48 protein-coding genes, 1 tRNA gene and 1 pseudogene (1 of these 50 running past the window's edge) are annotated in these 57,671 nt (G+C 64.7%); 35 read left to right on the top strand and 15 right to left on the bottom strand.

Annotated elements, in window-relative coordinates; translation table 11 throughout:
* The 5 genes in view from ACIGJG_RS03915 to ACIGJG_RS03895 are tightly spaced (at most 41 nt apart) and all read right to left on the bottom strand, a layout consistent with a single transcriptional unit that may run on beyond the window.
* Positions 1–1,846, bottom strand: partial view of a pilus assembly protein gene (locus ACIGJG_RS03915; RefSeq protein WP_483672793.1) — the 5' portion only. Its footprint begins 1,817 nt before the window's first position; the window shows 1,846 of its 3,663 coding nt (coding positions 1–1,846); its start codon is at positions 1,844–1,846; its stop codon lies beyond the left edge, outside the window.
* Positions 1,843–2,469 (bottom strand): pilus assembly PilX family protein, encoded by a 627-nt coding sequence (locus tag ACIGJG_RS03910; protein WP_011296971.1) that lies wholly within the window; start codon positions 2,467–2,469, stop codon positions 1,843–1,845. Before ACIGJG_RS03910 ends, ACIGJG_RS03915 begins: the two co-directional genes overlap by 4 nt.
* Positions 2,470–3,222: a PilW family protein gene (locus ACIGJG_RS03905; protein ID WP_166486987.1), complete on the bottom strand. Its 753-nt coding sequence runs from the start codon at positions 3,220–3,222 to the stop codon at positions 2,470–2,472.
* Between the two features lie 41 nt (positions 3,223–3,263).
* Positions 3,264–3,848, bottom strand: a complete 585-nt coding sequence (gene pilV, locus ACIGJG_RS03900) for a type IV pilus modification protein PilV (protein WP_011296969.1) — start codon at positions 3,846–3,848, stop codon at positions 3,264–3,266.
* Complete coding sequence (locus tag ACIGJG_RS03895; protein WP_011296968.1) at positions 3,842–4,390, bottom strand: GspH/FimT family pseudopilin; 549 nt, start codon at positions 4,388–4,390, stop codon at positions 3,842–3,844. The genes pilV and ACIGJG_RS03895 overlap by 7 nt, the downstream gene beginning before the upstream one ends.
* A 492-nt stretch (positions 4,391–4,882) precedes the next feature.
* Between ACIGJG_RS03895 and ACIGJG_RS03890 the strand changes: the two genes are divergently transcribed.
* The 17 genes and pseudogenes from ACIGJG_RS03890 to ACIGJG_RS03810 all read left to right on the top strand — a co-directional run bounded on the left by ACIGJG_RS03890 (position 4,883) and on the right by ACIGJG_RS03810 (position 24,580).
* The gene (locus ACIGJG_RS03890; protein WP_140952299.1) at positions 4,883–5,227 is read left to right on the top strand and encodes a hypothetical protein; all 345 of its coding nucleotides are present in this window, start codon (positions 4,883–4,885) and stop codon (positions 5,225–5,227) included.
* An 8-nt stretch (positions 5,228–5,235) separates the two neighbouring features.
* Positions 5,236–6,144, top strand: a complete 909-nt coding sequence (locus ACIGJG_RS03885; RefSeq protein WP_483672792.1) for a PilW family protein — start codon at positions 5,236–5,238, stop codon at positions 6,142–6,144.
* 44 nt (positions 6,145–6,188) lie between these two features.
* On the top strand, positions 6,189–6,731 hold the full coding sequence (locus ACIGJG_RS03880) for a pilus assembly PilX family protein (protein WP_011296965.1): 543 nt from the start codon (positions 6,189–6,191) through the stop codon (positions 6,729–6,731).
* Positions 6,728–8,563, top strand: a complete 1,836-nt coding sequence (locus ACIGJG_RS03875; protein ID WP_483672791.1) for a pilus assembly protein — start codon at positions 6,728–6,730, stop codon at positions 8,561–8,563. Before ACIGJG_RS03880 ends, ACIGJG_RS03875 begins: the two co-directional genes overlap by 4 nt.
* Positions 8,560–9,027, top strand: a complete 468-nt coding sequence (locus ACIGJG_RS03870) for a type IV pilin protein (RefSeq protein ID WP_220631394.1) — start codon at positions 8,560–8,562, stop codon at positions 9,025–9,027. The genes ACIGJG_RS03875 and ACIGJG_RS03870 overlap by 4 nt, the downstream gene beginning before the upstream one ends.
* 1 nt (position 9,028) lies before the next feature.
* Positions 9,029–9,586 (top strand): GspH/FimT family pseudopilin, encoded by a 558-nt coding sequence (locus ACIGJG_RS03865; RefSeq protein ID WP_220631393.1) that lies wholly within the window; start codon positions 9,029–9,031, stop codon positions 9,584–9,586.
* Between the two features lie 47 nt (positions 9,587–9,633).
* Entirely contained in the window at positions 9,634–10,749 is a 1,116-nt protein-coding gene (ribD, locus tag ACIGJG_RS03860) for a bifunctional diaminohydroxyphosphoribosylaminopyrimidine deaminase/5-amino-6-(5-phosphoribosylamino)uracil reductase RibD (protein WP_011296961.1), read from the top strand.
* A 65-nt stretch (positions 10,750–10,814) separates the two neighbouring features.
* Positions 10,815–11,444, top strand: coding sequence for a riboflavin synthase (locus ACIGJG_RS03855; protein ID WP_011296960.1), 630 nt, complete (start codon positions 10,815–10,817; stop codon positions 11,442–11,444).
* Positions 11,445–11,633: 189 nt separating this feature from the next.
* On the top strand, positions 11,634–12,431 hold the full coding sequence (locus ACIGJG_RS03850) for a hypothetical protein (protein ID WP_041679505.1): 798 nt from the start codon (positions 11,634–11,636) through the stop codon (positions 12,429–12,431).
* A gap of 400 nt (positions 12,432–12,831) precedes the next feature.
* Positions 12,832–12,957, top strand: a pseudogene (locus tag ACIGJG_RS03845) (hypothetical protein); the annotation flags it as partial.
* Positions 12,958–12,996: 39 nt separating this feature from the next.
* Positions 12,997–17,568, top strand: coding sequence for a beta strand repeat-containing protein (locus ACIGJG_RS03840; protein ID WP_483673047.1), 4,572 nt, complete (start codon positions 12,997–12,999; stop codon positions 17,566–17,568).
* Between the two features lie 215 nt (positions 17,569–17,783).
* Complete coding sequence (locus tag ACIGJG_RS03835) at positions 17,784–19,619, top strand: O-linked N-acetylglucosamine transferase, SPINDLY family protein (protein WP_483672790.1); 1,836 nt, start codon at positions 17,784–17,786, stop codon at positions 19,617–19,619.
* Between the two features lie 212 nt (positions 19,620–19,831).
* On the top strand, positions 19,832–20,884 hold the full coding sequence (locus tag ACIGJG_RS03830; RefSeq protein ID WP_041679504.1) for a methyl-accepting chemotaxis protein: 1,053 nt from the start codon (positions 19,832–19,834) through the stop codon (positions 20,882–20,884).
* A gap of 239 nt (positions 20,885–21,123) precedes the next feature.
* Complete coding sequence (ribBA, locus tag ACIGJG_RS03825; protein ID WP_140951344.1) at positions 21,124–22,239, top strand: bifunctional 3,4-dihydroxy-2-butanone-4-phosphate synthase/GTP cyclohydrolase II; 1,116 nt, start codon at positions 21,124–21,126, stop codon at positions 22,237–22,239.
* A 58-nt stretch (positions 22,240–22,297) separates the two neighbouring features.
* Positions 22,298–22,801 (top strand): 6,7-dimethyl-8-ribityllumazine synthase, encoded by a 504-nt coding sequence (ribH, locus tag ACIGJG_RS03820; protein ID WP_011296954.1) that lies wholly within the window; start codon positions 22,298–22,300, stop codon positions 22,799–22,801.
* A complete protein-coding gene (gene nusB / locus ACIGJG_RS03815) occupies positions 22,794–23,297 on the top strand; it encodes a transcription antitermination factor NusB (RefSeq protein WP_011296953.1) in 504 nt (167 codons plus the stop codon). The genes ribH and nusB overlap by 8 nt, the downstream gene beginning before the upstream one ends.
* 101 nt (positions 23,298–23,398) lie before the next feature.
* On the top strand, positions 23,399–24,580 hold the full coding sequence (locus ACIGJG_RS03810) for a pyridoxal phosphate-dependent aminotransferase (protein WP_483672789.1): 1,182 nt from the start codon (positions 23,399–23,401) through the stop codon (positions 24,578–24,580).
* A gap of 74 nt (positions 24,581–24,654) precedes the next feature.
* Here ACIGJG_RS03810 and ACIGJG_RS03805 read toward each other — a convergent pair whose 3' ends face one another.
* The gene (locus tag ACIGJG_RS03805) at positions 24,655–25,719 is read right to left on the bottom strand and encodes a lytic transglycosylase domain-containing protein (protein WP_483672788.1); all 1,065 of its coding nucleotides are present in this window, start codon (positions 25,717–25,719) and stop codon (positions 24,655–24,657) included.
* Between the two features lie 646 nt (positions 25,720–26,365).
* Here ACIGJG_RS03805 and ubiD point away from each other — a divergent pair.
* Together ubiD and ACIGJG_RS03795 are read left to right on the top strand one after the other, a co-directional pair.
* Entirely contained in the window at positions 26,366–27,895 is a 1,530-nt protein-coding gene (gene ubiD / locus ACIGJG_RS03800; RefSeq protein WP_483672787.1) for a 4-hydroxy-3-polyprenylbenzoate decarboxylase, read from the top strand.
* Between the two features lie 114 nt (positions 27,896–28,009).
* Complete coding sequence (locus ACIGJG_RS03795; RefSeq protein WP_483672786.1) at positions 28,010–30,025, top strand: acetoacetate--CoA ligase; 2,016 nt, start codon at positions 28,010–28,012, stop codon at positions 30,023–30,025.
* Between the two features lie 7 nt (positions 30,026–30,032).
* Here the strand turns inward: ACIGJG_RS03795 and ACIGJG_RS03790 are convergent, their stop codons facing one another.
* Positions 30,033–30,686 (bottom strand): glutathione S-transferase family protein, encoded by a 654-nt coding sequence (locus ACIGJG_RS03790; RefSeq protein WP_011296948.1) that lies wholly within the window; start codon positions 30,684–30,686, stop codon positions 30,033–30,035.
* A 243-nt stretch (positions 30,687–30,929) separates the two neighbouring features.
* Between ACIGJG_RS03790 and ACIGJG_RS03785 the strand changes: the two genes are divergently transcribed.
* The gene (locus ACIGJG_RS03785) at positions 30,930–32,153 is read left to right on the top strand and encodes a polyhydroxyalkanoate depolymerase (protein WP_011296947.1); all 1,224 of its coding nucleotides are present in this window, start codon (positions 30,930–30,932) and stop codon (positions 32,151–32,153) included.
* A gap of 65 nt (positions 32,154–32,218) precedes the next feature.
* The gene (locus ACIGJG_RS03780; protein WP_483672785.1) at positions 32,219–33,118 is read left to right on the top strand and encodes an aldose epimerase family protein; all 900 of its coding nucleotides are present in this window, start codon (positions 32,219–32,221) and stop codon (positions 33,116–33,118) included.
* A 9-nt stretch (positions 33,119–33,127) separates the two neighbouring features.
* Here ACIGJG_RS03780 and ACIGJG_RS03775 read toward each other — a convergent pair whose 3' ends face one another.
* A complete protein-coding gene (locus tag ACIGJG_RS03775) occupies positions 33,128–33,508 on the bottom strand; it encodes a DUF5594 family protein (RefSeq protein ID WP_011296945.1) in 381 nt (126 codons plus the stop codon).
* A 161-nt stretch (positions 33,509–33,669) separates the two neighbouring features.
* On the opposite strand from ACIGJG_RS03775, the gene ACIGJG_RS03770 reads away from it, so the two are divergent.
* The 3 genes from ACIGJG_RS03770 to trmB all read left to right on the top strand — a co-directional run bounded on the left by ACIGJG_RS03770 (position 33,670) and on the right by trmB (position 36,609).
* A tRNA-Gly gene (locus ACIGJG_RS03770) sits at positions 33,670–33,744 on the top strand.
* 396 nt (positions 33,745–34,140) lie between these two features.
* Positions 34,141–35,409, top strand: coding sequence for an O-antigen ligase family protein (locus ACIGJG_RS03765; RefSeq protein WP_041679502.1), 1,269 nt, complete (start codon positions 34,141–34,143; stop codon positions 35,407–35,409).
* 429 nt (positions 35,410–35,838) lie between these two features.
* The gene (gene trmB / locus ACIGJG_RS03760) at positions 35,839–36,609 is read left to right on the top strand and encodes a tRNA (guanosine(46)-N7)-methyltransferase TrmB (RefSeq protein WP_011296943.1); all 771 of its coding nucleotides are present in this window, start codon (positions 35,839–35,841) and stop codon (positions 36,607–36,609) included.
* An 84-nt stretch (positions 36,610–36,693) separates the two neighbouring features.
* Here trmB and ACIGJG_RS03755 read toward each other — a convergent pair whose 3' ends face one another.
* From ACIGJG_RS03755 to ACIGJG_RS03745, 3 genes are all read right to left on the bottom strand, one after another.
* Positions 36,694–37,575, bottom strand: a complete 882-nt coding sequence (locus tag ACIGJG_RS03755) for an undecaprenyl-diphosphate phosphatase (protein WP_011296942.1) — start codon at positions 37,573–37,575, stop codon at positions 36,694–36,696.
* A gap of 63 nt (positions 37,576–37,638) precedes the next feature.
* Complete coding sequence (locus tag ACIGJG_RS03750; protein ID WP_483672784.1) at positions 37,639–38,199, bottom strand: DUF1439 domain-containing protein; 561 nt, start codon at positions 38,197–38,199, stop codon at positions 37,639–37,641.
* A 45-nt stretch (positions 38,200–38,244) separates the two neighbouring features.
* Complete coding sequence (locus tag ACIGJG_RS03745; RefSeq protein ID WP_011296940.1) at positions 38,245–38,532, bottom strand: YkgJ family cysteine cluster protein; 288 nt, start codon at positions 38,530–38,532, stop codon at positions 38,245–38,247.
* Between the two features lie 249 nt (positions 38,533–38,781).
* On the opposite strand from ACIGJG_RS03745, the gene ACIGJG_RS03740 reads away from it, so the two are divergent.
* The 6 genes from ACIGJG_RS03740 (at position 38,782) to ACIGJG_RS03715 (ending at position 46,639) form a co-directional block, all read left to right on the top strand.
* Positions 38,782–39,603 (top strand): TetR/AcrR family transcriptional regulator, encoded by an 822-nt coding sequence (locus tag ACIGJG_RS03740; RefSeq protein ID WP_483672783.1) that lies wholly within the window; start codon positions 38,782–38,784, stop codon positions 39,601–39,603.
* Positions 39,600–40,712, top strand: coding sequence for an efflux RND transporter periplasmic adaptor subunit (locus ACIGJG_RS03735; protein WP_483672782.1), 1,113 nt, complete (start codon positions 39,600–39,602; stop codon positions 40,710–40,712). Before ACIGJG_RS03740 ends, ACIGJG_RS03735 begins: the two co-directional genes overlap by 4 nt.
* Before the next feature lie 12 nt (positions 40,713–40,724).
* A complete protein-coding gene (locus ACIGJG_RS03730; RefSeq protein WP_483672781.1) occupies positions 40,725–43,940 on the top strand; it encodes an efflux RND transporter permease subunit in 3,216 nt (1,071 codons plus the stop codon).
* A gap of 118 nt (positions 43,941–44,058) precedes the next feature.
* Positions 44,059–44,712, top strand: a complete 654-nt coding sequence (locus tag ACIGJG_RS03725; protein ID WP_140949935.1) for a protein-L-isoaspartate O-methyltransferase family protein — start codon at positions 44,059–44,061, stop codon at positions 44,710–44,712.
* Between the two features lie 12 nt (positions 44,713–44,724).
* Positions 44,725–45,048, top strand: a complete 324-nt coding sequence (locus ACIGJG_RS03720; protein WP_011296935.1) for a rhodanese-like domain-containing protein — start codon at positions 44,725–44,727, stop codon at positions 45,046–45,048.
* 97 nt (positions 45,049–45,145) lie between these two features.
* Positions 45,146–46,639 (top strand): TolC family outer membrane protein, encoded by a 1,494-nt coding sequence (locus tag ACIGJG_RS03715; protein WP_140949934.1) that lies wholly within the window; start codon positions 45,146–45,148, stop codon positions 46,637–46,639.
* A gap of 60 nt (positions 46,640–46,699) precedes the next feature.
* Here ACIGJG_RS03715 and ACIGJG_RS03710 read toward each other — a convergent pair whose 3' ends face one another.
* From ACIGJG_RS03710 to ACIGJG_RS03695, 4 genes are all read right to left on the bottom strand, one after another.
* Positions 46,700–47,527 carry an META and DUF4377 domain-containing protein gene (locus ACIGJG_RS03710; RefSeq protein WP_140949933.1) on the bottom strand — a complete coding sequence of 276 codons (828 nt, stop codon included), beginning with the start codon at positions 47,525–47,527 and terminating at the stop codon, positions 46,700–46,702.
* Positions 47,528–47,655: 128 nt separating this feature from the next.
* On the bottom strand, positions 47,656–48,945 hold the full coding sequence (waaA, locus tag ACIGJG_RS03705) for a lipid IV(A) 3-deoxy-D-manno-octulosonic acid transferase (RefSeq protein ID WP_140949932.1): 1,290 nt from the start codon (positions 48,943–48,945) through the stop codon (positions 47,656–47,658).
* Positions 48,945–50,042, bottom strand: coding sequence for a lipopolysaccharide heptosyltransferase I (waaC, locus tag ACIGJG_RS03700; protein WP_041679500.1), 1,098 nt, complete (start codon positions 50,040–50,042; stop codon positions 48,945–48,947). Before waaC ends, waaA begins: the two co-directional genes overlap by 1 nt.
* Positions 50,023–51,408 (bottom strand): phosphomannomutase/phosphoglucomutase, encoded by a 1,386-nt coding sequence (locus ACIGJG_RS03695; RefSeq protein WP_140949931.1) that lies wholly within the window; start codon positions 51,406–51,408, stop codon positions 50,023–50,025. The genes waaC and ACIGJG_RS03695 overlap by 20 nt, the downstream gene beginning before the upstream one ends.
* Positions 51,409–51,676: 268 nt before the next feature.
* On the opposite strand from ACIGJG_RS03695, the gene ACIGJG_RS03690 reads away from it, so the two are divergent.
* Genes ACIGJG_RS03690 through ACIGJG_RS03670 form a run of 5 tightly spaced genes read left to right on the top strand, consistent with a single transcriptional unit; the run spans position 51,677 to position 57,650 of the window.
* On the top strand, positions 51,677–52,828 hold the full coding sequence (locus ACIGJG_RS03690; protein WP_483672780.1) for a glycosyltransferase family 4 protein: 1,152 nt from the start codon (positions 51,677–51,679) through the stop codon (positions 52,826–52,828).
* Complete coding sequence (locus ACIGJG_RS03685) at positions 52,815–54,128, top strand: sugar transferase (RefSeq protein WP_011296928.1); 1,314 nt, start codon at positions 52,815–52,817, stop codon at positions 54,126–54,128. The genes ACIGJG_RS03690 and ACIGJG_RS03685 overlap by 14 nt, the downstream gene beginning before the upstream one ends.
* 38 nt (positions 54,129–54,166) lie before the next feature.
* Entirely contained in the window at positions 54,167–55,309 is a 1,143-nt protein-coding gene (locus ACIGJG_RS03680; RefSeq protein ID WP_483672779.1) for a glycosyltransferase, read from the top strand.
* Complete coding sequence (locus ACIGJG_RS03675; RefSeq protein WP_483672778.1) at positions 55,306–56,565, top strand: lipopolysaccharide biosynthesis protein; 1,260 nt, start codon at positions 55,306–55,308, stop codon at positions 56,563–56,565. Before ACIGJG_RS03680 ends, ACIGJG_RS03675 begins: the two co-directional genes overlap by 4 nt.
* Complete coding sequence (locus ACIGJG_RS03670; RefSeq protein WP_483672777.1) at positions 56,562–57,650, top strand: glycosyltransferase family 4 protein; 1,089 nt, start codon at positions 56,562–56,564, stop codon at positions 57,648–57,650. The genes ACIGJG_RS03675 and ACIGJG_RS03670 overlap by 4 nt, the downstream gene beginning before the upstream one ends.
* The last annotated feature ends 21 nt before the right edge of the window (positions 57,651–57,671 follow it).

Here is a 57,671-nt window from a genome sequence, read left to right as displayed (position 1 = left end):
TGCTGCGGCTCCCCGCCGCAGGCATTTGCTGGTACGCATTCCAGTTCAGCGTGGAGAAGGCCTGGTCGTCAGGATTGTAGGCTTGCGACAACAGTTCGCCGGTCCACGCGCCGGAGCGGAAGCGCGTCAGGAACAGTGCCGTGTCAGTGTTCAGCGTGGTCGAGTTGGTCGCGGCCGACGACGACGAGCCGCTGCGCGATGCGATCTGCGACAGCGCATTGTTCAATGCCGCCGTCAGCCCGGACGCATCGCCCGCGCTGTAGTTGTCGCCGCGCGCATTCACGGCGGCGTGCCACAGATCATCGATCTTGGTCTGGTCGCTGGTTGAAGCCTTGGGCCAGGAAATCGTGCCTGCCTTCAGCTTGTCGAGGATCGCCGAAAGCACGTCGGCCCGCGGCGTATTGGGATTGCTGGGCTGGTTGGCCGGAGCCGACTCCAGTGTTCCTTTCACGCCGACGCCCAGCGTGAACGTGACCAGGTGCTGCCAGAAGGCTTCGTCGCGCGCGTTGGTCGGCACACGGTTCTCGGCACTGCGCAAATCGTTGACCCAGTACTTCATGGCAACGTCCGCGAGCGTATTGCTGTAGCTGTCCTTATAGGGATTCTTTGGCGAGTACTGGTAAGCGGTGCCCGATACCGGTGCAATGCTGGAACCTTTGGTGCTGTCCACATCGCCGACTGACGTGGAGTCGGAGTAGTAGCCGTCCGTGGAAAGGATGTGATAGCTGGCGCGGCACGCGCTTTCCGGCCGGCCAGCCGACTCGATCCACGGCTGCGAATTATTCTGGAAGTACTTGCCGACCGTGTCCATGGCACCGAGCAGCGGCGTACCGTTGGCGGTGATGTCCAGCGAATAGAAATCCTGATAGAAGGCAGCCTTGCTCGTATCGTCGAACGGTGCCACGGGCCGCTTGATCCCCGTGTACGACCCGCTCCCCGACTTGGTGTTGTCGTTGATGGTGGTATAGCCGACGCGGATCGACTGGTTCTGCGACGCGAACGCCTGTCCGACGGCCGCGCGCATCGCCAGGATCCGCGATCGGTAGTACTGGAACCAGTTGGCGAAGTTCTGGATTTCCTCGGCGTAGGTGCAGGCAGTCCTCGACGCGCAATCGGTGCGTTTGCCATTCTGCGCATACGTGGAGCCAGAGCGGATTTCGATGCGGCTGAAACACTTCAGGTTCGAGGTGCTGTTATTGCAGCCCGACAGCGTCGAGTCGTAGCGGTAGTAGAGCGCGGGATAGAACTTCACCGACTTGCTTGAGTAGCTCTTGCCGTCGTCGCTGAGCCAGTACGCCGTGACGGTATTGTCCTGCGTCAGGTTCATGGAACCGTTGCTGGTCATCATCGGGTTGTAGTAGGCCTTCGCCGGATCTGCATTCTTGAGATTGCCGGAAGGGTCGTACCACGGCCGATAGGTCACGTCCGGGTTGTAGTAAGAGAGGTTCAGCGCCGCCGTCCTGTATCGCGCCGCCGCCAGCGATGTGCTGCTGAAATTGACGACCGACGCCTTGTTGCCCGAATAGACGGAACCGTTCGCCGAATAGACCTGCCCGCCGGATGGCAGCGGGAATGCGTAGATCAGCCAGCCACCGCTGTCCGGCGTCAGGTCCCAGTTGCTCTCCGTACCGTTCGGCGACAGGCTCTCGGGCGTGATCTCGAACATCATCGAGCCCGAGTCATCCAGCGTGAACATCACGTTCGGTGCGACCGACGTTGCAAAGATCAGCGGCTGCTGCGACACCGCGGCAAAGCTTGTCGCCACGGGCGCAAGAGCCATCAGCCCCGCCAGGGTTGCCGCCAGCGCCCTGCGGAACGCCTTGGTATATCGGGTATAGCCTGTCATTGCCGTACCTCCGACTGGAGCGTGACCTGGGTCTGGGCATTGATACCGGTGCCCAGCGCGGTGATCCGATAGTGAATGTTGATCGGCATGCCCGTCTGCGGATTGCGCACGCGGGACGGGGTGCGGATTTCCTCGATGAAGCACCTTGGCGTGGCGGCCGCCTCGCTCAGCGTCACGCCGCTGGTCGCCGGGACGACGATGACATTGGTGTTCGGTTCGCTGTTCACGCTGGTGTCCCAGTTGGTCGGCACTTCCCAGAACTGCTTGCCGTTGGCATCCAGATAGCCGAGCTTTAAATTGCCCGCGCTGTCGAGGATGGGCGCGCTGGCATTCACGACGCTGCTCATGTCCTTGCGGTACATGCGGTTGAACAGTGCCGCAGGTTGTCCGGTGACAACGACGCCCTCGCAAAAGCGCAGGCCGAGTTCGGCCGCCTGGAATGCCACCTGGTGGTCTCGGTTGTTGCCGGCCAGGCGTTCATCGAACAGGCTGCCGCGCATGCTCCAGGCAGCCAGCAGCGAGATGACCACGACGAGCACGAGCGCCACCACCAGTACCACGCCCCTTGCATGGCGCCTGCCGCCCGACGCCGGGAGCCCAAGGTTTGCCCGATGCCTGCTCATCTATCCCACCCGGTTGCGCAGCGCAAAGCTGCTGTAGAAACGGCGGCGCACCCTGCCGTCGGCAACGTTCTGCACCGCGTCGTTGCAGTCGCGGTAAGTCGTAGCGACATCCCCATTCGCCGGCGTGGCATCGAACACCAGCAGGCATACGCGCACGCTGACCACGCGGTTCCAATCGGCCGCGACCATGCCGCTTGCCGGCGTGTACTGCGTGACGTTGGCTGAGTCCGCATCCTGCGCAAGCCCATAGGTCAGTTGCAGGTCCTGCACGTTCTCGAGAAGGGGTTCGGGCGTCGACAGTGCAGTCGTGTTCTGGTCCGACCCCCTGCACATCAGCGTATTGCCCGCGACGTAAAAGGCGTTCTCCGCCATCGCGCGTGCGACGGGTATCGCGCGGCCATTGCAATCCGTCGTGCTGGACAAGGAGCCGTCAATGCGCAGGTAGCGGACCGTGACAGCGTCCGGGTTACTGTTCGCGACTGCGATGCACGCGCCCGTCGCCACGTTGGAGAACCCGCCCTCGCACCCTTGTACCGGTGCACTGTCGAACGTCACGGGTCGCGCGCCAAGCAGCGACAGGTCGACGCGGCCCAGGCCGGCCAGACGCAACTGGTCGCCGATGACCGACAACGCCCAGCGAGCACCGTCATCGGCGCTGCGCAGTCCTTCCTGAGTCCGGCTGCTGCGCTGGCTCGACAGGTAAAAGGCGATGATCGCGCTGAGCAGCAGCAGGCCGATGACCAGAGCGATCATGATCTCCACGAGCGAGCGCCCGCGGCTGGAACGGCGCCGCTTCAGGGCCGCAGGGTAATGGTGGCGCATGTGACCCCCCTGGCATCGAATGCAGGCAGCGTAATGAAATAGTCCGTCGCGGCTTTAGAACAGCCGACCGACACGTCGGAGGTCGACGGATCCTTCCAGTACAGTTCGAGCCGATAGCTCACAAAGCCGGACGGAATCGTTCCCGCCGCCGCGCTGACGTCCGGCGACGTCCAGGACGCCACGCCCGCGCCGGGAAGCTGCGTGGTCATCAATGTCCACCATTGCGAAACATCCCAGGCGGCATATTCATTGCCCTCGCAGATGACCTTGCTGCAGTCCTTGGCCGGTGCCGCGGGGGGCTGCACGCTCAGCGCGCTCAGGTAAGCGTTGAAATCGCTCCCCTCGCCCAGCCCCGAAGCATTGGCGCGGATGCGCTCGGAAAGATCGGTGGCGGCATCGACGATGCTGTGTCGCACGCTGGCACCTGCGCGGTAGCGCAGCGATGCGGCCTGCAGCGACAGCATGCCGAGCAGGGCAATGGCAATCAGCACCAGCGTGATCAGCACTTCTATCAGGCTGGCCCCGGCTTGGCGTTGGTTGACGCGTGCGTTCAGCATGCTGCCGTCCTCTGGTCGACACGGCCCGCGCGGGACACGCAGACGTTCAGGTTGCGGCGATCGGAGCTGGAAGCGGCGACCTGGAAGGCCAGTGCACTGTCCGCGAGCAGATAGCCGCGCGACGTGATCTGAATCGAGCGCAGCGGCGCGGCCAGCGTCACGGCAAGGCCGGTATTGACCGCCTCATGCAGGCGGATGATTTCCTCGGCAGGCGCGCGTACCTGATCGTTGTTCGTGTCCTGGAAGAGAATCCACCGCCCGGACCAATCCGCCTGCGAATCCTGCGCACAGGTCGTGGAATTTGCCGCCGTGGCACGGCAGACCGTGACCGGGGCATTGCGGCGGATGGCTTCGCTGCGCGCGAGCGACAGCAGCCCGGCAAGTTCGGCTGCCGCGCCATCGGTGCGAGCGCGATCGAGAAACCCCTGGAACGAGGGCACGGCGAACGACATCGTGATGGCGATCAGCGATACCACCACCATGAGCTCGATCAGTGTGAAGCCGCGAAGCGGCCGGACAATGCGCGGGCGCGAAGCACGCATGCCACCGATCCCGGCCCGCTGCTCGTGACCGGCCGGCGGCAAACGCCCTCCGCACCCGGTCAGCCGGGCACGGGAAAGGCAGTCCATGTCAGCGCAACGAAACGCCGACTGGCAATGCCTTCTGGCAATGCTTTGAGATAACCCAGTTCATATGACCCCCGGTAGAAACCGTTGCGGTAGCAGGCCCTCTCTTCCGGAGCGGCGCTGCAACCCACCCGAATACGTTCTTTTGATTCTGTTATTGGCCGATCGAAGCCGGCAGACGTACGTCGTACGAAGCCCTGCCAGACTGCGGCTCTGTTGATGCCCGCCATAGTGGGGGACTTCGCGATGAGATGTCAATAGCACTTAGCAATAGGACATTTCGCAAATGTCGAAGCCGTACAACGGCCGCGCATGCAACCAAATTTGCCAGTCTCGCTACGTTTATCCACGGACTGTCGGGCCGCCGGGCGGTACGTTGACAGTCTTCGTCGCCATCCTTTGATCGCCATGCAGGTTTGCTCTCCACCGCCGCGTCTTTGCGCCGGCCGCGGCCATGTTCTGGCCGAATCGCTCTGCGCGCTGGCCATTGTCAGCCTGGGCCTGGTTCCGCTGGCCAGCCTTGGGACCACCGGCCTGGCGTGGCTGCGTGGCCATGAACAGCTCGCGCAGGCGATCCGGTCTGTCGGGGAATCTGCGGAAATCATGGGCATACCCGTGGCTCCCATGAACCGATCCAATGCGGTCTCGGCCGAAGGCCCGCGTACCGGCAAGTTGGCCATGGCAGGACTGGCGGTCGGCGAGCCGGGCGCCCCGGCATCATTGCGCGGCATTGCACTATGGCTGCAGCCATGAGATCACGCATGCCTGCTGGCTATCGGCGAAGCGGTCCGCGGATGGAAGGCTTCACGCTGACCGAGACGATGGTCGGCCTGGCCCTGGGCGTGCTTGTCACCGCGGTGGCAGGCACCGCTTTCCTGCTATGTCGCGCAGCTTATCTGTCCGCCGCGGAGCGAACCTTGCTGGAGGAACGCGGCCAGCGCGCGCTCAATATTCTGTCCGCCCTGATCCGACAGAGCGGTTGGGTTCCTGATGCAACCGGCATGCCCCACGCCAAGCCCGCGATAAGCGGCGCGGACGACTGCGGCCAGCCGTCGATCGCTACGGTGCCGGCATGCGGCAAGTCCGGCGTGACAGGCAGCGACGCGCTGCTGGTCCGCTTCAGCGGCAGTGGCCAGGCCATCGATGCCAGCCTGCCCGATCAGACGATGATCGACTGCAGCGGCTACGCCGTTGCCGCCCGGCAATCCGACTCACCTGCCGACGCAGGCTACGTGACTGCGAATCTCCTCTACGTCGCCACTGCCAGCGACGACGAGCCCCAGCTGCTTTGCCGCTATCCGGCACGGCGGAGCGGCCGCATCGATGGCAGCGGTTGGACCTCCGGGGCGATCGTACGAGGCGTGGAATCGATGCAGATACGCTACGGTGTCGACTCCCGTGGCGACCGGCTTCCGGACACGTTCCTGCGCGCCGATCAGGTCACGGCCATGGGCGACGACGCATGGCATCGCGTCGTCGCAGTTCAGATAGCGCTAGCGGTCAGGCTGGGGCGGCGTGGCGCCGCACAGAGCGGCATGCAGGTCGCGGGCGCTGGCGCCATGACTGACCTCTATGACAGGTTGTCCCCCCAGGGCCGATACACGTCGCGGATCTTCGCGACGACGGTCCGCCTGCGGAACGCCCCTCGGTGTCAGGAGACATTGTGCTAGCCACACACAAGCCCGGCCCTCGCCCACATGGAGGTGCGACGCTGATGTTTGCCGCGACGCTTCTGCTGCTCGCGGTTCTCACCGCAACTGCCACGTTGCAATTCCTGCTATCCAGCCGCCAGCTTGCCGGCTTGCAGCTTGACCGGGAAATCGCATTCCGCGCCGCTGAAGTAGCGTTGCTCGACGGCGAGGCCGATCTGATGGCAGCCATGGCGGGCAACGGTCCGCCAGACCGCCTTGATCCCGTTCCGGCAAGCGGGGCGTGCGGCCGAGGCATGCAGGCCGGAATCTGCGTGCCTGCCACCGGCAGCCTGCCCGTCTGGCAAGCATGGCTGTCAGGCACGGCGTCCGCCGATGACATAGGCGTGCCGTTTGGCACTTTCACCGGAAAGACAATGCCAGTTTTGCCCCAAGGTATCGCTGGCACGACAATTCCGCCGCGCTACATTGCCGAGTGGGTTGGCGATGGCGCTGCGCCCATGGAATACGGCCGGCAGACTGCGATGCCGCGCCTTCGCGTCACCGCCATTGGCTTCGGCCGCAACCGCGACATCACTGCTGTGGTCCAGAGCGTGATTCAGCCATGAGCCGGCAGCACGTCAACACCTGGGTCCTGGCCTGGCTGCTTTCGTCAGCCTCGGCGGCCGCGTGGGCCGGGATCGTCGACCAACCCGCCGGCAATCTCCCGCTGACATACCTCGCGCAGGCTGGCGCCTACCCATGGACCGGCCGCCTGCGTGCGCTCGCCTGGAATCCCCAACTGGCGAGAACGTCGGAACCGACACCTCACACCACCATGTGGGAAGCCGGCGCACGGCTCGACACTAACGCGACTGCGTCACGGCATCTCTACACGTCGGTCGCGCCCGCTGGCATGGAGTCGGAACGCCTTGTTCCGTTGCAGTGGTCCGCACTCGATGCAGCCAGTCAGCAGTCAATGGCCGACGGCACTAGTACCGCAGCATCCGGTGCGGACAAACTGGCGTGGTTGCGAGGCGAACGCGGCAACGCCGCATTGCGCCCGCGCGAAACCCGCCTGGCCGATGCCCGCGGTGCGCGCGTACTGGTAGTGCCGCCGCCCGTCTGGCAACCGGGGAAAGCCGGCCATGCCGCGTTCCGCGAACGCCATCGCAATCGCCCGCACACGGTCTGGCTCGGCACCACGGACGCATGGCTTCACGGATTCAGCGCCACCACTGGAGACGAGCTTGTCGGCTACATGCCACGAGCCTTGCTGCCGCTGGCAGCTGTAATGACTGAGCCGAAGGGCGCGCTGGCGCCGGTACCGTGTCCGCGGCCGGAAGCCGCCGATGTCGTCATGCATCGCGAATGGCGCACCGTGTTGCTCTGTGGTATCCCTGCCGCGAACGAGGGCGGCAGCACGGCCGGTGCATTCGTGCTGGACATCAGCAATGCGGCGGATGTCGCACCAGTCCGCCTGATCTGGGAACTCACTGCAACGCCTGCGCTGCCACTGTCCGCCCGCGGTCCGGTTCGCGCGGCCGCGTTTGTCTACGACGAAGGGCCTCGTTGGTTCGCTGTCACCACGGTGGACGCCGGCGCATCCCGTGCAGGCCTGGCACTGATCCCTCTGGAGAAAACGGCTGGCCCCGCACTAACCTGGCCGCTCCCGGAACGCGATTGCTCTGGGTCGCCCACGACATCGGCGCTCACAGGGGTGAGTATTCTGAGCGACATGATGGGCATGGCGCAGGCCATCTATGCCACCGACGACAGCGGCCAGCTCTGGCACTTTCCGGTCCCGCGGGCGCCCCAGCGCCTTGCGCTGGGGACACCGGTTTGCCTGCACAAGCTGCCGACGGCCGGTAATTCGAGACAAGCGGAACCCCCATTGCTCGTGGGCGCCGTTGCCTCGCCGCTCATTGTGTTCGGCCAGGGCCGTGAAGTCGTGGCCATCCCCTCGCGGCCTGCTGGCGTCCCGGCTCGCATCGTCGCCGAGCCCGCTGACGGAGGGTTTCTGCTACGGTCCATACCCGGTCAGCGAGGCACCGGCTGGCACCTGACACTGCCGAATGCCGGAGAACAACTGGATACACTCGGTGAAGTCTTTCCCGGCTATCTCCAGTTCACGACACGCGCCGCAGACGGATTTCAGCGCGCCTACCTTGTACTGGCGGCGACGGGCGAATCCGCGGGACGGGCGCGGGAAGGCGCGCCGCTCCAGACGTTCGTAACCGGGCAAGCAGCCAGCTCTGCGGCGTCCTTCGTGGCGACCAGTGTCCCGGGACCGTCCCCGCAACCGTCTTCGGGAACAAGCGGCGCGCAGGCCCACAGGGTCACGCTGTGGGTCGTGGACGGAACGTCTGCCAGGCACCAGTCAACAGCCATGGCCACGCGCCGTACCGGACGTATCAGCTGGCGGGAAATCATGGCACCCATTCAGCAGGACATTCCGTGACGCGCGACATTGCATCAGTACACTTTACCTTGCCGCAGCGGGCATTCACCCTGATCGAACTGTTGATCACGATTGCCATGCTGGCCATCCTTGCCGCATTCGCCGTACCGTCGTGGGAGCGGTACGTTGCGCGCGGCTGGCGCGCGCAGGCTCGTTCCGAACTGGTCGCCGCGATGCTGGAGCTCGAGCAGCATGCCAAGGCTGCCATGACGTTCGCGCTAGAGCCGGGCGGCAATATCGCCGCGGGCAGCTGGCCTCGGCCAGTGCCGCAAGGCGCCAATCCTCGCCACGTCATCACGGCGGCTGCATGCCCTCACGCGGGGCTGGATGCTTGCGTCGAAGTCCGGGCCACGCCAGTCATGGTGGACCATCGCTGCGGTGTGCTCATCCTGCGCAGTACGGGCCAATGGCTGACCCTTCCCCCAGGCATGACCCAGGCGGCCAGTCCTGGCCCCGACTGCTGACATGCCGCAATCAGCACTTCACCGCAAGCATGGCTTCACGCTGGCAGAGCTGCTGGTCTGCTTGTCGATCATCGCCGTGCTGGCGGTGGCCGCCTGTCAGGCCGTCGACGTGCTGATGGCTCGCCATCAGGTAGCTGTCGCCGCGGACAGGCTGGCAGCTTCGCTGGCACAGGCGCGCAGCACGGCCATGGCACGGCGGGCCGAAGTTGCGCTGCAACCGCTCGACGGCAACACCACGCTGGACCAAGGCTGGCAACTCGTGGCCACAACCGGGGACCGCCAAACCGGGCAGAGTGCCATCGCCATGTCCGTGGTCCAACTCGGCGCCCCCTGCCTCGCCGTCTCCCTGCGCCAGACCGCACGCGCCAGCAACATCCTGCGATTCACAGCTGTGGGATACTCTCGGTCTGAGCAAGGCGGATTTCAGGCCGCCACTTTCACGCTCAGCTGCCGCGGCGAGCAGCGCCAGGTCCGCATGGGAGCGCAAGGACGGATCCGCCTTTGCACGCCCGGGCATGACAAGGACTGCGAGGCATCGGGCGAACCTGCCCCGCCCTGACAGCGGCACGCACACCCAACGCCCAGCGGGCAAGAGTCACCGGCCAAATGTTTTCCGATTCCGACCACGCCGCCATGCAGCAAGCGCTCGCGCTTGCTGCGCGAGGCATGTTCACCACCACCCCCAATCCACGCGTCGGTTGCGTGCTGAGCAAGAACGGGCAGATCATCGGCCAGGGCTTCACCCAGCCGGCTGGACAGGATCACGCCGAAATCCAGGCTTTGAAGGATGCGCAGACGCGCGGCATCGACCCGGCCGGGGCCACTGCCTATGTGACGCTTGAGCCCTGCAGTCATTTCGGCCGCACGCCCCCCTGTGCCGACGCGCTGGTACGCGCCGGCATCGCGCGCGTGGTGGCGGCAATGGAAGATCCCAACCCGAGCGTGTCAGGCCGTGGCCTGCAGCGGCTGCGCGACGCCGGCATCGACGTGCGCTGCGGCCTGCTGGAAAAGGAAGCGCGCGACCTCAACATCGGCTTCGTGTCGCGCATGACGCGCGGCCTGCCGTGGGTGCGGGTCAAGGTCGCGGCGTCGATGGACGGCGGTACCGCCCTGCACGATGGCACGAGCCAGTGGATCACCGGTCAGGCCGCACGTGACGATGGGCACGCCTGGCGCGCGCGCGCCTGCGCCATCCTGACCGGCATCGGCACGGTACGTGACGACAATCCGCAGATGACCGTGCGAGCCATCCCGACGCCGCGCCAGCCGCAGCGAGTGCTGGTCGATTCGCGCTTAGAAGTGCCGCTTGATGCACGCATCCTGACCCCGGACTCGGGCGACCTTGCCAAGCCGGTACTGGTGTTCAGTGCCGTGGACGACCGGGAACGCCGCCACGCGCTTGAAGCCCGCGGCGCCGAGGTCGTGGTGTTGCCGAATCCGCACGGCAAGGTCGAGTTGCGCAAGATGCTGGAGGAACTGGGCCGACGCGGCATCAACGAACTGCACGTCGAAGCAGGTTTCAAGCTCAATGGCTCGCTGATCCGCGAGCATTGTGCCGACGAACTGCTGATCTACCTCGCGCCCAAACTGCTCGGCGATGCACAAGGCATGTTCAACCTGCCGCCGCTGTCCCGGTTGCAGGATGCCGCCTCCTTCCGCTGGCACGATGTGCGCCAGATCGGCGAGGATCTTCGCCTGATCGCGCGTCGCAGCGACGCCTGACCCCAACTTATCGACAGCGCGCCAGCCGCGCTGCTTACCAACACCCGAACTTTCGAGAACACATCATGTTTACTGGCATTGTGGCGGCCGTTGGCCGCATCGAGACCGTCACCCCGCTCGGCTCGGATAGCGCCGCTGACACCGGGGTGCGCCTGCGCGTCGCGGCTGGCGGCCTGGATCTTTCGGATGTGGTCATCGGCGACAGCATCGCTATCCAGGGCGCGTGCATGACCGTGATCGCCATGACTGCCGACAGCTTCGACGTGGAAGTCTCCCGCGAATCCCTGAATAAGACCGTCGGTCTGGAACTCGCTGGCCGCGTCAATCTGGAAAAGGCGCTGCGACTGGCAGACCGCCTCGGCGGGCATCTGGTTTCTGGCCATGTCGACGGTCTCGGTGAAGTCGTGCACTTTGCCCCAGTTGGCGAATCGCATGAACTGCGCATCCGCGCCCCGCGCGAACTGGGGCGGTATCTGGCGTACAAGGGCTCGGTGGTGATCAACGGCGTGTCGCTGACCGTCAACCGTGTCACGGACGAGGCCGATGGCTGCGTGTTCTCCATCAATTTGATTCCTCATACGCTTGAAGTGACTACGCTGCAGGAGCTCAAGGCGGGAAGTCGGGTGAATCTGGAGATTGACTTGATCGCGCGGTATGTGGAGCGGATGTTGTCGGCGGCCAAGGATAACGCCTGATCCGTGCAACGATCGGGGAAGGCGCGGTTCGGCTCCCCGGCGAACCGCCTTTCCGGCTCATTCCCGTCGCCAGGGCGCCATTCGCCAGCCCAAATACCCCATCAATCGGGCTCTGTTCGCCAGATGGCGCGCCGATCCCGGCTCATAGAATCACCGGATTCTGGCAAATCACGCCTTGGATCCTATTTCATGAGCCAAATCCAGCTCTACCAGATTGCGTATTCCGAAGCCGTCCTGCAGCGCCTGGATCCCGGATACCTGCCCCTGATCAACATGGGCCACGACCGCCATGACTGGCGCGAGTACTGGCCCATGCGCAAATTCCTGCTCGAAAACGAGTTGGCGGATGACTGCTACTACGGCTTCTTTTCGCCGCGCTTCCTGGAAAAGACCGGTCTCGGCCACGCCGATGTCGTGCGCTTCATCGAATCGTGTCCCGCGGATACCGATGTGGTCACGTTCAGCCCGCAACCTGATATGGGCGCCTTTTTCCTGAATGTGTTCGAGCAGGAAGAACTGTTCGAACCTGGCTTTCTCCGAGCCAGCCAGGCCTTCCTTGAGTTTGCCGGCGTTCAGGCGGACCTGGCCGGCCTGATCATGGATTCGCGCCAGATCGTATTCAGCAACTACTTCGCCGCGAAGCCGCCGTTCTGGCGCGCGTGGCTTGCATTGAACGAGCAGCTGTTCGCCATCTGCGAGGGTGAAGACAGCGAACTGAAGTCCGCCCTGACCTTTGCTACGCCCTATCCCGGCCAGGTACAGCGCAAGGTTTTCCTGATGGAGCGTATTGCGTCGCTGCTGCTGACGCTGAACCCGGCGTGGCGTGTCAAGGCCTACAGCACCTTTGCGTGCGCGTGGTCCGCAACACGGCTGGGGCAGTTCAAGCTCGATGCGGTCCTGAGCGACGCGCTCAAGATCGCCATGCGCGAGCAGGGATTCGGCGACTACACCTCGGCCTTCGCACAGGTACGGGATCGTCTGCGATAGACCGGTGGACGTCCGGTGCACCTGTTCCACGCCGGACTCCAACAAGCCTGATGCGAGTTGCCCCCACTTGTGTGGGGTAAAACCCGCGTGCATTCCTGCCGTAAGCCTGTATCCGTAAGGTGGCGTTTCTTCTCCGGAATGGCAGTTCTCGCCGGCCGTGCGCCCCGCGTGGCAAAACCGGCCCTCACCACGCCTCTCTCCGCCCCCTGTCAAGCCCGCGCCGGGGCTGTCCGCTCCCGACCCGTTCCTAAAGTTTCGGCATGCAGCGCCGATCACCCAACAGGGGTTGGTAGAGCAGTAGAGCACCGATTTCCCGCTGGAATGCTCGGCGACAAAGTCGCGTTTGCCGCGAACGAGTGGGCCGGACAGAACTAACTACATTCAGGGGTAAGAAACAAGCATGCCTTCAATCATTTCCGCGATGTCGGCGGCCCAAGTCGCGGCACTGACAACAGCGCAGATGCAATCCCTGTCGACGGCAGATGTCCAAGCCTTGTCGACAGCGCAAGTCGCCGGTCTGAATTCAGACCAACTTGGGGCGATCAGTGCATCTGCAATCGTAACCTTGAGCACCGCAGCCATTGCCAGCCTTACCTCCGCGCAGGCGGTGGGTCTGGGCACCGATGATATTGCTGCGCTAAAGACTTCCCAGCTTGCCGCACTGGACCTGACGAACCTGAGCAGCAACCAGGTCGGCGCACTGTCCACCGGCCAGATGGCGTCCCTGAGCAGCGCACAGGCTGCGGCCCTGACGACGGCCGAGGTTGCGGCCATGGGCACCGCCCAGATCGCTGCGCTGAGCACCGGCAGCCTGAAGGCGATGGGCTCGGACCAGCTGCAGGCACTCGGCACCGGCGGCATCAGCGTGCTGAAGACCAGCCAGATCGCCGCGCTTGACCTGACCAAGCTGTCGAGCAGCCAGGTTGGCGCGTTCAACTCCGCCCAGGTGGCGGGCCTGACCACGGCACAGGCCGCTTCGCTAAGCACCGCCGAGATCAACGCCCTGAGCTCCACCCAGGCTTCGGCACTGAGCACCGGCGCCCTAAAGGCCCTCGGCTCGGACCAGCTCCAGGCGCTGTCCACGGACAACGTGGCCGCCCTGAAGACCAGCCAGGTTGCAGCCCTTGACCTGACCAACCTGAAGAGCAGCCAGGTCGGCGCCTTCACGACCACGCAAGTTGGCGCACTGACCACGGCACAGGTCGCTTCGCTGAGCACCGCCGAGATCGACGCCCTGACCACGGCACAGGCTGCAGCACTGAGCACCGCCGCGGTGAAGGCCCTGACCTCGGCCCAGACCGCTGCCCTCGGCACCGACGACGTCGCCGCGCTGAAGTCGAGCCAGGTCGCCGCGCTGGACGTCACCAACATGACGACGAGCCAGGTCAAGGCCCTGACCTCGACGCAGGTGACCGCACTGACCTCGGCCCAGCTGGGCGCCATGGGCTCCTCGCAGCTCCAGGCCCTGGATACGGAAGACGTCGCCGCACTGAAGACCAACCAGGTCGCCGCACTCGATCTGACCAAGCTCGCGAGCAGCCAGGTTGGCGTCTTCACGGCCGCCCAGGTTGGCGCACTGACCACGGCTCAGGCCGTCACGCTGAGCACCGCCGAAATCAACGCCCTGAGCTCCGCCCAGGCTTCGGCACTGAGCACCGGCGCCCTGAAGGCCATGGGCTCGGACCAGCTCCAGGCGCTGTCCACGGACAACGTCGCTGCTCTCAAGACCAGCCAGGTTACTGCCCTTGACCTGACCAACCTGAAGAGCAGCCAGGTCGGCGCCTTCACGACCACGCAAGTTGGCGCACTGACCACGGCACAGGTCGCTTCGCTGAGCACCGCCGAGATCGACGCCCTGACCACGGCACAGGCTGCAGCACTGAGCACCGCCGCGGTGAAGGCCCTGACCTCGGCCCAGACCGCTGCCCTCGGCACCGACGACGTCGCCGCGCTGAAGTCGAGCCAGGTCGCCGCGCTGGACGTCACCAACATGACGACGAGCCAGGTCAAGGCCCTGACCTCGACGCAGGTGACCGCACTGACCTCGGCCCAGCTGGGCGCCATGGGCTCCTCGCAGCTCCAGGCCCTGGATACGGAAGACGTCGCCGCACTGAAGACCAACCAGGTCGCCGCACTCGATCTGACCAAGCTCGCGAGCAGCCAGGTTGGCGTCTTCACGACCGCCCAGGTTGGCGCACTGACCACGGCACAGGTCGCTTCGCTGAGCACTGCCGAAATTGACGCACTGACCACGGCCCAGGCTTCGGCTCTGAGCACCGCTGCAGTGAAGTCGTTGACCTCTGCCCAGACCGCTGCCCTCGGCACCGACGACGTCGCTGCGCTGAAGTCGAGCCAGGTCGCCGCGCTGGACGTCGCCAATATGACGACGAGCCAGATCAAGGCCCTGTCCTCGGCACAAGTGTCGGCACTGACCTCGGCCCAGCTGGGCGCCATGGGCTCCTCGCAGCTCCAGGCCCTGGATACGGAAGACGTCGCTGCACTGAAGACCAACCAGGTCGCCGCACTGGATCTGACCAAGCTGTCGAGCAGCCAGGTCGGCGTCTTCACGACCGCCCAGGTCGGTGCACTGACCACGGCACAGGTTGCCACGCTGAGCACAGCCGAAATCGACGCCCTGACCACGGCGCAGGCTTCCGCACTGAGCACCGCCGCGCTGAAGTCCATGAGCTCGGACCAGCTCCAGGCCCTCGGTACCGACGATGTCGCGGCCCTGAAGACCAGCCAGGTTGCAGCCCTAGACCTGACCAACCTGAAGAGCAGCCAGGTCGGCGCCTTCACGACCACGCAAGTTGGCGCACTGACCACGGCACAGGTCGCTTCGCTGAGCACCGCCGAGATCGACGCCCTGACCACGGCACAGGCTGCAGCACTGAGCACCGCCGCGGTGAAGGCCCTGACCTCGGCCCAGACCGCTGCCCTCGGCACCGACGACGTCGCCGCGCTGAAGTCGAGCCAGGTCGCCGCGCTGGACGTCACCAACATGACGACGAGCCAGGTCAAGGCCCTGACCTCGACGCAGGTGACCGCACTGACCTCGGCCCAGCTGGGCGCCATGGGCTCCTCGCAGCTCCAGGCCCTGGATACGGAAGACGTCGCCGCACTGAAGACCAACCAGGTCGCCGCACTCGATCTGACCAAGCTCGCGAGCAGCCAGGTTGGCGTCTTCACGGCCGCCCAGGTTGGCGCACTGACCACGGCTCAGGCCGTCACGCTGAGCACCGCCGAAATCAACGCCCTGAGCTCCGCCCAGGCTTCGGCACTGAGCACCGGCGCCCTGAAGGCCATGGGCTCGGACCAGCTCCAGGCGCTGTCCACGGACAACGTCGCTGCTCTCAAGACCAGCCAGGTTACTGCCCTTGACCTGACCAACCTGAAGAGCAGCCAGGTCGGCGCCTTCACGACCACGCAAGTTGGCGCACTGACCACGGCACAGGTCGCTTCGCTGAGCACCGCCGAGATCGACGCCCTGACCACGGCACAGGCTGCAGCACTGAGCACCGCCGCGGTGAAGGCCCTGACCTCGGCCCAGACCGCTGCCCTCGGCACCGACGACGTCGCCGCGCTGAAGTCGAGCCAGGTCGCCGCGCTGGACGTCACCAACATGACGACGAGCCAGGTCAAGGCCCTGACCTCGACGCAGGTGACCGCACTGACCTCGGCCCAGCTGGGCGCCATGGGCTCCTCGCAGCTCCAGGCCCTGGATACGGAAGACGTCGCCGCGCTGAAGACCAACCAGGTCGCCGCACTCGATCTGACCAAGCTCGCGAGCAGCCAGATTGGCGTCTTCACGGCCGCCCAGGTTGGCGCACTGACCACGGCTCAGGCAGCTTCGCTGACCACCGCCGAGATCGATGCGCTGAGCTCCGCCCAGGCTTCGGCACTGAGCACCGCCGCACTGAAGGCACTGAGCTCGGATCAGCTCCAGTCGCTGTCCACGGACAACGTGGCCGCCCTGAAGACCAGCCAGGTTGCAGCCCTTGACCTGACCAATCTGAAGAGCAGCCAGGTCGGCGCCCTCACCACTGCCCAGGTGGCCGCGCTCAATACGACTCAGGTCACTTCGCTGAGCACCGCTGAAATCGAGGCGCTGACTACGGCCCAGGCTTCGGCACTGAGCACTGCCGCAGTGAAGTCCCTGACCTCGGCCCAGACCGCCGCCCTCGGCACTGACGACGTCGCCGCGCTGAAGACCAACCAGGTCGCCGCGCTGGACGTCGCCAACATGACGACGGGCCAGGTTAAGGCCATGATGTACCAGCAAGTGGCCGCGCTGACGAACAATCAGCTGACGGCAATGAGCTCGGGACAACTGCAGGCGCTGGATACGGAAGACGTGGTTGCCCTGAAGACGAGCCAGGTTGCTGCACTTGACCTGACGAAGCTCTCCAGCAGCCAGGTCGGCGTGTTCACGACCACGCAGATGGCAGGTCTGACCACCGGCCAGATCGGCACCCTGAGCACGGCCGAGATCGCGGCAATGACCACGGCACAGGCAGCGGCACTGACCACCAGCGCACTCGCCGCCATGAGCTCGAGCCAGACCCTCGCGCTGGAAACCGAAGACATCGCTGCACTGAAGACCAGCCAGATCACGGGCCTGAACGTCGGCGACATGTCCACGAGCCAGGTGAAGGCCATGATGTATCAGCAGGTGGCTTCGCTGTCGAACAACCAGCTGACGGCGATGAGCTCTGATCAGCTGCAAGCCCTCGACACGGAAGACGTCGCTGCGCTGAAGACCAGCCAGGTCGCCGCACTTGACCTGACCAAGCTGTCGAGCAGCCAGGTGGGTGTCTTCACGACCACTCAGGTCGCCGCCCTGACGACGTCGCAGGCCGTCACGCTGACCACCAGCGAAGTCGCCGCTCTGACCACGGCACAAGCCGCGGCACTGAGCACCTCGGCGCTGTCGGCACTGACCTCGAGCCAGACCCGTGCCCTGGAGACCGAAGACATCGCCGCGCTGAAGACCAGCCAGATTTCCGGTCTGAATGTGGGCGACATGTCGACGACCCAACTGGAAGCCCTGTCGAGCGCGCAAGTGGCATACCTGACCAACAGCCAGGTGAATGCACTGTCGACCGATCAGATCCAGCACCTGCATATCGGAGCGTAACCGGCTGAACCGCCCTTGGCGCGGCGCTCTCGCGAGTGCCGCGCCAGGAAGCGGCGAAGCAACGCGGTAGCCATCCGTAGCATGGCAGTTCAAGGCCAGGTACGCCAAAGTAGCGGCGTACCTGGCCTTTGTTCTTGGCACGCACCGTACCGGGGGGCCAATACCATGGAAAGCTGGGCATCCTCCATGCAATCCGGCCTAATCCGACAACCCCTATGTACGATTCGAACCAAGGCGTGGCCGTGGCCACGGCAGACTATTCATCGCTGGTGCTGCAGGCCTGGCGCGGGCAACTCACGCTGGCAGACTTGTTCCACCACACCAGCCAGCTGGAAGCCGCCCGGCAACATGAACTGGCATGCGTGCTCTACCGGACCTGGCTCGAGCACAACAACACGCCGCTGAACCACTTCGTACATTTCAATCTGGGCACGTCGCTGTCCACGCTGGAAAAGCTGGAAGACGCCCGCCAGGCATACCTGCGCGCGATCGAACTCTCCCCCGCCTTTGTCCAGCCGCATTTCAACCTCGGACTGGTCTACGAACGTCTCGGCAATCCCAGCGCGGCGATTGCCCAATGGCTGTGGGTTGCCAATACCGTCTCGGCCAAGGACACCGAGAACCGCCCGCTGCAACTTTCGGCGCTCAACAACCTGGGCCGCCTGCTCGAGAACGAACGGAAATATGCCGATGCGCTCGTGTACCTGCAGCGCAGCCTCGAAATGGAGCCGAACCAGCCGGACGTGCTGCACCACTGGGTGTTCCTTCGCGCCAAGCAGTGCGAATGGCCGGTCTATGCGCAAGTGGAAGGCGTCGATCCCGAGCTGATGCGCCGCTCGACATCAGCGCTGGCAATGATCGCCCTGTCGGACGACCCGCAGGAACAGCTCACCGCCGCGCAGAACTACGTGGCGAACAAGATCAACTGCAACGTGCCGACGCTGGCCCCGGCAAAGCCGTATGGCCACAAGAAGATCCGCGTGGGCTATCTGTCCTCGGACCTTTGCCTGCACCCGGTCGCCATGCTGACCGCCGAGCTGTTCGAGTTGCACAACCGCGACCGCTTCGAGGTGTACGGCTACTGCTGGTCGCGCGAAGACAACTCGGCCATGCGCAAGCGAATTATCGCGTCGATGAATCGCTTCGAGCGCATCCAGGGCATGAGCGATGAGGCTGCGGCGCGGCTGATCCGCGAGCACGAGATCGACATCCTGGTCGATCTCCACGGCCAGACGCTCGGCGCACGCGCGGGCATCCTCGCCTATCGCCCGGCCCCGATCCAGATCACGTACCTGGGTCTGCCCGCGACCACGGGCTTCCCGTTTGTCGACTACGTCATCGCCGATCGCTTCCTGATTCCCGAAGAATACGCGCGCTTCTATTCCGAGAAGCCGCTGTACATGCCCGATGTGTACCAGGTCAGCGATCGCAAACGAATCACCGGCACGCCGCCGTCGCGCGAAAGCTGCAACCTGCCGGCAGACGGCTTTGTCTTCTGCTCGTTCAACAACAACTACAAGTTCACGCCTGAAGTCTTCGGCACGTGGATGCGGATCCTGAGCCGCGTACCTGGCAGTGTCCTGTGGCTGCTTGCGGACAACGAATGGGCCGAGGCGAACCTGCGCAAGGAAGCGGAAAAGCTGGGCGTGGATGGCAGCCGCCTGATCTTCGCACCGCGCGTCGCACCGGAGAACTACCTGGCACGCTTCGCCGCTGCCGACCTGTTCCTCGACACCTTCCCGTTCAATGCGGGCACGACGGCCAATGATGCGCTGTGGACGGGCCTGCCGGTGCTGACCCGTTCCGGCCGCAGCTTTGCGTCGCGCATGGCCGGCGCACTACTTACGGCTGCCGAACTGGACGAACTGATCACCTACAGCCCGAACGACTACGAGGAAACCGCGGTCGCTCTGGCCAACGCTCCGGAACGCTGCCGTCGCATCCGCGACAAACTGCACCAAGTGCGGGAAAGCGGAAAGCTGTTCGATACGCCGCGCTTCGTCGGCCACCTCGAAGATCAGTTCACGCAATTGGTCGGCGCCCTGGGCTGAGCTGAACGGCGCTCCATGCAGAAGCCGCTCGGCGCATGCCGGGCGGCTTTTTTCGTTGCGGGGACGCCATCGGTCTTTGCAGTAATCCACAGCACACCCTCTACGCACCAAAAGTGCGCAATGATTGGCACAAATCTTGCCATTCCCCCGAAGCAAGGGCGCCTCGCCACGATCAGGCGCCCGAAAGAATAATCATCAAAGGGAGAAAGCAATTGGCAAGTGCCGACCGCATCGTTGAACTGTCCCACCACGTCGGCCGCGTCGCGGACGGAAAGATCTCGGGCATTGCGGAGATCAACCGCGAAACGAAATTCCTGGCGCTGAACGCGTTGATCGAAGCCGCGCGCGCCGGCGATGCGGGCCGCGGCTTCAGCGTCGTGGCCAGCCAGGTCAAGCAGGTGTCCGAACGCATCTCGGCGATCACAGCCGAACTCAACAGCGAGCTCGCAGGCTCGATCGCGGAACTGACGCAGCTCGGCGACGCCATGATCCGGCAGATGCGCGACCACCAGGGCCAGCGCTTTGCCGACATGGCACTGAACATGATCGAACTGATCGACCGTAACCTCTACGAGCGCTCGTGCGATGTCCGCTGGTGGGCCACCGACGCAGCCATCGTGGCCGCCGCCGCGCAGCCTGAGCCATCGACGTGCGCGTGGGCCAGCAAGCGGCTCGGCGTGATCCTGGACAGCTATACGGTCTATCTGGATCTGTGGGTCATCGACGCGCAGGGCCGCGTGCTGGCCAACGGCCGGCCCGGCACCTACGGCAGCGTGACCGGGAAGATGGTGTCGGGCGTGGACTGGTTTCGCCGCGCCATGGGCACTGCCTCGGGCCAGGACTACATCTCGCACGACATCGCCGTGTCGCGCTTCCTGAACCAGTCCGAAGTGGCCACCTACGCCACCGCGATCCGCGCCGATGGCAAGGCCGATGGAGAGCCGATCGGCGTGCTGGCGATCTTCTTCGACTGGGCTCCGCAAGCCGACGCGGTGGTGAAGCATGTGCGGCTGTCGCAGGAGGAATGGCGCGGCACGCGTTGCCTGCTGCTCGATTCCGGACGCCGCGTGATCGCCGCATCCGATGGCGTCGGCGTGCTCGACGAGGTGTTCCCGCTCCAGGATGGGAACGCCCCATCCGGCTTCTATACGGACAAGGCGGGCCGGCTGGTCGCCTTTGCGCGTACGCCGGGCTACGAAACCTACCCCGGCATGGGTTGGTATGGGGTAATCGTCCACGACCACGGGCAACCACCCTGCCACTGAAGCCCGGTCGAAATCTTGCGCGGCGTGCCTCGGGCGCCGCGCCAGCACCCGGCTATCCAAGCGGCTGGCCCGGGCGCGCTCCTCCATTGCCTGCCTTGGCGTACAATATCCGGTTTGACGATACGCGTCCCGGCCGTTGCCCATGCCCGGCCGGCGCACACTCCGCAGCATTCCACCGCATGTTTGAGCGGCCGCCTGACAGCTGGCCGCCCCTCGCCCCTATTTGCCGCCCAGCAGCCATGACAATCGCCCGTACCGAAGACATCATTGCCGACATCCGTGCCGGCCGCATGGTCATCCTCGTGGATGAAGAAGACCGCGAAAATGAGGGCGACCTGGTCCTGGCTGCCGATTTCGTCACACCGGAAGCGATCAACTTCATGGCCAAGCACGGCCGCGGCCTGATCTGCCTGACACTGACCGCCGAGCGTTGCCGCCAGCTGAACCTGCAGCCGATGGTGAGCCGCAACGGCACCCAGCACGGCACCAACTTCACGGTGTCGATCGAAGCAGCGGAAGGTGTGACCACCGGCATTTCAGCGGCTGACCGTTCCCGTACCGTAGAGGCGGCCGTCGCGCGCGACGCCAAGCCTTCGGATCTGGTCCAGCCCGGTCACATCTTCCCGCTGACCGCCCAGCCCGGCGGCGTGCTGATCCGCGCCGGCCATACCGAAGCCGGCTGCGACCTGGGCGCGCTGGCCGGCCTGACGCCCGCCGCCGTGATCTGCGAGATCATGAAGGACGACGGCACCATGGCGCGCCTGCCCGACCTGATCGAATTCGCCCAGGAACACAACCTGAAGATCGGCACCATCGCCGACCTGATCCACTACCGCAGCCGCACCGAGAGCATCGTCGAACGCGTTGGCGAGCGCGCCATGGAAACGCCGTATGGCACGTTCCACAGCATCGCCTACCGCGACAAGCCGACCGGCCACGCCCACCTGGCGCTGGTCAAGGGCACGCCCTCGGCGGACAAGGAAACGCTGGTGCGCGTGCATGAGCCGCTGTCGGTGCTGGACCTGCTGGAAGTGTCCCGCACCACGCACTCGTGGAGCATGCCGGCTGCCCTCGAGGCCATCGCCAAGGCCGAAAGCGGCGTGATGGTGCTGCTGAACTGCGGCGACTCGGCCGATCAGCTTTTCACGCAATTCACCGCGCTCGACGAACCGCAGAACCGCCCGCGCCGCAAGCCGGACCTGCGCACCTATGGCATGGGCGCGCAGATCCTGAAGGATGTGGGCGTCGGCAAGATGCGCGTGCTGGCCGCTGCGCAGCGCATGCCGAGCATGACGGGCTACGATCTGGAAGTGACCGGCTACCAGCCCATGAACGGGCAGGCCAAGCAAAACTGAATATCCTGGTGGCCACGCCCTGGCGTCGCCACCATAGCGAACTCTGGAGAACTGAACAATGGATCACGGCTTCTACCCCAGCAACCTCGACGGTGAAGGCCTGCGTATCGGCATCGTGCAGGCCCGCTTCAACGAGCCGGTCTGCGCCGAACTGCTCGAAGCCTGCGTGGCCGAGCTCGAAAAGCTCGGCGTCGAAGGCGAAGACACCCTGGTGGTGACCGTGCCGGGCGCGCTGGAAGTGCCGCTGGCACTGCAGAAGATGGCTGAAAGCGGCCAGTTCGACGCACTGGTGGCGCTGGGCGCCGTGGTGCGCGGCGAGACCTACCATTTCGAGCTGGTCTCGAACGAGTCGGGTGCCGGCATCACGCGCGTCGGCCTGGATTTCAACATGCCGGTCGCCAACGGCATCTTGACCGTCGATACCGACGAGCAGGCCCACGCCCGCACGCGCGAAAAGGGCCGCGACTGCGCCCGCGCCGCCGTGGAAATGGCCAACCTGGTTGTCGCGCTCGATTCGCTGCGCGATCAGGAAGATGAAGAAGACGAGGACGACGATGAGTGACACGCCTGAAACCGGCAAGCCGGCGGCTGGCACCAAGCCCGCTGCCCGCACCGAGGCCAAGGCGCCGCCCAAGAGCGCGCGCCGCCGCTCGCGCGAGCTGGCTCTGCAGGGCCTGTACCAATGGCTGCTGAACCGCAACGACATCGGCGCGATCCAGGCCCACCTGCATGACGCCCAGGGCTTCAACAAGGCCGACAGCGAGCACTTCGACGCGCTGCTCAATGGCGCCGTGCGCGAAGAAGCGCGCCTGACGGCGGCGTTCGAGCCGTTCCTGGACCGCAAGGTCGAGGAACTGTCGCCGGTCGAGCGTGCCGCCCTGCTGGTGGGCAGCTACGAACTCGTGCACTGCGTCGACATTCCGTACAAGGTCGTCATCAATGAAGCCGTCGAGCTGACCAAGACCTTTGGCGGAGTCGAGGGCTACAAGTACGTGAACGGCGTGCTGGACAAGCTGGCCGCCCAAGTACGGTCGGCCGAGGTCGCGGCGCGCCGCTGAAGCGCCGGGGTTCAACGCCCAGCCGCAACGGATACGACACCCGCTGACGCGGGTGTTTTTACTTCTATCACCCGCCCGGCAACGGGCATCGCCGAATCGCCATGGACCCGCAGCGCCTCGCCACCGCCTCCCGCCTTGCCAATATCGACGCGTTCCACGTCATGGAACTGGCCAAGCAGGCCAATGAACTCGAACGCGCGGGCCGCCACATCATCCACATGGGGATCGGAGAGCCCGACTTCACCGCCGCCGAGCCCGTGGTGCGCGCCGCGGAGGCCGCCATGCGGCGCGGCGTGACGCAGTACACGGGTGCGCTCGGCATCTACGCGCTGCGCGAAGCCATCGCCGGCTACTACAAGACCATGTACGGGCTCGAGATCCCGGCGCGGCGCGTGATCGTCACGGCCGGCGCATCGGGCGCGCTGCTGCTGGCCTGCGCGGTGCTGGTGGAGATCGGCGCCGAGGTGCTGATGCCGGACCCGAGCTATCCGTGCAACCGGCATTTCGTCGCGGCCTTCGATGGCGCGGCGCGGATGATTCCGAGCGGCCCGGCCGAGCGCTTCCAGCTCACCGCCGCGCAGGTCGAAGCGCACTGGAACGAACGCACGCGCGGCGTGCTGCTGGCGTCGCCGTCAAACCCGACCGGCACGTCGATCCTGCCCGACGAACTCGGCCGCATCCTGCAGGCGGTGCGTGCGCGGCAGGGCTTCGCCATCCTCGACGAGATCTACCAGGGCCTGTCGTATGACGCGCCGCCGGTATCCGCACTGAGCCTCGACGACAACGTCGTCACGGTCAACAGCTTCTCGAAGTACTTCAATATGACCGGCTGGCGCCTCGGCTGGCTCGTGGTGCCGGACGCGCTCGTGGCGGATTTCGAGAAAGTCGCGCAGAACCTGTTCATCTGCGCCTCGGCCGTGGCCCAGCATGCCGCACTGGCGTGCTTCTCGCCCGAAGCCATGGCGATCTATGACGAACGCAAGGCAGAATTCCGCCGCCGCCGCGACCTGATCGTGCCGGCGCTGGAATCGCTCGGCCTGCACGTGCCGGTCATGCCGGACGGTGCCTTCTATGTCTACGCGGATTGCCGCCAGGTCAACCACCCCGCGGCTGGCGATGCCGACAAGCTGACCCAGGCGATGCTGCACGACGCCGGCGTGGTCATGGTGCCGGGCCAGGATTTCGGGCCTCACACGGCGCAGGACTACATCCGGATCTCGTACGCGACCTCGCGCCAGAACATCGAGGAAGCCATGGCCCGGCTGCAGAAGCTGTTTCGCTGAGCGGCGGCGCCGAAAACGGCCAAAGCAAAAAAGCACCCCGCGGGGTGCTTTTTTCTTTGAGGGCGATCGTTGCTTCAGGCGCTCTGCTGCGTATTGCTCGCCGCCTCCAGCTTCTCGCCACTCTGATGGCGTTCCGCCTGCGTCTTGCCGTCGCCAGCCTTCTCGGCTGGCGCGTCGGCAACACGCACCCCCAGCAGCTGGCGCAGGCGCGCACGTTCAGCCAGCACCTTGGCGCCATAGCCGCCATCGGTATTGGTGGTCGCCCCGACGTAGTACTTCAGCCCGCCTTCGAGCGAGCCCGCACGCGCGATGCAATCCTTCAGCACCAGCGCGCCGATCTTGATGTTCGCGTACGGATTCAGCGCAGCGGCCACGCCGCCGACGGCTTCGTACTTGTCCTGGTGGACCTTGGTCATCACCTGCATCAGGCCCTGCGCCCCCACGCCGCTTTCGGCGTACGGATTGAAGCTGGACTCGATGGCGATCACACCCAGGATCAGCAGCGGGTCGATGCCGACCTCGCGGCCGGTCAGGTAGGCCGCCTTGACCAGTTGCGCGGTGGCCTGCGCCGCCACGCGGTACTTGCGCGCGATGTAGTCGGCCACGGCCGCCTGTTCGCGTGCCGTGCCAAGCGCGCTGTTGCCGCGGGCGTCGAGCGCCACGCGCGTCACCGGGATCTGCGCGGCCAGATGGGCCACGGACGGCACCTTGGCAGCTGCAGCCACGCTCCATTCATCGACGCCCGATACCGTCGGCAGGCCGGCCCGGCCAAAGCCGAGCTTGGCTGCCGCTACGTCGGCCGAGCTTGCAGGCACGGCGGCAACGGTAGTGTTTGTCGCCACGGCAGGCGCGGCTGCAGTCACGAGGACTGCCGGCGCTTCATCGCCAGCCAGCAACGCGGCCAGCGTGGTTCGCCATTCCTGGCTCAACGACAGCGAGACGGCCGTAACGACCGACACCACGCCGAGGCTGTTCAGCGCGTACTTCAAGGTTGTACGGCCCGTGCGCAAGGCGCGGCCCGCGACCGGATGCGCAAATCGGAACTGAAACGACCGATTCACTCCGGGTACCGGCTTTCTGAAGCGGACCTGCAATGCCCGCCCGATGCCGGGAAGATGAAGGGTTTTCCAACCGCTCATGCTTACCTCCATCCGTTGCCCGCTGCGCGCGCCCTGACAGCGGCACACACCCGATCTCAACGTACTCAAGTAAGGATGCCGCGCCGCCTAGCAGTGGCGGCCAGCACCTGTTGGCAGGCGCTCCCCATGCGCCCAACTGGAAACAGGGCACGCTCTTGGGGGAACGCGCCCTGCCACGGACAACTCAACATGCTCCGACGATCCGCCGGAAGCGACCGATCGGGCCTCGTGTCTGTCGGGCCTCGAATGATCGGTGTGGATGGTGGAATCTTCTGCCCACAAAATTTTTGTGCGCCCCTTGACACAGGGCAAAATTCCATGTTGCGACGCAACACCCCATCGAACAGACGCGATTGTAGGAACCCTTTTATAACCAGTCAAGCATAACGATTTCAAATAATCATACTTTTTGTTATTTGTAACAGTTGTCTGCAGGTTGACCGAACGCCACCTGAATGCCCGGAATCGTAGGCAGGGCCTAGGCTTTCACCGATTCTGACAGCGCTTGCAGCGTCAAAAAACTTACAATTCGCGTTGACGCAAACAAGCGATTTTTTTGCCGGGACGCCTGCACGTGTGTATCGTGGCACACATCATTTCGATGCCACGGCCCTTCCGCAGTGCCGCACCAAGAACTGAATTCACCATGCAATACAAAGACTTGCGCGATTTCATCAGCCAGCTTGAGCAACTGGGAGAGCTGCGGCGCGTCAGCACGCCGGTGTCTCCGAATCTGGAGATGACGGAGATTTGCGACCGCCTGCTGCGCGCTGGCGGGCCGGCAGTCCTGTTCGATCGGCCGGCAGGCTTCCGCAGCCCTGAAGGCATCTATAGCGTCCCGGTGCTCGCCAATTTGTTTGGGACGACACACAGGGTCGCGCTCGGCATGGGGGCGCAATCACTAGAGGACCTGCGCGACATCGGCCGCGTGCTGTCGGCCCTCAAGGAACCCGAGCCGCCGCGCGGACTCCGCGAGGCCGGCAAGCTGTTCACGCTGGCCAAGTCGGTGTGGGACATGGCGCCCAAGCGTGTCAGCAGCCCGGCCTGCCAGGAGATCGTCTGGGAAGGCAATGACGTCGACCTGGCACGCCTGCCGATCCAGACCTGCTGGCCCGGCGACGCCGCGCCGCTGATCACCTGGGGGCTGGTCGTGACCAAGGGCCCGCACAAGAAGCGGCAGAACCTTGGGATCTACCGCCAGCAGGTGATCAGCCGCAACCAGGTCATCATGCGCTGGCTCGCGCATCGGGGCGGCGCGCTCGATTTCCGCGAACACGCGCTGGCCAATCCCGGCAAGCCGTTTCCGATCGCCGTGGCGCTTGGCGCCGATCCTGCAACGATCCTCGGCGCGGTGACCCCGGTGCCGGATACCTTGTCGGAGTACCAGTTCGCCGGCCTGCTGCGAGGCAGCCGCACGGCGCTGGCCGGATGCCTGACGCCCACGTTGTCCGAACTAAGCGTGCCGGCATCGGCAGAGATCGTGCTGGAAGGCCATATCCAGCCCGACCCGGACCATCCATCGGGCTACCAGCATGCGCTCGAAGGCCCCTACGGCGACCACACCGGCTATTACAACGAGCAGGACTGGTTCCCGGTCTTCACGATCGACCGCATCACCATGCGGCGCGACCCGATCTACCACTCGACCTATACCGGCAAACCGCCCGACGAGCCCGCCGTGCTCGGCGTGGCGCTCAACGAGGTGTTCGTGCCGCTGCTGCAGAAGCAGTTCCCGGAGATCACCGACTTCTATTTGCCTCCCGAAGGCTGCAGCTACCGCATGGCGCTGGTGCGCATGAAGAAGCAATACGCCGGCCACGCCAAGCGCGTGATGTTCGGCGTGTGGAGCTTCCTGCGGCAGTTCATGTACACGAAGTTCATCGTGGTCGTGGACGACGACGTGGATGTGCGCGACTGGAAGGAGGTGATCTGGGCCATCACCACGCGCGTCGATCCGGCGCGCGACACGGTGCTGGTCGAGAACACGCCGATCGACTATCTCGACTTCGCCTCGCCGGTGTCCGGGCTTGGCTCCAAGATGGGCATCGACGCCACCGACAAGTGGCCGGGCGAAACCACGCGCGAATGGGGCCGCACCATCAGCATGGATCCGGCGGTCAAGGCAAAGGTCGACGGCATGATGGCGACGCTGTTCGACCGCCCCGCCGGCACGTGAGCGCGGCCGCCGCTATCATGTCAGGCTGAACCCCGGGGCGCATCGAAAGGCACCCGCCCTGCCCCGTTCGACCACACCATCCGATCCCCGCGTAGACGGGCGCAAGGAGGAGACATGACCACCCTCGCAGAAGGGCAACTGATGTGGACGCCGTCCGACGCATTCCGCGACGGCAGCCAGCTCGCGCAGTTCATGCGCTGGCTCCAGCGCGAGCGGGGGCTCGCCTTCGACGGCTACGCCAGCCTCTGGCAATGGTCGGTCACCGAGATCGAGAGTTTCTGGGATGCGGTGCGCGCCTACTTCGACGTGCACTTCGACACGCCCGCGCAAGGTGTGCTGGACCGGCGCGTGATGCCGGGAGCGCGTTGGTTCGACGGCGCCAGCCTGAACTACGTGCAGCAGGTATTCCGCCATGCCGGCAGCGGCGTCGCCCGCCAGCGGGCAGCCATCCGCCACGCCGGAGAAAACCGTGCACTGGAAGAAGTGAGCTGGGCTGCGCTGGAAGCGCAGGTCGCCTCGCTCGCGCATGCGCTGCGCCAGATGGGCGTGGGCCGTGGCGACCGCGTGGCGGGCTACCTGCCGAATATCCCCGCCACCATCGTCGCCTTCCTCGCCACCGCCAGCCTCGGCGCGGTGTGGTCCGGCTGCGCGCCGGACATGGGTCAGGTCGCCGTGATCGACCGCTTTCGCCAGATCGAACCCAAGGTGCTGATCGCCGTCGATGGCTACCGCTACGGCGGCAAGGACTATGACCGTGCGCCTGTGATAGCGGACCTGGTCGCCGCATTGCCATCTCTGACCGATGTCATCATCGTGCCGCACAACGGCAATCCCACCGCTGCGCGCGAGGGCGTCCGTTTGCACGCATGGCAGGACCTGCTGGCCCACCGCGTGCCGCTGGCGCTCGAATCCGTGCCGTTCGACCACCCGTTGTGGATCGTCTATTCGTCGGGCACCACGGGCATGCCCAAGCCGATCGTGCACGGCCATGGCGGCATCGTCATCGAGCAGCTCAAGCTGATGGCGTTCCATAACAACCTCGGCCCCGACGATGTCTTCCACTGGTACAGCAGCAGTGGCTGGATCATGTGGAACGCGCAGGTCGCCGGCCTGCTGCTGGGCACGACCATCGCGCTCTATGACGGCAACCCGGCGTGGCCGGATGCCGGCGTGCTGTGGCGCTTTGTCGACGACGCACGTGTGACGCTGTTCGGCGCCGGCGCGGCGTTCTTCACCAACTGCATGAAGGCTGGCGTCGAACCGGCACGCATTGCGGATGTATCCCGGCTGCGCGGGCTCGGCTCAACCGGCTCGCCGCTGCCGGTGGAAGCGTACGACTGGATCTACCGCCATGTGCGCAGCGATATCTGGCTCGTGCCGATGTCTGGCGGCACCGATTTCGCGGGCTCTTTCGTCGCGGGCTGTCCGCTGCTGCCGGTGTATGCCGGGGAGATGCAATGCCGTTGTCTCGGCGCCAAAGTGGAGGCCTTTGACGACAACGGACAAGCGCTGATCGACACCGTTGGCGAACTGGTCTGCACGGAGCCGATGCCGTCGATGCCGCTGTTCCTGTGGGGAGATGCCGACGGCAAGCGCTACCGCGACAGCTACTTCGACACCTATCCCGGCGCCTGGCGGCACGGCGACTGGATCAAGATCACGGCGCGCGGCGGCGCGATCATCTACGGGCGCTCCGACGCCACCATCAACCGGCACGGCATCCGCATGGGCACGAGCGAGCTGTACCGTGTAGTAGAAGACCTGCCCGAGGTCATCGACAGCATGGTGGTGGACCTCGAGTACCTCGGCCGCGAATCGTACATGCCGCTGTTCGTCGTACTGCGCGAGGGAATCGCCCTTGACGATGCGTTGCGCGACACGCTGCGCATGCGCATCCGGGAGGCGCTGTCGTCACGCCACGTGCCCAACGAGATCGTTCAGGTACCGGCCGTGCCGCGTACACTGTCCGGCAAGAAGATGGAGGTGCCGATCAAGAAGTTGCTGCTCGGGCATGCGCCGGTTGGCATCGCCAATCGGGATGCCATGGCCAACCCGGACAGCCTCGACTGGTACTTCGACTACGCCAGGCGCTACCTCGCGGCACGGCAGGCGGAGTCAGCAACCGCCTGACGCAGTATCAGAATTCGACGTCGAGTTCGCTGATTTCGTCGGGCTCTTCGCGCGCTGCCGCCGTCCACTCCTGCAGTTCGGGCATCGACAGGATCTGCTTGCAGTATTCGACCGGCACCGGGTCGAGCATGACGCCGTAGGTCACGAAGCGGGTCACGACTGGCGCATACATGGCGTCCGCCATCGTGCGCGTGCCGAACAGGTAGGGCCCGCCATAGCGCGTCAGGCACTCCGTCCAGATCGCCGTGATGCGGTCGATATCGGCCTGCGCCCGCGACCACACCTTCAGCCCGGGGAAATGCCCCTTGAGGTTCATCGGCAGCGCCGCACGCATGGCCGCAAAGCCGGAGTGCATTTCGCCGCAGATCGCGCGGCAGTGCGCGCGGGCGGCGCGGTCGTCGGGCAGCAGCCCCGCCTTGGGACTGATTTCGTTCAGGTACTCGGCTATCGCGAGCGTGTCCCACACGGTCACGCCCTGATGGCGCAGGCAAGGCACGAGGATAGACGGCGACAGCAGGAGGATTTCCGCGCGCACGGCCGGGTCGTCCGGGGTCACCAGCACCTCTTCGAACTCCAGCCCGGCGAAGCGTGCCAGCAGCCAGCCGCGCAGCGACCATGACGAATAGGTCTTGCTGCTGATGGTGAGTGTGGTCTTGCCCATCTCGCCTCCTTGTCGCCCGTCGGGACGATCGCCACGACTAGATATACGCCCGCGCCGCGCACCCATGCAGTGCAGCGCGTAGGCACCAGTGTGAAGCGCGCTAACCACTCACGCGCCCGCCACTTCACCCGCGATGGGTTTTGCGTGTCCATCACCACGCGCTTCGCAAAGCTTGTGCCACCATTCATGCCGATGGCATATATATTGCGCATACGGGTCTCACGGGATCACGGGAGGCGAGCCATGCTGTACCAGGCATACCAGACCTATGCGGATATGATGCACGCTGGCTGCACGCTGGCCGATTACACCGCCTCGGTGATCGCCACCAACAAGCACGCCGCCGAGTGTGAATCCCTGCGATCGCTCTGGGCCGCTTGCGAGATCCTGTCGCTGGCACGCCTGACCCACCATCGCCCCGCGTTCGGTATTGACAGCGTAGTCGTCAACGGGCTGCCTGTGCAGGTTTCCGAAGAGGTGGTGGCGCAGACGCCCTTCTGCTCGCTGCTGCACTTTCGCCGCCACGGTGTCACCGGCCAGCCTCGCGTGTTGCTGGTCGCCCCCATGTCCGGCCACTTCGCCACCCTGCTGCGCGGGACCGTGCAGACTATGCTGGCGGACCATGACGTCTACATTACCGACTGGCACAATCCGCGCGACATCCCGCTGTTTGCCGGGCGCTTTGGTTTCGACGAGTTCGTGGGACACCTGATTACCTTCCTGCAAGAACTTGGCGGACACACGCACCTGATGGCCGTATGCCAGCCCACGGTCGCCGCGCTGGCCGCCGCCGCGCTGATGGCCGAGGACGATGATCCGGCCCAGCCGCCCAGCCTCACCTTGATGGCCGGCCCGATCGATGCGCGCGTCAACCCGACCAAGGTCAATGAACTGGCCATGAGCCGGCCGATCGAGTGGTTCGAGAGCACGCTGATCGGCATTGTGCCGCTGCGCTTTGTCGGCGGACTGCGCCGCGTCTATCCGGGCTTTGTGCAATTGCTGGCGTTCATGAGCATGAACCTGGAGCGGCACGAACAGACGTTGCGCGAAATGCACGCGCTGCGTTCCCGCGGCGAACATGCAAAAGCCGACGCCATCCAGGATTTCTATGTCGAGTACTTCGCCACCATGGATCTTGCGGCAGAGTTCTATCTCGAAACCGTCAGCATGGTGTTCCAGCGCTTCCTGCTCGCGCAGGGACTGCTGGATGTGGGCGGACGTCGTGTCTCCACGCGCGCAATCCGCCGTACCGCATTGCTGACCGTGGAAGGTGAGCGCGACGACATCTGCGCCATCGGCCAGACCATGGCCGCCCAGGACTTGTGCGACAGCCTGCACCCTTACATGCGCATGCACCATGTGCAGACGGGCGTGGGCCACTACGGCGTATTCAATGGCAAGCGTTGGGAGACGCAGGTGTATCCGCTGGTGCGCGACACGATCTACACGAACGAGCTCGCGGCATGAGCAAACAGGCCCGGGCGGCCGCAGCCACGTAGAATTCGGCGCGTCGTCAAACACCCGGCAAAGCGATGGCCTTTCAAAACATTCAACGCTTCCAGAACCAGGATCTGATCCGCGTCGGCAACGACGACAACTATCTACTGCTGGCGCCCCAGTACGGGGGCCGGCTTGTCCGCTGGGTTCGCCACGGGGAAGAGATCCTTTACTGGCCCGAAGCTGCCGACTGGAGCCGGCCGGCAAAGATCCGGGGTGGAAATCCGCTCCTGTTTCCGTTCATCGGACGGCACTTCGCCGACGGCGAGGCCGGCCGCTGGCGCGATGCGAACGGCACGACCCACACGTTGCCGCAGCATGGCTTTGCGCGGGACCTCCCCTTCACCGTCGTCGCCGCCGACGACGACAAGATCGTCATGGCCCTGGAGTCGTCAGACAGCACGCGGGCTGGCTACCCGTACGCATTCCGCTTCGAGGCAAGCTACGTCATGCTCGAAGATGGCGTGGAAGTGGCACTACGCTCCGAGAATACCGGCAGCGATCGCCTGCCCTACTACGCCGGGCACCATTTCTATTTCAGCTTGCCCGCGGCGCACCGGCCCGACACCCAGTTGTTGCTGCCAGAAGCGGTACGCCTAAGGCAGGAGCCGGACGGTCGGCTGATTCACGCCATTCAGGGCGAACCGGCGTATGCGCTGGACGACGACCGCTTGCAGGATACGTTTCATGCCCTGCGGGGCGGCGGCTCCGTCACCCTGGCCATGCCCGGCAGGACGCTGGCAATCGACCTCGACGTACCGGGCTGCGTCGCATGGCATGCGGTGACCACATGGACGGAAAGTGAAGACGCCGACTTCTACTGCGTCGAGCCTTGGCTCGGCCTGCCGGATGCTATTCATCACGGCCACGGACTGCGCTGGCTCGAGCCCGGCGAGCACGAGACCGCCGTCTGCCGTGTGCGCGTCGTCGCCTGAGTCTCGGCGTCAGCGCTCGAAATCGAGCCCGCCGATCAGGACTGCGGGGTCGGCCTGCGACAGCGAACTCCAGTCAAGCTGGCGCGGCTCCTGCCAAGCCCTGAGCTTGGCGGGCAATGCGTCGAGGTAGCCGGCGAAGCGCTGCGCGCCGTTCGCTGCGAAGAGGGCTTCGACTTCGAGTCCATCCCAGGCAAGGGTGACGTCGAGCGGATACGTGAAACGCTGGAGCTCTGGCGCGCCCTTCCCCTGAATCCGGACCCGCGCGGGCCAGTCGGCCCGTGCTCCGGGCAAGACTTCCACGCGCAATCGGTGCGGATAAAGGCGGACGATCGCCTCGACGATGCGCGGGATACAGTCGGCTTCGAAACGCGCGATGAAGTCGGTGGTCAAGGTGGGTCCTTGTGTCTTGAAGCGGTCATGGATGGTTGCGGCGGCGCACAGGCAAGCATACGGGGCCGCCGCGGCAGGAGGCAATGGCGGCAAGTCACGCTCCTGACATCGCGGCGGGACTGCAACAACTTGTGCTAGAATCCGCCCCCAAGTTAGCCAAAGCGGGCGTCGTATAATGGCTATTACCTTAGCTTCCCAAGCTAAAGACGTGGGTTCGATTCCCATCGCCCGCTCCACTGCATACCGAAGGGTCTGATCCTCCGATTTAGTCGCGAACAGAGCAGTGGCACGCATGGCCGTTGCAGGTGCGTGAATCATATGGCCGCCAGACCCCGGCAATCCCCACTGCCGCCTTGCGGTACACACTTTATCCGCATCGGCACTCCGTCCGCATGGGTTTGGCAGAGCCATCCACACAATTTGTCGACTCTCCTGGGACACCAAGTGCTGCCTTATTCACCGATGGATATATCGCTCGCCCTAGCTGGCCGCCCATGCCCCTCTCGGCGTAAATGCCATGGATCGACCACCCGGGACATACTGCGCGCCATAGGGCAAGCAGGCAACGGACTTTGTGGATCGGACTCGATCACCGTCCAAGTTGAATATTGACACAGAGATTGAGAAGCGAAATGTTGGAAAAAAGGAAGCTGCTGTTTCAGTCGCTGGTTTCAGCCTTGTTGCTCGCGTATCCGGCCATCGCACTGTTTGTCCATAATGCAGGCAATGCGATTCTCTTTTTGCTCCTAATTCTCTCCGTGACGGCGATGACTATCCGACTCCAGCCCGATGGCGTTGGATTCGGAGAACTCCTTAAAGCATACTGGCCGTTGCATCTAGCAATGGCATCTGGATGCCTGGCGATCTTTATAAATCAGCTATGGACTGGAGAATTTGCAGCAAGGGATTATGACAGGGCACTTCGCCTCGCCATTTTCCCATTTGTGTTCTGGATTTTATTTTTTGTTCCGATTCGCCATTTGAAGCTGCTTCAGTGGAGTTTTCTCGCCGCTGCCGTGATCGCCATGGCAAAAGCTTATATCTTTACCAACGGTGGAGACGTCCGCGATGGGAATATCGGTTTCATCTCGATCATTGCGTATTCCGATATAGCCTTGCTGGCTGGCGTCCTTTGTGTTGTCTCCTTTGGCTGGAACGAAGGGAAGCTTAAACTAGTCCTTTTGGTCAAGATCCTCGCGTGTGTCGCGGGGCTTTATACCAGTGTGCTGACCGCCACGCGGGGCAGTTGGCTTGCAATCCCACTTTTTCTGATCTTTTTCCTCTTTTTTGCCCGTCTCGAAGTCAGACGTAAGTGGTTATGGGTTGCGTCATTCGTCGTGGTGGTGGGCCTGATGCTTACGTTGAATCAAAATGCCGCGAACCGTTTTCTTGATACCCAGTCCGACCTGGCCGCATACTCCCACGGAGGAGGAAAATCAACCTCCACAGGTCATCGGCTTCAACTCTGGGGCGCGGCCCTTACGCTTATTGCCAGGGAGCCGGTCTTTGGAATCGGCCGAGAGAACTACGATTCAAGTATTAAGGAAATGGCGCGCAAAAAGGAAATCACCGGAGAATTGACGCGCTTCGCCCATTCTCACAATGAAATCCTGTTCAGCACGGTGGTATCAGGTGTGTTCGGACTGCTTTCTGCGTTAGCATTGTATCTTGTGCCGGGATACTTTTTTGCCCGGGAGCTAAGTAATACTGCACCAGACATCCGAACAGCAGCGAGAATGGGCTGCGCCCTTGTCATTGGCTTCTTTTCGTTTGGCCTGACAGACCTGATGTTTTTCTGGCCGGTGTTGGGTGGATACTATTCGATCATGATTGGTGCTTTCCTTGTTTTCATAATCAGGAGTAAAGCTCAGCCCTCTCAACTGAGCCCTCAGGCCTTGTAAAGGCCGCCCTGGCCCGGTGAGTAGTGTCCTCCCTTCTATGCCGCCGTTATGGCGAGCTCTCATTGAATGTCGCCAGACCTGTGCAAGGGCAGGGTTCGTCCGAGAGAGCGCTGGACGAGGCCATCCCTGAACCCGTTCGCTTGCTGAAGTTGGTAGGCCGTTGCCCCATGCACCAGAGTAGCCGGGCCACGAGAACGCACCATTGCATGGCGAGGTGCCGCAGATCAAAGGTGCATGGGGTAGAATCCCGCCTCAGTGCGGCAGAATGGTCGGCACCGATCCGAGTAACTGCTTGATCTCCAACAACTTGCGTACCTTGCCCTGGAATCCATTGGGTTCCTTCGCCGGCTCCGCCTTATATCCGGATAAGCCGCCTGAGCCCCGGTCGCCGGATCAACCGGTGAACCGCCTCGCGGCTTCTTAGTTGTCATGCACCCCCAAGACGCCAGTACCGAACAGACACCGGTCGACGACGACCAGGTTGAGTCTAGTCAGCCCGTTCATGCTCCTGAGGACGTCGCCCACCCCCGCCGCATCCGCTCCTTCGTCCGACGCGCCGGCCGTACCTCCAGCGGCCAACAGCGAGCCATCGACGAAGTCGGCCCGCGCCTGATAGTGCCTTACGCTCCCCATCCGCTGGACTGGGAAGCCGCCTTTGGCCGCAAGGCCCCGGCCATCCTCGAGATCGGCTTCGGCATGGGCGAGACGACCGCGCATATCGCGCAACTGCGCCCGCAAGACAATTTCCTCGGCTGCGAAGTGCACGAGCCTGGCGTCGGCGCGCTGCTCAAGCTGGCCGATGAGCGCGAAATCGGCAATATCCGCATCATCCAGCACGATGCGGTGGAAGTCGTCGCTCACATGCTGACCGAGGACTGCCTCGACGGCGTGCATATCTACTTCCCCGACCCCTGGCACAAGAAGCGCCACAACAAGCGCCGGCTGGTGCAGCCGCCGCTTGTCAAGCTGCTGGCTTCGCGTCTGAAGCCGGGCGGCTACATCCATTGCGCGACCGATTGGGAAGAATACGCGCACCAGATGGTGGAAGTGCTGGCGGGCGAGCCTGCACTCGAAAATGCGTCGTCGGCCGCCGACGGCTTTTCCGAACGGCCCGAATACCGGCCCATCACCAAGTTCGAACGGCGCGGCGTGCGGCTCGGGCACGGTGTCTGGGATGTGGTGTTCCGCAAGCGCGGTTGATCGGCGCAACCCGACACAAGCAGCCCAAGCAAAAAAAGGCGTGGCACATGGTGGCCACGCCTTTTTTGCATTCAGCCTGACGGATCAGGCGTGCCAGGCAATCAATCCCGAGTACGCCGTCGCCAGCACGATGATGCCGAATGCGATCCGGTACCACGCGAACGGCTTGAAGTCATGCGTCGCGACAAAGCGCAGGAGCCAGCGTACGCAGAGGAAGGCCGACAGAAACGCGAAAACGAAACCAATGCCGAAGATGCCGAGATCATCGACGGACAGCAGGGCGCGGGCCTTGTAGAGCTCGTACACCGTCGCGCCGAAGATCACAGGGATGGCCAGGAAGAACGAGAACTCGGTCGCGACCTGACGCGACAGGCCGAACAGCATGCCGCCGATGATGGTCGCGCCCGACCGTGACGTGCCTGGCACCAGCGCAAAGCACTGGGCGAGGCCGACCTTCAGCGCATCGCGCCAGTTCAGGTCGTCGACCGATTCAATGCGCGGGGCGCCCGCCTTGGCGGCTTGCAGCAAGGCATTGCCGCGCGGGTTGGTCACCATGCCGCGGCGCGCGTCGCGTCGTTCCGCAAGCAGGATCACCACGCCACCAATGATGAAGGCCAGCGCCACCGTGATCGGGTTGAACAGATGGGCCTTGATCCATTTGCCGAACACCAGCGCCAGCACGATGGCCGGCACGGTCGCCACGATCACGTTGATGGCAAAGCGCTGCGCTTTCGGGTCGGTCGTCAACCCGCTTAGCACGTTGGCGATGCGCCGGCGGAACTCCCAGCACACCGCCAGAATCGCGCCGAACTGGATCACGATCTCGAAGATCTTGCCCTTCTCGTCGTTGAAGTCGAGCAGCTGGCCGGCCAGGATCAGGTGGCCGGTGCTCGAAATGGGCAGAAACTCGGTCAGTCCTTCGACGATGCCGAGGATCACGGCTTTCAGGGCAAGTGCGATTTCCATGCGGATGGGATGGGTTGGGCGGGGACATGCCCGATATTGACGGGCCGATGCCTGTTTTTTGGCTCAGGGGCGATTGATCTTGACGTTGATGCCGTCGGACAAGATCGTGATTGTACCGGGCTCGACATCCGTTCCTGCAATGCGCAGCTGATCCGGACGAAAGGTGTAGAGCGCGTAGCCTTGCAGCAACTGTTCAGCCAGGATGCCGCCGAGTGCGTTGATCTGTCGGGAAAACTGGCCAGGCAGGCCCTGCACGTCGAACTGCTGCACCTCAGGATCCTGGAGCACCACCGAATGGCTCGGCGCGTCATAGCGCAAGCCGCTGTCGAGGGCAAAGCGGCCGGACAGTGCCTGGCGGAAGAACAGCTTGTTGTCGACCGTGGCGTCGAACTGCAGGTTAACGCGGTTGCGTACCGGGTCTAGCGTCAGGCGCGGGTTGGCAAGCTGGATGTCGAAGATGTCCAGGTAGCGCTTGTTGAACGGAAACTTGCGTTCGAGCGCCGACTGCAACTGGCTCTGCGAGAAGGTGTATTCATTGCGGAGGGAACCGCAGGCACCCAGCCAGGCGGTCAGCACCGCGGCGGCGATGGCGCCCGTGCAGCGCCTCCGGGACATCCGGATCATAGGGTCTCCGATGGATGGATTAGCGCGCGTCCGCTGGCTCTGTCCTTACGCGCCCAAAGTGCCCGGCGCAGTCAGGATTTCGAGTTGCGTCAGCCAGCGCAGCGCGGATTCGCGCGAGTCGCCGCACATTTCGGCGGACGGCTGCAGGCCGCCGCAGAAGGCGGGCCGGTCGGGGCGACCGAACACCGCGCATTTCGCATCCGGCAGCAGCTGCGCGCAGCGTACGCCCGCCGGTTTGCCGGCAGGCATGCCGGGTAATGGCGACGCGATCGACGGCGCAATGCAGCAAGCGCCACAGCCTTCGCGGCAAGCAAGGTGAGACTGGCAAGTCATGGCGATGGTTCAGTGGCGGTGGCGGAACAACGGGGGACTGCGGCAAAGCCGCCATTGTGCCCGAACGCAGGCGAGCCTCCCGGCCATTTGGCAGCCACCGTCCGTTATGGGCTTCACGCATCACCTGTTGTACGAGCGCCGCGTCCCAGGTTCGAGGCAGGGCGAACCCGAGTTGACCCCTGCAATATGGTCACCCTACATTACTGACCCATAAGTTATTAAAGCTTGCGCCCCGCCGCTCATCCCATCATGGCAACCCCCGGCAAGACCACCGCCACGGATCACTCCGCTCCCCGCAAGGACACCGAAGCCCCCCGCTGGAGCCGGCGCAAGGCCGCGCGCCCGCAGGAACTCGTCGCCGCGGCGCTCGAGCTGTTCGTGGAGCGCGGTTTTGCGGCCACCCGCCTGGAAGACGTGGCCGCCGCAGCCGGTGTCTCCAAGGGGACGGTGTACCTGTATTTCGCCAACAAGGAAGAACTGTTCAAGACCGTGGTGCGAGAGAACCTCGTGCCCGCGCTCGCCCGGGGCACGGACCTGGTCGACCGGTTCGAAGGCACGACGCCGGAACTGCTGCGCGAACTGCTGCGCGGCTGGTGGGGGCTGATCGGTGCCACGCCGGTGTCGGGGCTGACCAAGCTGATCATGGCGGAGTCCGGCAACTTCCCCGACATCGCGCGCTTCTACCAGGAAGAAGTCATGGTGCCCGGAGACGAGCTGTTCACACGCGTACTGGCGCGCGGCGTCGAGCGCGGCGAGTTCCGCGCCCTGCCGCCAAACCCGACGACCACGCTGGTCTGTGCGCCGCTGGTGTTCCTGATGCTGTGGCAACGCTCGTTCGGCCTCTATTCGCACAAGGAAATCGACCCGGATGCGTACCTCGACAACCTGCTCGAGACGCTGCTGTTCGGCCTGACTGCCGGCGAAACACGTGACCGTCCGCTGCCCCCGAAATCCGGGCCCTACATCTGGGAAAAGATCCGCGATGAAATGACTGCGCAGCGGCTGGGCCAGCGCACCGACGATCTGGACACGGTTGCCCCGGCGGCCACCGCACAACAAGACAAGACATGAAGCGAAACAAGAAGATCCTGATCGCCGTGCTTGGAGCCGTGGCGGTGCTGAGCGCAACGGCCGCCGTGCGCAAGATCAGCAGCGCGCGCCAGGCACCCACGCAGACCGCGGCGCCTTCGGTGGTGGAGTTCCTCCAGTCCGACCTGGTACAGGCCGGTGCACAGGACCTGCGGGTGGCACTGCCGCTGTCGGGCAGCCTGCGCGCACTGAACCAGGCTTCGGTCAAGGCCAAGCTCTCCGGCGAAGTGCTGCAGGTACTCGTGCGTGAAGGCGAGGCCGTGCGCGCCGGCCAGGTCATCGTGCGCATCGATCCGACCGAATACGAGGCCAAAGTTGCGCAGGCCCGTGGCCAGATGCTGGCGGCACGCGGGCAATACGAGAATTCGCGCCAGACCTGGGAGCGCAACCGCGAACTGGTCGGCAAAGGCTTCATCTCGAAGACCGCGTTCGACAACTACCAGTCCAACCTGGATGTGGCCCGCGCCAACCTCGATGCCGCGCAAGGCGGCCTGGCTGTCGCGCAGAAGGCGTTGAACGACACCGTGGTCAAGGCGCCGCTCGACGGCATGGTGGCCGCGCGCGCCGTGCAGCCTGGCGAGAAGGTATCGCCCGACACGCGCCTGATCGACGTGGTCGATTTGCGCGTACTGGAACTGGAAGCCCCGGTGCCGATGGCCGACGTGGCGCGCGCATCGGTGGGCCAGTCCGTACAGCTCGATGTGGAAGGCGCCGGGCAGTTTGCCGGCGCTCTCGTGCGCATCAACCCGGCCGTGAGCCAGGGGACGCGCAGCATCATGGTCTATGTGCGCGTGCAGAACGACGACGGCAAGCTGCGTGCCGGTATGTTCGCGCGGGGCGCGCTGGTGCTAGGCCAGCGCAGCGGTGTGGTGTCGGTGCCGGCTTCGGCGGTGCGCAGCGACGGCGAACGTGCTTTCGTCTATGTCATCGAGAACGGCGTCCTCGCCGAGCGCGCGGTGCAGACCGGCGTTCGCGATGAAGGCAGCGGCATGGTGGAAATCGTCTCGGGACTGACAACCGGTACCGAGGTCGTGCGCAACAACCTCGGCACGCTGCGCAGCGGCAGCCAGGTGCGCCGCGTGAAGGCCTGAGGACGCGCCGCCATGTGGTTCACCCGCCTGTCGATCCAGAACCCGGTGCTGGCCACCATGATGATGATGGCGTTCATCGTCGTGGGCCTGTTCTCGTACCAGCGCCTGCCGGTGGACCAGTTCCCCGATATCACCTTCCCGGTGGTGGTGGTGCAGACCGAGTATCCGGGTGCCGCCCCGGAATCGGTCGAGTCCGACGTCACGCGCAAGGTCGAGGAGATCGTCAACACCATCTCTGGCATTGACGAGATTTTCTCGCACTCTTATCAGGGCACCTCGGTCGTCGTCGTCAAGTTCGACCTGAGCGTCGATGTCGGACAGGCCGCGCAGGACGTGCGCGACAAGCTCGCACTGATCCGCCCGCAACTACGCGACGAGGTCAAAGAGCCGCGCGTGCTGCGCTACGATCCGACCGACGCGCCGATCTTCTACCTGTCCGTGTCCAACGCGCCGGGCGCGCAGCGCAGCCAGCGCGAGCTGACGACGATTGCCGACCAGATCGTGCGCAAGCGGTTGGAAACCGTGCGCGGCGTGGGTGCGATCAACATCGTCGGCGGGACCAAGCGCGAGGTAGAGATCCGCATCCGCCCCGCACAGCTCGAAGCGCTCGGCATCGGCATCGACCAGGTGATGAACGCGATCCGCAGCGAGAACCAGGAGCTGCCGGCCGGCGAACTGCGCTCGTCCTCCACCGAGACCGTGGTGCAGATCAAGGGCCGCGTGCCCACGCCGGACGCGTTCCGCCACATCATCGTCGCGCGCCGCGCGGGCCAGCCCGTCACGCTCGGCGAAATCGCAGATGTGCGCGACGGCCAGGAAGAGCAGGAAAGCCTGGCGCTGCTGGACGGCAAGCGCGCCCTCTTCCTCTCGGTGGTCAAGGCGCAGGGCCAGAATACGGTCGATACCGTCGATGGCCTGGTTCGCATGGCCGACGAGGTGCGCAAGCTTGTGCCCGCCGGCGTGCAGCTCACGGTGGTCAACGACACCGCGCGCGGCATCCGCAGCAGCGTGAAGGAAGTCCGGTCTACGTTGCTGGAAGGCGCGCTGCTGACGGTGGCGATCGTCTTCCTGTTCCTCGGTTCCTGGCGCAGCACGGTCATCACCGGGCTTACGCTGCCGATTGCGCTGATCGGCACCTTCGGCGTGATGTACCTGTGCGGCTTCACGCTTAACGTGATCACGCTGATGGCGCTGTCGCTGTGCGTGGGCCTGCTAATCGACGATGCGATCGTCGTGCGCGAGAACATCGTGCGCCACAACCTGATGGGCAAGGACCATCGCACGTCTTCGCTCGACGGCACGGCCGAAATCGGGCTGGCAGTTTTGGCCACCACGTTCTCGATCGTCGCGGTGTTCCTGCCCGTGGGCTTCATGGGCGGCATCATCGGGCGCTTCTTCCACCAGTTCGGCATCACCGTGGTGGCGGCCGTGCTGATCTCGATGTTCGTGTCCTTTACGCTGGACCCGATGCTGTCCTCGGTCTGGCACGACCCCGACCTGCACGGCACCGGCAACAAGACAAGCTGGTACGGCCGCACCATCGGCCGGCTGCTCGACTGGTTCTCGGCGCGCATGGATGCGCTGGGCCATGGCTACGCGGCCATGCTCGGCTGGGCGCTCAAGCACCGGCTGGCCACCACGCTGATCGCAATCGTCACGTTCTTTGGCAGCTTCGCGCTGGTACCGCTGATCGGCACAGAGTTCGTACCGGCTGCCGACCTTGGCGAAACACAGGTCGGCTTCATCACGCCCGTCGGCACCTCGATGGAAGTCACCGAGGCCAAGGTGCGGCAGGTCGAAGCGGCGCTCAAGACCTTCCCCGAAGTCGCCTATACCTACGCCACGATCAACGCGGGCAATACGTCCGGGCGCAACAATGCGCTGGTGTCGGTGCGGCTCGTCGATCGCCGCGCGCGCAAGCTGTCCACCGTGCAGCTGAACCCCAAGATCCGCGAGCGCCTGGGCAGCATTGCCGGCATCACGCTGACCATGGTCGGCATGCCGGACGGCGCGGGCGGCCAGAAGGCCGTGCAGGTGTCGATCCAAGGTGATGATCTTGACGAACTGCGGCGGCTGTCACAGGAAGCGAGCCGTCGCATGCTCGCGATTCGCGGCCTGGCGGACCTGGATTCGAGCATGAAGGACGACCGCCCCACCATCGAGGTGCGCATCCGGCGCCAGCTCGCGTCCGACCTCGGCGTCGGGGTCGCGCAGATCGGCAATGCGCTGCGGCCGCTGCTCGCGGGCGACGCCATCAGCTCGTGGCGCGCGCCGGACGACCAGAACTACGACGTGCGCGTGCGGCTGCCGCGCGATGCGCGCACGGGCCTCGCGGATCTCAACGCGCTGATGATCGCCAGCAACCAGACCAACGCCGACGGCACGCCGAAGATGGTGCCGCTGCGGCAGGTCGCCGAACTGGTGCAGACCACGGGCGCCAACCAGATCAGCCGCCGCGACCTGAACCGCGAAGTCGAACTGACCGCCAACACCGCCGGACGCTCGGCCGGCGAAGTGGCACGCGACGTCAAGGCAGCGCTCGACGGCATGACTTGGCCGGCCGGCTACAAGTACCGCTTCGGCGGCTCGACCAAGTCGATGAACGAGTCGTTCGGCTATGCGGTGTCGGCACTGGCGCTGGCCGTGATCTTTATCTACATGATCCTGGCCTCGCAGTTCGCGAGCTTCTTCCAGCCGATCGCGATCATGACGTCGCTGCCGCTCACGCTGATCGGCGTGTTCGCGGCGCTGCTGCTGTTCCGCTCGACGCTCAATATGTTCTCGATCATCGGCTTCATCATGCTGATGGGGCTGGTGACCAAGAACGCGATCCTGCTGGTGGACTTTGCCAATCAGGCGCGGCGCGGGCATGTGGACGGCGCCGACGGCCATGCGCCGCTCTCGCGCGAAGCGGCGCTGATCGAAGCCGCGCGCGTGCGGCTGCGCCCGATCCTGATGACCACGCTGGCGATGATCTTCGGCATGGTGCCCCTTGCCTTCAGCCTCGGCGAAGGCGCCGAGCAGCGCGCGCCGATGGGCCAGACGGTGATCGGAGGGATCATCACTTCGTCGATCCTGACGCTCGTGGTCGTTCCTGTGATTTATACGTATCTTGACGACTTTGCCACATGGCTCCGGGGCCGCTGGCATGGCAAAAACGCGGCGGCGGTGGCGACAACCGCAGAGGGGGGCGCGGCGGCCGTCGTACAACAGCGCAGCGCGGAATGAGCCGGACGACGCACCAGAGGGTTAAAATACTGGGTTTGACAAGTTTGTCCGGCCGTGGCACCGCGCGGCTGCGACGCGATGACCCACATAGCGGTCGGCATTGGTAAGGAATGGCAAGATGGATCTCGAAAAAGCCCGATTCAACATGATCGAACAGCAAATCCGCCCGTGGGACGTGCTGGACCAGGAAATCCTGGACCTGCTGGCGGTGGTCAAGCGCGAGGAATTCGTTCCCGCGGCCTACAAGGGCCTGGCCTTCGTCGACATGGAGATTCCGCTGCCGGGCGGCCAGAACATGCTGCCCCCCCGCGTGGAAGCCCGCATCCTGCAGGAACTGGCCGTGCGCAAGCATGAGAACGTGCTCGAAATCGGCGCCGGCTCCGGCTACATGGCCGCGCTGCTGGCCAACCGCGCACGTCATGTGCTGACCGTGGATATCGTTCCCGAACTCGTGACCCTGGCCCGCCAGAACCTGGCCAATGCCGGCGTCACCAATGTCGACGTGGCCGAAGGCAACGCCGCCGACGGCTGGGCCGCTGCTGCCCCGTACGACGTGATCTGCATCTCGGGCTCGCTGCCGGCCATCCCGCAGTCGATGCTGGCGCAGATCAAGGTCGGTGGCCGCATCGCCGCATTCGTCGGCTCGCTGCCGGTGATGGAAGCGCGCCTGGTCACGCGCCTGTCCGAGACCGAATACCAGGTCGTGAATCTGTTCGAGACCGCGGTCAAGCCGCTGGTCGGCGCGGCCCAGCCGTCGCAATTCCGGTTCTGAGGAAGCAGCATCATGCAGGTCATCCAACCCACCGAACTGGCCCAGTGGCTGGCTGATGCCAGCCGCGCCAAGCCGGTCCTGCTGGATGTGCGTGAGCCGTGGGAGGTGCAGACCTGCGCCATGCCCGGCATCACCCACATCCCCATGCGCGACATCCCGGCGCGCGCCGCCGAGCTGGACGAGGATGCGGACATCGTCTGCATCTGCCATCACGGCATGCGCAGCATGCAGGTGGCCGCGTTTCTCGAGCGCCAGGGCTACGCCAAGGTCTACAACCTCACCGGCGGCGTCGACGCCTGGGCGAGCCAGGTAGACCCGGCCATGCCGAAGTACTGAGAGGCCGAAGCCCCGCTTGGTTGCCGATCGCCCGCGAAGTCAAACCCAAACAAAAAATGACCGTTGGCCGCGCCTGTGCCGGCAACCTGGAGATGTGATGACGTTTGCGCCTTTCGCCGCGACCGGCAGGATGCGACTGGCAGTTGCGCTGTCCTTGTATGCGCTTCTGCAAGTGCCGACGGCCTCGGCCGCCGACCTGCTGCAGGTCTACCGCGATGCCCAGTCCAACGACGCCCAGTTCGCGAGCGCGCGCTCGCAACTGCTGGCCACGCGTGAAAAGCTGCCGCAGGGCCGGGCCGGACTGCTGCCGCTCGTCACGGGCACCGCTGGCGCCACGCGGACCAGGCTTGACCAGACCGCGGCGCTGGCGCAGGGGCTGCCCAGCGCCTCGGGGGTTCGGTTCTTCAACAACAACAACTGGGCGCTCCAACTGAGCCAGCCGCTGTTCCGCTGGGACCGCTGGGAAACCTACAAGCAGGGCGAACTGGCCGCGATGGCCGGCGAAGTCACGTTCCAGCAGGCGCAGCTCGATTTGATCACGCGGTCGGCGCAGGCCTACTTCGACGTGCTCACGGCGCAGGACAATCTCTATCTGGCCGGCGCGCAGAAGAAGGCCATCGGCGAGCAACTTGCGCAGGCGAAGCGCAACTTCGAGGTCGGCACCGCCACCATCACAGACGCCAACGATGCGCAGGCCCGCTACGACCTGGCCACGTCGACGGAGATCGCCGCGCAGAGCGCACTGGAAGTGGCCCGAGCCAACCTGCAGCAGATCACCGGCAAGCCCGTGGATGAGCTGCTCGGACTACGGCCCGAGGCGGATCTGCCGGCGCCAGTGCCTGCAGATTCCAATGCCTGGGCCGCGCAGGCCGAGGCCAGCAACCTCCAGGTTGGCCTGGCCAACTACAACCTCGAAACCGCCCAGCGCGAAACCAACAAGGCGAAAGCCGCGCACCTGCCTTCGGTAGACCTGGTGGCTTCCTACGGCTTCACCAACCAGACCGGCAGCGCCACGCAGACGATCTCGACGCACTACAACGCGTCGCAGATCGGCGTGCAGCTGAGCATGCCGATCTTCGCGGGCGGCCAGATCCAGTCGCGCGTACGTGAAACGATCGCACTGGCCGACAAGGCCGCCAGCGACCTCGAATTCGCGCGCCGCACGGCCGCGCAAAGCGCGCGCCAGAGCTATTCAGGCGTGTCCAACGGCCTCGCACAGGTCAAGGCGCTGGAAGCTGCCGAACGCTCGGCGCAGAGCGCGGTGGAATCGAACCAGCTCGGCTACGAGGTCGGCGTGCGCATCAACATCGATGTGCTGAACGCCGAGGCGCAACTGTTCCAGACGCGCGCCAACCTGGCCAAGGCACGCTATGACACGATCATGAACGGCCTGCGGCTGAAGGCCTCGACAGGCGTGCTGCAGGAAAACGATATCGTCCAGATCAACACGCTGCTGACATCGGCACCGGGAGCGATGTATCAGTTGCCGCAGAAGGCGAAGATCGGCGCCGTGACGGCGCCGTCGCCGGCCCCGATGTCTCGCCGCAACGGCCGGCGCGAAGCGCTGGCAACCGGCACGCCGCGCACCTGAAGAGAACGATCGACAAAACGAAATGGGCCGCAATGCGGCCTGTTTCGTTTGGGTGGCAGCCTAGTTCGCCCGAGTGCGCGACTCCACGCTAAGCAGCTGCCAGCGGATCGACGATGCGTCGGCCGGCGGATTCGGCACCCTGTACTCGCGCACCCGCAGCTTGTACGAGATGCCCGGCTCGAAATCGAGTCCTTCGATCGGGCCATACCAGAGCTGCCACGGCGCATCCGGCGACTCGCGCCAGCGATAGCAGGTCATGCGGCTCACACCGGTGCACTCCACGCGCTGCGAATCAATATAGACGGTCTTCTCTACACTGCCTGCGGCATCGACACGCGCGCCACGCTGGCCAACACCCTCGCGCTCGACAAACTGCAGCAGGTCCTCGCTGGCCGTTTTCCAGATGATCTGCCGCCCTGTGGAACCTGCCGAGGGCTGCGTGCCGACCGTCACGAACGGTGTCTGCATCGCCTTGAGCAGCGCCGACTCCAGCTCCATGCGCGGCGGCGGACAGGCCATGCGCGTACCGGCCACATGATCGAAGCGGATGCCGGTATCGGTCTTGCCGTAGCTGCCGGTAAAGCGGTTGCAGCCGCTCGTGCCGCTGACGGTGCCTTGCGCGGCGTCGATGCCGCTGTTGAACTCGAAGATGATGGGCTGGCCGTTGTCGCCATGCGGGATGTCGCGCAGCGTGCCGTCGGGCTGTTGCCAGCGGATCAGTTCCCAGCGACTGGGACCCGAGGATTGAGTCTGGTTGAGCGCGGGCGCGGTGGCGGGCGATTCCGGCGCGGGGCCTGTCGCGCAGGCGCCCAGTGCGCCAGCGAGCACGGCTGCCGCTGCGCCGCGTCGGGCGAACCGGAGGCAGGTATCACGGGTGAATGTCTGCATGGGTGTTGGCTCCTGTCGTAAGGCGAGCCGGGCAGGCAACTGACTGCCCGGCGCACCAGGTTGATGCCCCTTAGAGCCTGGGGCATTGCCGCGAATTCCCTGCGCGGCATGGATTGCGCGATGCCGGCTCAGGCGCCCAGCGCGGGCGCCACTGCGGCCAGCGTGCGCACGGTGGCACCGCGGTGCATGCCCGCAAACGTGCGTGCATGCGCGCGCATGTCGGCCAGCGCCGCGGCATCGGCGAGCAGGCCGGCCGCAGCCTGCATCAGCTCGTCGGCATTCGTCACGCGCCGGCATGCGCCGGCCGCGATCGCATCTTCCGTTGCCTGCGCAAAATTGAACGTATGCGGGCCGACCAGCACCGGCGTGCCCACTGCGCAGGACTCGATCAGGTTCTGCCCGCCGAGCGGCAGCAGGCTGCCGCCGACGAAGGCCAGGTCCGAGGCGGCAAAGTACATCGCCATCTCGCCCATCGAATCGCCGAGCACGATGTCGGCGGTGATGGGCCCAGCCAGCTTGTCGATATCCATTTCGCTGCGGCGCTGGACCGTGAAGCCCGCGCGCTCAGCCATGCTCGCCACCTCGTCAAAGCGTTGCGGATGTCGCGGCACAAGCAGCAGCGCAGGCCGTGGCGTCTGGCCACCCAACTGCGCCCAGCGAGACAGCGCATCGAGCAGCAACGGCTCCTCCCCTTCACGCGTGCTGGCCGCAGCGAGCACGGCACGGCCGCCGAAACCCTGACGCAAGCGATGGCCGCGCTCGACACCGGCTGGCGCCGGCTGCATGTCGAATTTGAGGTTGCCGGTGATCTGCACCGCATCAATGCCCAGCGCCTGGAACCGCTCCGCGTCACCGCTGGTCTGGGCCAGGACGCCGGCAAAGTCCGCGTACATGGCGGCTGCGGCGCGTCCAAAACGCACCGTGCGGCGGTAGCTGCGCGGCGACAGCCGAGCATTGACGAGGAACAGCGGCACGCCGGCACGGCGCGCACCGCGTACGAGATTCGGCCAGACCTCGGTTTCCATCAGCATGCCCGCCGCCGGCTGGAAATACCGCAGGAAACGACGCACCAGCCACGGCAGGTCATAGGGCAGATAGCACTGGAGTACGCGGGGCTCCTTGCCGAAAAGCTGCGCGCCGGTCTGCCGGCCGGTCGGCGTCATGTGCGTGAGCAGCAGCCGGTGGGACGGATAGGCGCCTAGCAGCGCCTCGACCAGCGGCTGTGCGGCGCGGGTCTCGCCCACGGACACCGCATGCACCCACAGCCATGGACCTTGCGCGGGCAGGTGTCCGTAGGCGCCGAGACGCTCGCCAACATGTTGAACGTATCCCGGCTCCTTGCGACCGCGCCATGCTAGCCGCAGCAGCGCCAGCGGCAGGACGACGACCCAAAGCAAGCTGTACAGAACGCGTAGCATCAGTTTCCTGTCCCGCGCACGCGGCACGTGGCCTGCCAGACTTCATCGACCGTGGGCACGACGCCGTCGTCGCCCACATTGGCGATGCGTTCGGACCAGTAGCCTTCAGTCTTCCAGCGCCAGGTGGCGGTATAAATTTCCACTGTGGGCCGGCACAATGCCGCGGCGATATGGACGAGCCCGGTATCGACCCCCACCACGACCTCTGCGCGGTTGATCAGCCCGAAGCCCTGCATGACAGAGAAGCGCGGGAGGACCTGCGCGCCGGGCACGCCTGCGGCAATCTCCTGCGCCGCACGGCGCTCCGCCTCATTGCCCCACGGCAGCAGCATCATGAGGCCATCCGCCTGCAGTCGTTGGCCGAGTGCATGCCAGTTTGCGACCGGCCACTTCTTCTTCGCGCCGGCGGTGGCATGGAAGCACACCGCAAAGCGTGCCGGTAGTTGGGCCCAGATCGGATCCTCGACATGGAGCGATTGCGCCGATACGCCGAAGAATTTCGGCGGCTCGGGCGGTGCCGTGCCCGTCAGTGCGGCGCCAAGCAGGCGCGAGCGGCGCACCGAATGCGCCTGGCGCGGGACGCGGACGGGATCGGTGTACAGCAGCCGCGCGACCGGCTCGTAGCCGGAGCCCTGCGTTCGGTTGCCAAGGCCGATGATCGGCGCATTGGCCGCCCGCGCGGCGACGCGCGCCACCACGGCGGTCTTCAGCAGCCCCTGGCTTTCGATCACTGCGTCATAGCGCTGCGCGCGCAACGCATCGCGAACCCCGCCGATCTCGTCCCAGATAGCCGACTGCCAAAAGCGCTTGCGCCAGCGGCGCAGCGCAAACGGAATCACGCGCGCCACGTCCGGCAGCAGGCGCACGAGGTCGACATAGCCCTCCTCCACCACCCAGTCGATCTGCGCGCCGGGCCATCTTGCGCGCAGATCATGGATCAGCGGCATGTTGTGGACAACATCGCCAAGCGACGAGACCTTGACCACGAGGATGCGCGGATTCGCTGGCAACACGAACGGCACCGCCTGCGTCACGGCCTGCGGCGCCGCCGGAGCGGCCATCGCCTCACGCATCTGCTCAGAACGGGAGCTTGGCATCAGGCTTTTCGGCCAGGATCACACGCTTGAATTCAGCCTGGATACGGGCCAGCGCTGCGTCGTTGTCAGCCTCGAAACGCATCACCACCACGGGCGTGGTGTTGGACGGGCGTGCCAGACCAAAGCCATCGGGATACTCCACGCGCACGCCATCGATGGTGATAACCTCGCGCGCGCCCTCGAACTTGGCGTTGGCCTTGATCTTGTCCAGCAGCGTGAACGGCTCGCCTTCCGCGCACTTGAGCTGCAGTTCCGGCGTGTTGTTGGCGTTCGGCAGCGCGTTCAGCACGGCGCTCGGATCGGTATGGCGTGACAGGATCTCGAGCAGGCGCGCGCCGGTGTACAGGCCATCGTCAAAGCCGTACCAGCGGTCCTTGAAGAACACGTGGCCGCTCATCTCGCCGGCGATCGGCGCGCCGGTTTCCTTGAGCTTGGCCTTGACCAGCGAATGGCCGGTCTTCCACATCAGCGGCTCGCCGCCGTGCGCGCGGATCCACGGTGCCAGCTTGCCGGTGCACTTGACGTCGTAGATCACCTGCGCGCCCGGATTGCGGCCAAGGATCTCTTCGGCGAACAGCATCAGTTGGCGGTCGGGGAAGATGACCTGGCCGTCCTTGGTCACCACGCCCAGGCGGTCGCCATCGCCGTCGAAGGCCAGGCCCAGCTCGCAATCGGTCTCGTGCAGGCACTTCATCAGGTCCCGCAGGTTTTCCACGTGGGCAGGATCGGGGTGATGGTTCGGGAAGTTGCCGTCGACGTCGCAGAACAGCTCGGTCACCTCGCAGCCCAGGCCGCGGAACAGGTCACCGACGAAGGCGCCTGCCACGCCGTTGCCGGCGTCGAGCGCGATCTTCATCGGGCGGGCCAGCTTCACGTCGCTCGTGATGCGATCAAGGTACTGCTGGCGCACATCGCATTGGCGGTAGGCACCTGCACCGTTGGCCAAGTTGCCCGCCTCGATGCGCTGGCGCAGACCCTGAATCTGCTCGCCGTAGATCGCCTTGCCGGCCAGCACCATCTTGAAGCCGTTGTAGTCCGGCGGATTGTGGCTGCCGGTGACCATGATGCCGGAAGTGGCCTTTACGCCATCCAGCTCGATGTTCGTGCCGAAATAGACCATCGGCGTCGCGACCATGCCGAGATCGATCACGTCCATGCCGGTGGCACGCAGGCCATCGACCAGGCCGCCGATGAGATCGGGCCCCGACAGACGGCCGTCGCGGCCGACTACTACGGCCTTCTCGCCAGCTTCCGCCGCCGCGGAGCCGAAGGACAGGCCGATCAGGTGGGCCACATCGCGGGTCAGCGTCTTACCGACGATGCCGCGGATGTCGTAGGCTTTGAAGATGCTGGGATCGATTTGCATAGGGGGGTTCCAGTGATTAGATTCTGCTGGCAGATGCTGTCCCGGCAGCGGGACGCCCGTTGCGCCAAAGGCGTTATTTTGCCGGATCGCGGAGATGGCCGGCGCTATAATCACGCCGCCGCCACCAAAGGTGCGCCGTTCTGCCGTCCGGCGGCCTTGTCGCGCTTGCTCTTGGCGCCCGGCGCGTTCGTGCGCGAGGCCAGCCTTACCTGTCCTGCCTGAACTGTCCTGCAATAAGCCAGCCACGGTCCCGTTTGCCCGGAATCCCTTGTCAGCCACAGCCGCCCGCCGCCCGCGCATTGCCTACCTGATCACGAATTCGGAGATCGGTGGAGCACAGGCGCATGTGGCAGACCTGATGCAAGCAATGCGCCAGCATGCCGATGTGACCTTGCTGGCGGGTGGCGACGGGCACCTGTTCGCCACGGCGCAGGCGGCTGGCATTCCGGCCATACGCTTGCGCACGCTGGACAATGCGCTCTCTCCGGTGCGCGCGGTTCGGACCCTCCGAGAGTTGAATACCGCACTGCGACAGGTTGCACCCGACATCATCCATGCCCACAGCGCCAAGGCAGGCGCACTTGGGCGCGTCGCCGGCAGGATGCTGGGGATTCCTGTGATCTATACGGTGCACGGCTTCGCCTTCAAGCCCGCCGCGCCTTGGCGCCAGCGCCTCGCGGCGCGCGTGGCGGAATGGTTGCTAGCACCTTTGACCACCCGACTGATCTGCGTGGCGGACGGTGAACGCGAACTGGCGCGTAGCCTGCCGATCGCCGCGTCGCGTATCAGCGTCATCCGCAATGGGCTGGACGATGTGACAGCGCGCGCCACTCCTGGCGAGCCGCTACGCCGCATCGCCATGGTGGCGCGCTTTGCCCGCCCCAAACGCCCCGACGTCCTTCTGGACGCCTTTGCGCAGGCCGGGCTGACGGATTGCGAACTGGTCATGGCGGGCGATGGGCCGCAACTGGCGGCCATCCGCGCTCGGGCACAGGCCTTGGCGCCAGCACGTGTGGGCCTGCCGGGCAGTGTCCATGACGTCCCGGGCCTGCTGGCCTCGGCACAGGTGTTCGTGCTGGTTTCGGACCATGAGGCCTTCCCCCTGTCCGTGCTGGAAGCCATGCGGGCCGGCTTGCCAGTGATCGCCAGCGACCTGCCCGGCATCCGCGAACAACTCGATGATGGGCGTTGTGGCATCCTGCTGGAAGACAACCGCCCGCAAACCCTGGCGCGCGCGCTTCAGGCGCTGGCCGCCGACGCGCCCCGGCGCGAGGCTCTCGGCCGCCTGGCACGCCAGCGCTGGGAGCAACAGTTCGGCCTGACGCGCATGATCCAGGCCACCTGGGCCGTCTACCAGGACACGCTCGTCAGCGCCCCGCGCTACCAAGCGTCCGCACGACAACGCCATGCAGAAAACTGACAGCCTGCGCCGGCCCGCGGCCAGCCGCGCCACCGGCTCCGAAACCATCCGCCGCGCCAGCCGCATGCTGGCATGGGCCCTGTTCGGATTGCTGTTGTTCGGCATCAACATCGCCCTGGCCGAACTGGCCCAGCGCGCCGGCTTCGTGACCTACGTCTTCCATCGCACGCTGGTGTGGTCGATCGCGCCGTACCTGGCGGCTTTCGTCCTGCTGCACCGCTCGCTGCACCTGCCGGCGATGGAAGGCAACAGCCTCGCGGGGCTGGCCGCCACGCTACCTTTCGCGGCGTTGCTGTTCGTGTTTGCCGGCTTCCACATCGAATATTCGCGCGGCGCCTTCCTGCTGGCCTACTTCACCACGCTGGCCTGGATCTGGTTCGGCTACCGGCATTTCGTGCGCAACTATGTACCGGTCTTCGGCTATGCCGATGCTGCCGCGCTCGCTCAATTGGAAGCCATGCTCGCCATGCCCGGCGCGGCCCCGGCCGGCCGCACCCGCTTCCAGCCCATCAACTCGCTGGCCGAGGCCGTGAACTGCGACGGCCTGATGCTCGACCGCAACGCCGCGGCCGATCCCGAGCGTACCCGCGCCCTGGCCCAGTTAAAACTGAGCCATGTACGCATCTATTCGGTCGAGCGCGTCGGCGAGATGCTGACCGGCCGTGTGGGCCTGGCGCACATCGACGAGAATTTCCTCGACGATTACGCCGCGCATTACTTCTATGGCTACCTCAAGCGCGTGATCGACATCGGCACGGTAGTCTGCCTCGCTCCGCTTGCATTGCCGCTGGGACTGATCGTCGCGGCGGCCATCCGCCTGGAATCGCCGGGGCCTGCACTCTTCCGCCAGGTCCGCGCCGGCCTGCTGGGCAAACCCTTCACCATGCTCAAATTCCGCAGCATGGCTGTGGATAACTCAGGCAACGCGCAGTTTGCCGCGCGCCGGGACCCGCGGGTGACGGGCGTCGGCCGGTTCATCCGCAAATACCGACTCGATGAAATCCCGCAGCTGTGGAACGTGCTGATCGGCGACATGAGCCTGATCGGCCCCCGCCCTGAACAGATTCCGATGGTCGAGGACTTCGAGCGCACCATCGCCTACTACCCGTATCGCCATCTGGTGCGACCGGGTCTGTCCGGCTGGGCGCAGGTTCAGCAAGGGTATGTGGGCACGCACGAAGAAACCGTGACCAAGCTCAGCTACGACCTCTACTACGTCAAGCATTGCTCGTTTGCGCTGGACCTGCTGATTGCCCTGAAGACGATGCAGACGATCCTGACCGGGTACGGTGCCCGGTGACGGTGCAAGCATCGACCGGCATGCCCGCGCAACGGCCCATGCGGATCCTGCTACTTTGTACCGGCCTCAAGATGGGTGGCGCGGAACAGCAGATTGCCGCGCTTGCACGGCAATTCTTGCGTGACGGGCATGCGGTGGCAGTTGTAAGCCTGACGGCGGAGCAAGAGGTATCGTTGCCCGAGGGCGCCACTGTGCTGCACCTCGGCATGCGCAAGACTTTGCCGTCGTTTGCGAGGTCGCTATGGCGGCTGAATCGGTTTGTACGGCAGTGGCGACCCGATGTCATCCACGCCCATATGGTCCACGCCAATCTTGCTGCGCGAGTCCTCGCGGCAGTGACCGACGCACCGCAGGTGCTGTGCTCGGCGCACAGTGCGCGCGAAGGGGGACGGGTCCGCATGCTCGCCTATCGCCTGACCGACCGGTGGGCGGCGCTGACCACGCATGTCAGCGAGGCAGGACGACAGGCCATGATTGCAGCCGGCGCCGTCGCTCCGGAACGCATCCGCGTTGTGCCCAACGGCATCGACACCGCTCTTTTCCGTCCAGATCCAGCACGGCGGCAGTCGACGCGCGCAGCGTTGGGCGTGGACGCAGACACGCGAGTCATCATCAACGTGGGCCGGCTGGTGCCCGAGAAGGCCCAGCACGTTCTGATCGAAGCCTTTGCGCGATTGGTGCGCCAAGCAGATTCCGCAACGCCATCGGGAGCCAGGCGCTTGTTCATCGTAGGAGCGGGTCCGGTACGAAGCACGCTCGAGGCGACCATCGACCGCGTCGGCGTGCAGAGTGTCGTCACATTGCTGGGCATGCGCAACGACGTACCGGCGTTGCTCAATGCCGCCGACGTGTTCGCCTTGTCTTCCGATATTGAAGGCATGCCGCTTGTGATTGGCGAAGCGCTGGCCAGCGGCTGTGCCGTGGTGGCCACAGATGCGGCAGGCGTAGCGGAACTGCTCGGCGATGCCGGGAAGATCGTGCCTTGCGGTAACGTAGAGGCATTGGCTGACGCCCTCGACCGGGCCACGGAGTGCGGCGTCGGCACGTCAGGGGAACAGATGGCCCGACGTCAGCGCATTGTGGACAAGTTCAGCCTCGAAGCCGTCGCCCGGCAATGGATCGATTGCTACGCCGGGCTGGCCGGTGTAGCAGGCAACGGCATACCGGAGCCTGCGCGATGAGGAGACAAGTTGCGAGCAACCTCGCATGGATGCTGATGGAGCGCGGCCTGCAGGTCGCGGGCGGCATCGGCATCGTCGCCATGCTGGCACGGGGGCTGGGGCCGGAGGGATTTGCGCATTTCCAGTATGCGCAGGCCGTGGTGTATATCGCTGCGTCGGTGGCGTTGATTTGCGGTGGTGAAGTCGTGATTCCGCGGTTGGTGGCGAATACCGATCCGGTGGCGCAGCATCGGTTGGTGGTGCATGCGTTCGGGTTGAGGTTTGGGGCTGGGGTGTTGGCGTATCTGATGATGGGTACTTTCCTGTTCGTCACCAGACAAGAGGCAGAAGCATGGGCACCGGCATTAATACTTGGCCTAGCGGTCCTGTTGCGCGAGCCCTTCGGCGTAGCAACCGCATGGATGCAGGCGCGAACATGGGTACGTCCGAATACGGTGTTCAGTCTCGCGTCACTGAGTGCCAAGATCGGCTGTGTGGCACTACTGTTTTGGCTAGGCAGTCAAAGCGTTACCGCATTCGCGGGCGCCTTCGCGCTTGAGCCCGCCATCGCCGCTATCTTGCTGACTCATTACTATCTGGTGCGGGCTCCGCGGACGCGTGTAGAAGCCGATCCCTCATTGGCCCGCGAACTTTTTCATAGCGGCGCACTGTTCTGGGTCAGCTTCGTGCTGATGATGGCGTCACGCCGCGTCGACCAGCTTTTGCTCCAGCCGCTCGTGCCCCTGGACGAGTACGGCGCTTATGCGGCCAGCATGCAGGTATTGGACAATTTTGTGGTCGTCGCCAGCATACTGGCTGCGGGAATCGCTCCCACGTATGTCTATGCCCAGCCAACGCTGAATCAGGTGCGGCGAAATATCGTGAAGATTTCCGCGGGTATGCTGGCGATCGGGGCAACCGGTGCGCTTCTCATTGCCGCGAGCGCCAACTGGATCGTTCATCTGCTCTATGGCTCGGCGTTCGCATCGGCGGCAAATCTGCTGCAGCTTGCTGCTATCGCTTCCGCCCTGGTATTCGCAGATGTTGCCCTGACTTTGCTGCCGATTTATATGCGCCGTCCGCAATTAGTAGCCATCAAGTGGGGCATCGTATTTGCTTCCACCATCGCAATTGATGTTATTGCCATTCCAAAGCTAGGGGCGCGAGGCGCGATCCTAGGATATGCCGTGGCTAATCTATTGGCCGTCCTCTTCGGGATTGGAATCTGGCTACGCCAGGTACAGGGCACATCAACGACTCACGAGGCTCAGGCATGAGCCGACATGTTTGCTTCCTGACGGGAACGCTGAATGCCATGGCAGGTGCGGAAAGGATGACCGCCGTGATTGCCAACGGGCTGGCCGAACTCGGGCATACCGTCAGCATCCTGAGCCTGTGGGACCCGTCAAGCTGCTTCCCGCTGCATCCAAGTATCCGGCACGAGGCCTTGTTCGAGCATCGCCCCTCATTCAAGCGGAAGTACTTCGCGACCGTGGCCGGGATCCGCCGTTACTGCCGGACGCGCAAGGTCGATGTACTAGTGCAGGTTGACACCATGCTATCGCTGTTCACGCTGCCGGCTACGTTGGGCCTAGGTGTCAAGCAGATTGCGTGGGAGCATTGCCATTTTGATGAGGATCTTGGCAAGCCGGTCCGGCGATGGGCTCGAAGGCTGGCAGCGCGGTACTGCTCGTATGTGGTGGTGCTGACGGAGCGGGATCGCCGCCGGTGGCTGGGGGTACTGCGGCCCCACAGCAACGTCGTGGTGATTCCCAATCCCTTGCCGTTTCCGGTTCCCGAGACTCCAGCGCCCCGTCTAGGGACGACTGTACTCGCAATGGGTCGCCTGGTCGCCGCCAAGGGATTTGATGTGCTGCTGAATTCGTGGCGGGAGGTTGTGGCCGAGGAGCCAGAGTGGAAGCTGGTGATCCACGGCGAGGGTGAAGAGCGAACGTCACTTGCTGCCCTGATCGACAAGCTGGGGTTACAAAACAGTGTTAGCCTGCCGGGAATTTGTGACGATGTGGAACAGGCTTACCATTCGGCTTCAATTTTTTGCCTGAGTTCGCGTTATGAAGGCTTCGGCTTGGTGTTGATTGAAGCAATGGCGTTTGGCTTACCGGTCGTGTCGACGAATTGTGAGGCGGGGCCAAGAGAGATCATCGTAGACGGGGAGAATGCCGTTGTCGTGCCTTTGGGTGATGCCAAGGCGCTCGCTAGCGGCCTGCTGCGGGTAATTCGGAGGCCAGATGAGGCTGCAAGGCTGGGTCTGGGCGGTAGGAGAAGAGTGTCTAAGTTCAAGCTAGCCGCCATAGTCGAGCAATGGAATGGAATAACCAATTTCCAAGAAAACCGGAACTAGCGCCGCCACTCTCTTATAATC

Source organism: Cupriavidus sp. C1SS-2L (assembly GCF_057073735.1).
The sequence above is the reverse complement of the archived record's forward strand: the minus strand, read 5'-3'. Positions and strand labels throughout refer to the sequence as shown.

What these genes read in the sequence shown, in the direction of transcription:
- ACIGJG_RS03910 (WP_011296971.1), bottom strand. Translation starts at nt 2,469, where the DNA reads ATGAGCAGGCATCGGGCAAACCTTGGGCTCCCGGCGTCGGGCGGCAGG.
- ACIGJG_RS03905 (WP_166486987.1), bottom strand. Translation starts at nt 3,222, where the DNA reads ATGATCGCTCTGGTCATCGGCCTGCTGCTGCTCAGCGCGATCATCGCC.
- pilV (WP_011296969.1), bottom strand. Translation starts at nt 3,848, where the DNA reads ATGCTGAACGCACGCGTCAACCAACGCCAAGCCGGGGCCAGCCTGATA.
- ACIGJG_RS03895 (WP_011296968.1), bottom strand. Translation starts at nt 4,390, where the DNA reads ATGCGTGCTTCGCGCCCGCGCATTGTCCGGCCGCTTCGCGGCTTCACA.
- ACIGJG_RS03890 (WP_140952299.1), top strand. Translation starts at nt 4,883, where the DNA reads ATGCAGGTTTGCTCTCCACCGCCGCGTCTTTGCGCCGGCCGCGGCCAT.
- ACIGJG_RS03885 (WP_483672792.1), top strand. Translation starts at nt 5,236, where the DNA reads ATGCCTGCTGGCTATCGGCGAAGCGGTCCGCGGATGGAAGGCTTCACG.
- ACIGJG_RS03880 (WP_011296965.1), top strand. Translation starts at nt 6,189, where the DNA reads ATGTTTGCCGCGACGCTTCTGCTGCTCGCGGTTCTCACCGCAACTGCC.
- ACIGJG_RS03875 (WP_483672791.1), top strand. Translation starts at nt 6,728, where the DNA reads ATGAGCCGGCAGCACGTCAACACCTGGGTCCTGGCCTGGCTGCTTTCG.
- ACIGJG_RS03865 (WP_220631393.1), top strand. Translation starts at nt 9,029, where the DNA reads ATGCCGCAATCAGCACTTCACCGCAAGCATGGCTTCACGCTGGCAGAG.
- ribD (WP_011296961.1), top strand. Translation starts at nt 9,634, where the DNA reads ATGTTTTCCGATTCCGACCACGCCGCCATGCAGCAAGCGCTCGCGCTT.
- ACIGJG_RS03855 (WP_011296960.1), top strand. Translation starts at nt 10,815, where the DNA reads ATGTTTACTGGCATTGTGGCGGCCGTTGGCCGCATCGAGACCGTCACC.
- ACIGJG_RS03850 (WP_041679505.1), top strand. Translation starts at nt 11,634, where the DNA reads ATGAGCCAAATCCAGCTCTACCAGATTGCGTATTCCGAAGCCGTCCTG.
- ACIGJG_RS03835 (WP_483672790.1), top strand. Translation starts at nt 17,784, where the DNA reads ATGTACGATTCGAACCAAGGCGTGGCCGTGGCCACGGCAGACTATTCA.
- ribBA (WP_140951344.1), top strand. Translation starts at nt 21,124, where the DNA reads ATGACAATCGCCCGTACCGAAGACATCATTGCCGACATCCGTGCCGGC.
- ribH (WP_011296954.1), top strand. Translation starts at nt 22,298, where the DNA reads ATGGATCACGGCTTCTACCCCAGCAACCTCGACGGTGAAGGCCTGCGT.
- nusB (WP_011296953.1), top strand. Translation starts at nt 22,794, where the DNA reads ATGAGTGACACGCCTGAAACCGGCAAGCCGGCGGCTGGCACCAAGCCC.
- ACIGJG_RS03810 (WP_483672789.1), top strand. Translation starts at nt 23,399, where the DNA reads ATGGACCCGCAGCGCCTCGCCACCGCCTCCCGCCTTGCCAATATCGAC.
- ACIGJG_RS03805 (WP_483672788.1), bottom strand. Translation starts at nt 25,719, where the DNA reads ATGAGCGGTTGGAAAACCCTTCATCTTCCCGGCATCGGGCGGGCATTG.
- ubiD (WP_483672787.1), top strand. Translation starts at nt 26,366, where the DNA reads ATGCAATACAAAGACTTGCGCGATTTCATCAGCCAGCTTGAGCAACTG.
- ACIGJG_RS03795 (WP_483672786.1), top strand. Translation starts at nt 28,010, where the DNA reads ATGACCACCCTCGCAGAAGGGCAACTGATGTGGACGCCGTCCGACGCA.
- ACIGJG_RS03790 (WP_011296948.1), bottom strand. Translation starts at nt 30,686, where the DNA reads ATGGGCAAGACCACACTCACCATCAGCAGCAAGACCTATTCGTCATGG.
- ACIGJG_RS03785 (WP_011296947.1), top strand. Translation starts at nt 30,930, where the DNA reads ATGCTGTACCAGGCATACCAGACCTATGCGGATATGATGCACGCTGGC.
- ACIGJG_RS03780 (WP_483672785.1), top strand. Translation starts at nt 32,219, where the DNA reads ATGGCCTTTCAAAACATTCAACGCTTCCAGAACCAGGATCTGATCCGC.
- ACIGJG_RS03765 (WP_041679502.1), top strand. Translation starts at nt 34,141, where the DNA reads ATGTTGGAAAAAAGGAAGCTGCTGTTTCAGTCGCTGGTTTCAGCCTTG.
- trmB (WP_011296943.1), top strand. Translation starts at nt 35,839, where the DNA reads ATGCACCCCCAAGACGCCAGTACCGAACAGACACCGGTCGACGACGAC.
- ACIGJG_RS03755 (WP_011296942.1), bottom strand. Translation starts at nt 37,575, where the DNA reads ATGGAAATCGCACTTGCCCTGAAAGCCGTGATCCTCGGCATCGTCGAA.
- ACIGJG_RS03750 (WP_483672784.1), bottom strand. Translation starts at nt 38,199, where the DNA reads ATGATCCGGATGTCCCGGAGGCGCTGCACGGGCGCCATCGCCGCCGCG.
- ACIGJG_RS03745 (WP_011296940.1), bottom strand. Translation starts at nt 38,532, where the DNA reads ATGACTTGCCAGTCTCACCTTGCTTGCCGCGAAGGCTGTGGCGCTTGC.
- ACIGJG_RS03740 (WP_483672783.1), top strand. Translation starts at nt 38,782, where the DNA reads ATGGCAACCCCCGGCAAGACCACCGCCACGGATCACTCCGCTCCCCGC.
- ACIGJG_RS03735 (WP_483672782.1), top strand. Translation starts at nt 39,600, where the DNA reads ATGAAGCGAAACAAGAAGATCCTGATCGCCGTGCTTGGAGCCGTGGCG.
- ACIGJG_RS03730 (WP_483672781.1), top strand. Translation starts at nt 40,725, where the DNA reads ATGTGGTTCACCCGCCTGTCGATCCAGAACCCGGTGCTGGCCACCATG.
- ACIGJG_RS03725 (WP_140949935.1), top strand. Translation starts at nt 44,059, where the DNA reads ATGGATCTCGAAAAAGCCCGATTCAACATGATCGAACAGCAAATCCGC.
- ACIGJG_RS03720 (WP_011296935.1), top strand. Translation starts at nt 44,725, where the DNA reads ATGCAGGTCATCCAACCCACCGAACTGGCCCAGTGGCTGGCTGATGCC.
- ACIGJG_RS03715 (WP_140949934.1), top strand. Translation starts at nt 45,146, where the DNA reads ATGACGTTTGCGCCTTTCGCCGCGACCGGCAGGATGCGACTGGCAGTT.
- ACIGJG_RS03710 (WP_140949933.1), bottom strand. Translation starts at nt 47,527, where the DNA reads ATGCAGACATTCACCCGTGATACCTGCCTCCGGTTCGCCCGACGCGGC.
- waaA (WP_140949932.1), bottom strand. Translation starts at nt 48,945, where the DNA reads ATGCTACGCGTTCTGTACAGCTTGCTTTGGGTCGTCGTCCTGCCGCTG.
- waaC (WP_041679500.1), bottom strand. Translation starts at nt 50,042, where the DNA reads ATGCCAAGCTCCCGTTCTGAGCAGATGCGTGAGGCGATGGCCGCTCCG.
- ACIGJG_RS03695 (WP_140949931.1), bottom strand. Translation starts at nt 51,408, where the DNA reads ATGCAAATCGATCCCAGCATCTTCAAAGCCTACGACATCCGCGGCATC.
- ACIGJG_RS03685 (WP_011296928.1), top strand. Translation starts at nt 52,815, where the DNA reads ATGCAGAAAACTGACAGCCTGCGCCGGCCCGCGGCCAGCCGCGCCACC.
- ACIGJG_RS03680 (WP_483672779.1), top strand. Translation starts at nt 54,167, where the DNA reads ATGCGGATCCTGCTACTTTGTACCGGCCTCAAGATGGGTGGCGCGGAA.
- ACIGJG_RS03675 (WP_483672778.1), top strand. Translation starts at nt 55,306, where the DNA reads ATGAGGAGACAAGTTGCGAGCAACCTCGCATGGATGCTGATGGAGCGC.
- ACIGJG_RS03670 (WP_483672777.1), top strand. Translation starts at nt 56,562, where the DNA reads ATGAGCCGACATGTTTGCTTCCTGACGGGAACGCTGAATGCCATGGCA.